Raw genomic sequence first — 55,581 nt, 5'->3', positions numbered from 1 at the left:
GCTCCCGACGCCGCCAAACCGGCTGCCGACCCGGCCAAGCCGGCGGCGGAGGGCGACAAGCCCGCGCTGGTGCTGTCTCAGGTCTTCGTCAAGCCCGGCCGCCGCAATCAGGGCATGGTCGAGATCGTCGAAGGGCTGAAGGCCGGCGACGAGGTCGTCACGGCAGGTCAGAACCGCCTCTTCAACGGCATGTCCGTCAATGTCGACAACACCATCGACCCGACCAAATCGGCGAACAAGCAGGCCGACCAGCAATGAGCTTTTCCGATCTCTTCATTCGCCGGCCTGTCCTGTCGACGGTCCTTGCCTGCATGATCCTGCTCCTGGGTTTCCAGGGCATCTTCAACCTGTCGATCCGCCAGTATCCGAAGGTGGACGAAACCGCGATCACGATTACGACGGCCTATCCGGGCGCCAGCGCCGACCTGATCCAGGGCTTCATTTCCGCCCCGATCGCGCGCGCCGTCGCCTCGACCGAGAACATCGACTACGTCACTTCGTCCAGCCGTCCGTCCTCCAGCACCGTGACGGTGCAGATGAAGCTCGGCTCCAACCCCGACGTGGCGCTGACCGAAGTGCTGTCCAAGGTCCAGGGCGTGCGCGGCACCTTGCCGGACGCTTCCAAGGACCCTGTCATCGTCAAGGGCACCGGCCAGCAGTTCGCGATGATGTACATCTCGATGCAGAATCCGAACATGACGAAGGAGCAGCTGACGGAGTATATCGAGCGCGTCATCCGGCCCCGCATGTCGACGGTCGAAGGTGTCGCCGACGTCCAGATCTTCGGCGCCCAGCAATATTCGATGCGCGTCTGGATCGACCCTGTCCGGCTTGCCGCACGCGGTGTAACGGCGGCGGAAGTGCTGACGGCGATCAACAATTCCAACTTCCTGTCGGCGCCCGGCAACACCCAGAACGAATATGTCGTTTCGTCGATCACCGTGCGCTCGACGCTGCAGACGCCGGAAGCCTTCGCCGAACTGCCCCTGCGCTCGACCGACGGCAATGTGGTGCGGCTGCGCGACGTGGCCCGCGTCGAACTCGGCGCTGAAAATACCGACACCAGGGTCTCGTTCAACGGCAAGCCCGGCACCTTCCTCGCCATCTTCCCAACCCCTGCAGCCAACCCGCTGACCACCGCGGCAGCGCTCACCAAGCTTGTGCCGCAGATCCAGGAAACGCTGCCGAAAGGCATGACGATCGAGGTCGTCTACGACGCGACCGGGCAGATCAGCGCCTCGATCGAGGAGGTGTTCAAGACCATCGGCGAGGCTGTTGCCATCGTCGTCGTGGTCATCCTTCTGTTCCTCGGCTCGTTCCGTTCGGTGATGATGCCGATCATCACCATTCCGTTGTCGCTGATCGGCGTCTGCTTCCTGTTGTTTGCGGTCGGCTATTCGATCAACCTTCTGTCGCTGCTGGCCATGGTGCTGGCGATCGGTCTTGTCGTCGACGATGCCATCGTGGTGGTGGAGAACATCCACCGCCACATGGAAGAAGACCACATGACGCCGATGCAGGCGGCGTTCAGCGGCATGCGCGAGATCGCCTCGGCCATCGTCGCCATGACCATGACGCTGGCCGCCGTGTTCGCGCCGCTGGCCTTCACCGGCGGCCTGACCGGCGCGCTGTTCCGCGAGTTCGCGGTGACGCTCGCCGGCTCGGTGGTGCTGTCGGGCGTCATCGCCGTCACCATCACCCCGATGATGTCGGCGCGTCTCCTGAAGGCCGGCACGCCGGGCCGTTTCCAGCGCATTGTCGACGGCATTTTCGCGCGGGTCGAGCACGTCTATGAGCGTGCCGTCACCGGTTCGCTGAACTATCGTCCTTTGACGCTGATCATCGTGCTCGCGCTGGTCGGCGTGACCGGCTTCATGTTCACCAAGACCTCGAGCGAGCTGGCGCCCGAAGAGGATCAGGGCTTCCTGCTCTCGCTCGTGACCGCGCCGACCTATGCGACATCGGATTACACCGAAACCTATGTGAACCAGATGCTCGGACTGGTGAGGGATATTCCCGAAACGCGGGCGCAGTTCTCGGCGGTCGCCTTCGGTGGCACGACAAACAGCGCCTTTGTCGGCTTTGCCTTCAAGGATTGGGCGGAGCGCAAGCGCAATTCGAAGGAACTGCAGGCCGACATCACGGCTCGTATTGCGAAGGTGGCGGGCGTGCAGGCCTTCGTCTTCGCACCGCCGACGCTGCCGGGCTCCGGTGGCGGCCTGCCGATCGCCCTGGTCGTGCGCTCGACCGGCGATTCCGCGGAAGTGTACAAGGCCGCTGAGCAGATCAAGAACAAGGCACAGGCCTCCGGCCGTTTCATCGTCGTGCAGAACTCGATGTCTTACGATTCGCCGCAGGTGACGGTCACCATCGACCGCGACCGAGCCGCCGCGCTGAACCTGCCGATCGCCGATATCGGCCGGACGCTGACGCTGCTGGTCGGCGGTGCCGAAGTGGCGCAGTTCGACCGCGACTCCAACAGCTATGACATCATCCCCCAGGTGCCGCAGCAATTCCGCGACAACCCCGAAAAGCTCGGCGAATATTTCGTGCGCAGCGCAACGGGCGAGATGGTGCCGCTGTCGGCGGTGGTGAATATCTCGAACAATGCCTCGCCGGCGGCGATCGAACAGTTCAACCAGCTGAATTCGTCGACTATCTCGGCGCTGCCCCTGCCCGGCGTCACCACGGGCGACGGTTTGAAGGTCCTCGAGGACATTGCCAGGGAGAGCCTGCCCGACACCTTCTTCATCGACTATTCCGGCCAGTCCCGGCAGGAGAAGGAACAGGGCAACACCATCCTGATCGCTTTCGCAGCAGCCGTCATCGTCATCTACCTGGTGCTGGCGGCGCAGTTTGAAAGCTTCCGCGATCCGCTCATCATCATGATGGCGGTGCCGCTGTCGATCTTCGGCGCGATCGTGCCGCTCAATCTCGGTCTCGGCACGCTCAACATCTACACGCAGGTGGGTCTGATTACGCTGATCGGCCTGATCACCAAGCACGGCATCCTGCTGGTCGAATTCGCCAACCAGCAGCGCGAGGCGCATGGCCTGCGGCGGCGCGACGCCATCATCGCCTCGGCCAAGGTGCGCCTGCGGCCGATCCTGATGACGACGGCGGCTATGGCGCTAGGCGTCGTACCGCTGATCACGTCGAGCGGCGCCGGTGCTGCTGCCCGCTATTCGATGGGCCTGGTCATCTTCACCGGCATCCTGGTCGGCACCATGTTCACGCTCTTCGTCGTGCCGATGTTCTACACCTTCATCGCCAGCAAGGACCTGCCGCATCTTGCTGAAAAGCCGGATCCGAGGCTGATGCCGGCATTGCCGGACTGATAGAAGCCGAAGAACAAAAAAGAGGCCGGAAAAATCCGGCCTCTTTTTTTGGCTGCGCTCAATACCGCCGGAATGGTCCGACAGGAGTCCTGAACAGGCGCGGCAGTCCGCCGGCCTGCCCACAGCCTGCTACTTGACGATGACGATGCTGGTGTTGGCCGGCCCGAAAATCTCGACCAGCTGATAGAAATCGGCCGCATTGTCCGGGTGCAGCCGCACGCAGCCATGCGAGGCCGGCTGGCCGAGGCGCTTGATGGCATAGGTGGCATGCACCGCGTAGCCGCCGCTGAAGAACACCGAATGCGGCATCGGCGCGTTGTCGTACTTCTTCGAGTACCACATCTCATGCATGCGCGTCGGCTTGAACGAGCCGGTCGGCGTCACATGCGCCCGGTCACCGGTGGAAACCTTCCAGGCGAAAGTCGGCCGGCCATCGACCGAGACCTCCATGATCTGCTGCGAAAGCGAGACCCGCGCTACGATCTTGTTGGCGGCATGGGCTGCGTTGGCGCCGAACAGAAGTGCTGCACCCGTGAGCGCGGCGGCGGTGATGTTGATGAGCTTGGCGGAAATGGTGGTGTGCATGATGTCCCCTCTCTCTGCCGGTCAGGCCGGCTCCAATTCGATGAGCGGGTTATCGTTGCGGCATGTTTCGGCGGGATTTCGCGAAATGCTCGTTTGTGTTTCGAATCTGTTTCCTCTGGTTAACAGGCCAAGCGGCCATAGCGACGACGATCGCATCCCGACGACGGCGGCGATGTGGAGCACATAGGTATTCCCCGCAAAACGAAAGTTCGAATTGCCTCTATATGAAAGATCGATGGGCAATCTCGAAACCAATCGGCAACAAAGCGCGGCTTCGGGCGGCATGATCCGGATACGGGCTGACCGCAAGGTTGACGTAACGAAAGCAGACGGCAACGACCATGGGAACGAAAACGAACACGCGATCCTGGCTCTTCAGGATCAGCATCGCAGCAGCAGTCATAGGCGGTGTCGGCACGGTTGCCGGCGGCTCCGAGGCAAGGCTGGCGGCGATGAGTTCGAGCGAGATTTCTACCCTGCACGTCGCCCTGTTTTCCGCCTCGGTCTGGATTGTTTCCAGCCTGCGCATCACCCGACTCAAGGCCCTCTGGCGGGTTGGCCTTCGGTTGCTGGCATTGCGCGGCCCCTCCGGCAACTTGCTGCCGCGAGGACCGAAGGCCCGCGCCGCAGCGGGGGGCTCCGTGAGCGGCGCGGGCACTTCGGGAGTTTCCTGAAGCGACCCGCGACATACTCATTTTTGAAGAATTGGCATTTCTGGGGAGTTGGAACGATGAAGACGAAATTCGCCGCCTCTGTGCTTTCCGCACTGCTCTATGCGCAGGGCCTGCTTGGCTTTGCCGCCCTGGCCACCGTGCTCCTCAAGGAGCGGGCCCACGCAAACGGACTCGTCGTGAGCAGCGACATGCCATCGGGTCCGTCGCTGCTGGTGGTGCGCTGAACCGCGGGAGCATCGGCAGGAGGAAAATCCGATGCTCAGCCAGAAAGATAGCCCGCGTACGCTGCCCTCAGTCGGTGAATTGCTGCGGCGGATCGAACCGGTAGCCCGCGCCACGTATGGTGGTGATGGTCTCTGTGTCGAGCTTGCGGCGCAGCCGCACGATGCGCGAATCGATCGAACGATCGAAGGCGTCGGCATTCTCGGCCGGTGCCGCGGCGATGATGTCGTCACGCGTCAGCACCTTGCGGGGGCTCGCCAGGAACAGCCTGAGCAGCGCCACCTGGCCGGGCGAAAGCTGTTCCTCCGTACCGGACCGGTGCATGACGATGGCCGATCTCAGATCGACGGTCGCGTTCTCCAGCACGATCAGTTCCTGCGTGCCCCTGCCACGACGCGACAGCAGGCCGCCGACCCTGGCGGCAAGCTCCCTGACATTGAGCGGGCTTTCGACGACGTCGGCCGCACCCAGTTCGAGCGCCAGCACCTTGTCGACGAGATCGGACGGCCGGCAGATCAGGATGAAATCGGGTCCGTCCCGGCCACCCTCGCCTTGGCCGCCATAACGCCTGAGCAGATCCCGCCCTTCCGCCTGGCTGAGACTGTCACCGACGACAACGACATCGATGCCTCCGCCCGCCAGCAGCGATTCCGCCTCCCAGGGCTGTCGCGCCTGCCGCACATCATGGCCACGCCGGTCGAGATGGTCGGCAAGTTCGGTCGCGACCACGTCGGCGACGGAAACAAGCGCAATAACCGCTCGTGCAGCCATGTTTTTCAACCGTTCCCTTGCAACCGGATATGAGTGCTGGACATGATGTTTATACCCAATCTACTTTCCACTGAAAGTGGGAGCGAGAGCATCGTGCGGGCAAGAATAGTGATCGTCGAGGACGAGCCCGACCTGAGGGACGCGGTTGCCGAGTATCTCGGCGCCGCCGGCTATGATGTGGCGACCGCTGAAACCGCAGCCGCCGCGCGCAGCCTGATCGAGACCCAAGCCTTTCATCTGGCCATTCTCGACATCGCCATGCCCGGCGAGGACGGGCTGTCGCTCGGCCGCTGGCTGCGCTCGAGAATGCCGATCGGCATCATCTACGCCACCGCCGCCGGCACGGCGCTCGACCGCATCGTCGGGCTGGAGCTCGGCGCCGACGACTATATCGTCAAGCCATACGAACTGCGCGAAGTGCTGGCGAGGGTGCGCAGCGTGCTGCGCCGCGTTCCGCAGCCGACGGAACTGCTCGACAGGAAGACCAGGACGGACCGCCGTTCCGTCGCCTTCGGCCCGTTCCAGGCCGATCTTGACGGCAGGCTGGTCACCGGCGCCAATGGCACAGTGATCGACATGGCCAAGAGCGAATTCGATGTGCTGGAGGTTTTCCTGACCCGCGCCAACCGGCTGCTGACCCGCGCCGCGATCTCGGAGGCAATCGGCTTCACCGAGGATCCGGAATCATCGCGCGCCGTCGACATTCGCATCATGCGCCTGCGCAAGAAGATCGAGGCGGATCCGGCCAACCCGAAATTTCTGCGCACGGTGCGCGGCGAAGGCTATATCTTCTCGCTGCCGACCGGCGACAGCAACTGAGCGCCAGGCCCACAGGGTCTCAGGTTCACAGCCGTTGCTCGCCGATCGAATTGGGCCGATCGGATTGGCATACTTTAGAACAACGGCTGAAAATGACGGGCGAAGCAACAAGCAGGGATATGCAGGGTTTCAGGCAGGGCGCTGCGATGGCGGCCGTGCGCGTCGTTCGCCGGCTGCGCGAGGCCGGCGACTGGCAGCGCGAGATGGACGGCATACTGGAAACCCTTTGCCGGGCCATCGAATGCCAGCGCGGCATCCTGTTCCGCTTGCGCGAACTGCCGGGCCAGGGTTTTGCCCAGTCGGTTGCCGCCTACTGGATCGACCCCGACTTTGGCGGAGAACTGGCCTCGCCGACCGTGATCATGCAGTCGATCGTCAATTCGGACCCCCTGCTGGAGCGCGTCGCCGAGGACGAACGGCAGGGCAAGATCTTTGCCGGGCACACGCGCAATCTCGAAGGGTTCCTGAGAACCGATTTCGAAAAGCAGAACATCAAGTCGTTCCTGTCGGTGTCGGTCTTCGCCCATGGCCATCTGTGGGGCACGCTCGCCGTCAATGACTGCGTCGACGAGCGCGAGTGGACCGACGAGGAGGAGGCGACGCTGCACATCATCGCGCTCGCCATCGGCGACGCCATCGAGCACTCGCCCTCCGACGCCCATGCCAGCGAAGTGATCCGCCGCACCATGCTGCAGGCTTCGCTCGACGCCATCATCGTCATCGACGAGGCGGGCTCGATCATCGAATTCAATCCTGCCGCCGAAAAGATGTTCGGCTTCCAGCGCAGCGACATCCTCGGCAAGGACCTGCTCGACACCGTCGTGCCGGAATACTACCGCAAGGGCTATTCCTCGGGTGCCGACTACATGTCGGGCCGCGGCGCGCCGATGGTCGGCCAGCGGCTCGAGACCGTGACGCAGAATGCCGCCGGCGAGGTGTTTCCTATCGAGCTGACGGCGACCGAGATGCGCGTCGCCGACCGCCGCCTGATCTTCGGCTCGATCCGCGACCTGCGCGACAGGCTGCGTGCCGAGGAAGAGATCAACCGGCAGCGCGAGAAGCTGCACCAGAACGAGAAGATGGCGGCGATGGGCTCGCTGCTTGCCGGTGTTTCGCACGAGCTCAACAATCCACTGGCGGTGGTGGTCGCGCAATCGACGCTGTTGCACGAATTCGCCTCCGACCCGCAGACCAAGGTTCGTGCCGAGAAGGTGCGTGCCGCCGCCGAGCGCTGCGGCCGCATCGTCAAGAGCTTCCTGTCGATGGTCCGGCTGCATCCCGCGGCCCAGGCCGAGACCGATCTCAACCAGGTGATCCGCGCCGCTCTCGAGGTGACCGCCTATGGCGCACGCTCGAGCGGCATCATCATCGACACCGATTTCGCGCCGGGTCCGCTGCTGGCCATGGCGGACGCCGACCACGTGACGCAAGTGGCGGCCAATTTCCTCATCAACAGCCAGCACGCACTGGCCGGCATTGCCGGCGACCGGCTGATCAAGGTCCGCACCTTCCGCAGCGATCGCGACAATCCCTGCTTCTCGGTCGAGGACAACGGGCCCGGCATTCCCGAAGCGATCCGCAACCGCATCTTCGAATCCTACTTCACCACCAAGCCGGTCGGTGTTGGCACCGGCATCGGCCTGTCGATCTCGAAATCGATCATCGAGCGGCACAATGGCAGTGTCTGGTTCGAGGAAGTGCAGCCTCGAGGCGCGCGTTTCGTTGTCCAGTTGCCGGCCATTTCGGCGGGCATCGCCGCGGCCGGCGAGAGCCAGCCACGCTCAAGCGGCCTGCGTCATGCCTTGATCATCGACGACGAGCCTGATGTCGCGGGCTCCTTGTCCGACATTCTCGAATTGATGGGCATCAAGTCGCGCATCGCGCCGGTCTGGGAATCGGGTGCCGCCACCTTGAGCGGCCACATGCCGCCCGACATCGTCTTTTCGGACCTGCGCATGCCCGGCACATCTGGCATGGCCATCTACCGCGAACTGCTTGCCGAGCGGCCCGAACTGGCACGGCGTTTCGTGCTGGTCACCGGCGATCTGATCGGCGCCAAGGCGGAAATCGAAGCCTTGCCGGCGCAGCAGCGGCCGCAGATCCTGGAAAAGCCGTTCAGCACGCTGGACGTGCGCAGCGTGCTTTCATCCATCGCCGAGCAGGCCGCGTTGAAAGGCTAAAAAAGAAGCTCCCGGCCGACTGTGCGGCGGGAGCTGAATGGAGCGCTGGAGGAGCGCTCGGGGAGGTCAGAGCAGGATCCCGAAAGGGAACGGTTCCGGGATCACGCTTCGACGGAAATCAGAAAATGTTTGGCGTGTTGGTCAGCGGCGCGGCATTGGCGATCATGCGGATCGCGCGGGCCTTGTGCGTCCCGGACTGTTCGGCGATGGCGCGCAAGCAATCGACGCTCTCGGCACCCCATGCCTGCCCCTTGCAGGCGAAGTCGAGCGTCGGCATCGGCAGCCGAGCGGTCTTGATTGTCGTCGGCGCCCCGTCGACCACATTGGCCGGCGGATTCAGCGAGGCGAAGGCCGGCCCGACAGTCGGCGTGAGCGCCATGCCGATGACGGCGCAAGCAGCCAGCCCCATGAACATGGCCATGGGGTGGTCGCTGGCGCATTGGCGTAGCGCCAGTTTCGGGCGGCGATCAACGCGCTCTGGAGCCTGGAGGCGGTGTTCGCTGGTGACGATCTCGATTTTCGCATGCATTGCCTTCCCCTTCGCTGCGTTTCTTTTTGATGATGAAACGAACTTAATCGCACTTTGTAACAGCACAAAATTGGCGTAGCTCTGGCAATGTAACGGAATTGAAACAGCAGTTTCGGGCAAAACCGGGCAAAATCGGTCATTCCGCCTCACACTTAGCGAGCAAGGTAATCCCAGGTCGGCTCCCGCCAGGCAGTCCCAACCCAGGCGCCTGCCGCACAGCGATGGGCCAGAGCGCGGCGAACGTTTTTGCCACCGGCAAGGCGACCTGTTCTGCAGCCCGTGCGCTTTGCGAAGTCACGCTGAAATGGCATTTCGGAAACCGGGGCTAACACCCGGATTCTCCGCGATTTTCTCGCGCAGCAGCCGCATCGAATTCAGCGGAGGACGACGCCTGGACTTTGGCAAGAAATATTTCGGGTTTTCGCAAACCATTGCATTTCAATGCAAAATATGATTTTATTGAATGATTATTCAACAAAAAGAAGAGACGTTTTATGAACCCGCACCTCCGTGACGTGGCGATCCCCAACGATTGGGACCGGCGGGGACTACCGGGCTGGAGTTACCATTCCGATGCCCTTCTCGAGCTCGAGAAGGAGCATGTTTTCCGCAATCATTGGCAGATCGTCGGCCATGTCTGCGACATCCCGAACGCCGGCGACTATCTGACCATGGATGTGGTCGGCGAACGCGCCTTGATCGTGCGCGGCAAGGACGGCGTCGTGCGCGGCTTCAACAATATGTGCCGCCACCGCGGCAGCCGTGTTGTCGCCGACAGCCAGGGCAATTGCAAGAACGCGCTGGTGTGCCCGTTCCATGGCTGGGTCTACAATCTCGACGGCACGCTACGCGGCGCCGCGCGCCCGCGCTCCTTCCCCGATCTCGACAAGACCGAGTTCGGCCTGATGCAGCTCGACCTCGAAGTCTGGATGGGTTTTATCTTCATCCGCTTCCGCAATGGCGGACCGCAGCCTTCGGTCGCTGAGCTGATGAAGCCGATCGAGCCCGAATTCGCGCATTACAAGGCCGCCGGCATGGTGCCGTCCTGGGGCATCTGGACCCAGAAGACGCCGGTCAACTGGAAGTCGGTGCGCGATGTCGACAATGAGGGCTATCACGTCGCCATGGCCCACCCTGCCCTGCAGGATCTTTATGGCGCGACCTATTTCGACGAGCCCTTCATCAATGGCGTGTCGCGCTCCTTCGCCACCTACAATCCGCATGCCGGCCGCCGCTGGAGCGTCAAGAACTACGTCAAGATCGCGCCGGAGCCGGCGCATCTGCCGGACTATCTGAAGAAGGCCTGGGTCTATTACGGCATCTTCCCCAACGCGGTCATTTCGGTGATGCCGGAATCCGTGCAGTTCTATCAGGAGTTTCCGCTGTCGACGGGCGAGACCCTGCTGCGCGGCGCCATCTACCGCTACCGCGACGAAAGCCGCGAGCAGGCCGCCGCCCGCTACCTCTCCTTCCGCATCGACCGCGACACCATGTCGGAAGATGTCCAGCTGTCGGTGTGGTCGAACGAATCCATGCTGTCCGAAGCCTTCGAGGGCTTTTATCTCTCCGACCTCGAATATGGCGTGCGCACGCACCACGATCATCTGCGCAAGATGCTGCCGGTGCTGGGCTTGGAGACGGCGCCGGAGGAGAAGGACATGTGGAATTTGAACGACGCGCTGAGGTCGCGGTCGTAGCTTCCTTCTCCCCGTGAACGGGGAGAAGGGATAATTTTACCCCCGCCACACGCCTTCTTTCCTCAGATCATCCATGGTCCGCGAAATGCCCTCGCGCAAGATGCCGACCATGTCGTCGATCTGTTCGCGCGTGATGATCAGCGGCGGCGACATCACGCACATGTTGATCAGCGGCCGCACCAGCAGGCCGAGCTCATGGCAGTGGGCGTCGATGCGTCTGCCGACATCCTTGTCGAGCTGCAGAGGGTCCTTGCTTTCGCGGTCGGCGACGCATTCGACGCAGCCCATCAGTCCGGCGCCGCGCACCTCGCCGACCAGCGGCAGCTCTTCCAGCGTCTTCAGCTGCGCCTGGAAATAGGGCGCGACGGCGCGCGTGTGCGAAAGCACGCTCTCTTCCAGCAGGTCGAGGTTTTTCAACGCCACGGCGCAGCCGACGGGGTGGCTGGTATAGGTCAGGCCATGGCCGAACATCGCGTCGGGATGGTTCGAACGGCGCAACTCCTGCAGCAGCCGTTCCGAGATGATGACGCCGCCGAGCGGGAAATAGCCCGAGGTGACGCCCTTGGCGAAGGTGATCATGTCGGGATCGATGCCGAACACGTCGCCCGAGGCGAAGACATGGCCAAGCCGGCCGAAGCCCGTCACCACCTCGTCGGAGACATAGAGGATATCGTTGTCGCGGCAGATCTCGCGGATGCGCTTGAGATAGCCGTCCGGCGGGATCACGACACCCCCCGATGCCTGCACGGGCTCGCCGACGAACGCGCCGATCTTGTCGGCGCCGACACGGGCGACAGTGTCGCGGAACTGATCGACGAGGAAGTCGGTGAAGGCGGCAAGGCTCATGCCTTGCGGGCGGCGGAACGGATCGGGCGAGGACAGTTTGATCACCAGCTCGTCGGCGCCGTCCATCCAGTCGCGGTCGCGCGGGCGGCCATTGAGCGAGGCCGACAGATAGGTCGAGCCATGATAGGCGCCGCCGCGCGACAGGATCAGCTTCTTTTCCGGCCGGCCCCGCACATTGTTGTAGAACTGCATGAAGCGCAGCGCCGTCTCCACGGCCGACGAGCCGCCGGTCGTGTAGAAGACATGGCTTAGATCATCAGGCGCATGGCCAGCGATGCGCATGGCAAGTTCGGCCGACGGCGCGTTCATCGTGTACCAGGGCGTGTTGTAGGACAGCGCCATCGCCTGCTCGTACATCACCCTGGCCAGTTCCTCGCGGCGGTGGCCGACATTGACGCACCACATGCCGGCAGGCCCGTCGATCAGCCGCTTGCCGGTGCTGTCGGTGATGTAGATGCCGTCGCCCTCGCCGATCAGCGCGCGGGCTTCCGCACCGACGGAACCGGCATAAGGCCAGGGCTGGATGAGATGGCGCTTGCCCAGTTCAATGGCATCGTCGCCACCGGCCGCCGCCATTTCGGTCGCCTTCAGGTCCCTCACCGCAGCCATTGTCGTCTCCACATCTCTGTCGATTTTTTCTTGAGCTTCAAACTCGGCGGCAAAGGCCGGAAATGGCGGCTTTCTTCACCTAATTTTGAATGTCCGTTCAATCAATATCTCAGAAATAGCGCTTGATTTCAATCCACGGATGCGCGCATGATGAAAGAAAGCCGGCAAGCTAGGAACGCGACCAGCAAAAGTGGTCACCGGTTTTGTTTTCGATCGCGTTCCAAGGATAAGTGGGAACAAACAGCCGGCGTCAGCACAATGGGATGCCGCATGGCGGAACAGTCCAGGCCAGCAACCGAGATCACGCCCGGAGCCCTGCTCCCCGGAGTCTGGCCGCCCGGAGTCTGGCAATGACGGCGGCTGTGGAAGGGTCGCCTCCGTTGCGCATGACGCGGGCCAGACGAAATGCCCTTCTGCAATCCGAACCCGTCCAGGGCTTTGCCCTGATCAGCCCGACCTTTCTCTACGCCCTCATCCTGCTTGTCCTGCCGATCCTGGTGGTCATCGCCCACTCCTTCTGGACGCAGCACTACCTGACCATCGACCGCACCTTCACGCTGGAAAACTACCGCGTGGCGCTGACCGAGCCGATCTACCGCGATCTGTTGTGGCGCTCGCTCTACATCTCGCTGACGGTCAGCCTGTTCACCGTCATCCTCGCCTACCCGATCGCCTATTTCATTTCCTTCCATGGCGGCCGCCACAAGAGCCTGTGGCTGTTCCTCATCACCATTCCGTTCTGGACCAGCTACCTCTTGCGCGTGATGTCGTGGAAGGTCATCCTCGGCTACAATGGCGTCTTGAATTCCGGCCTGATGGGCCTCGGCATCATCGACGAGCCGTCGACGGCGCTACTCTACAATTCGAGCGCCGTCATTATCACCCTCACCCATGCATGGGCGGCCTTCGCCATCCTGCCGATCTTCGTCTCGCTGGAAAAAGTCGACCGCACGCTGGTCGAGGCAGCTACCGATCTCGGCGATGGTCCCTTGCGTTCATTCCTGCGCGTGACCTTGCCGCTGTCGGCGCCGGGCGTCATCTCGGCGGCGCTGATCGTCATGATCCCGACCGTCGGCGACTATGTCACGCCGAAGCTGGTCGGCGGCAAGGACGGCGTCATGATCGCCAACGCCATCCAGGCGCAGTTCGGCAAGGCCGCAAACTGGCCGCTTGGGGCCGCCCTTTCCGTCACCACCATGCTGATCGTCACCCTGATGGCCGGCGCCACGGTGCTGATCATTCGCGCACTGCAGAGGCTGGCACGATGAGGGCGCGGGGCTTCCTGTCGGGCGGCTGGCTGTCCGTCTATGCCTTCCTCTACATCGTCTTCCTTTACCTGCCCGTCATCTTCCTGCCGATCTTCTCGATCAACACGGCGCCGACGCCAAAATTCCCGCTCACCGGCTTCACGCTGCAATGGTATGCGGACCTGCCGCACACACCGGCCCTGCTCGATGCCGCCTGGAACAGCCTGAAAGTCGGCGTCTGCGCCTCGGTTCTGGCCACCGTGCTCGGCATCCTCGCCGCCCGTTCGATCACCCGCTACCGCTATCCCGCGCGCCGCGCCATCCACGGCCTGATCATGGCGCCGCTGGTGCTGCCCGAGGTGATCGTCGCCATCTCGATGCTGCTGGTCATGCTGCAACTAGGCCTCAGCCTCTCCCTGTTCACCGTCGTGCTCGGCCATGTGCTGGTCTGCATTCCCTATTCGATGACGGTGCTGACCTCCGGATTCGAGGGTTTCGACCGCAGCCTGGAGGAAGCCTCCGCCGATCTCGGCGAAAGCGCCTTCGGCACCTTCCGCCGCGTGACGCTGCCGATGGTGGCGCCGGCCATCATCTCCAGCCTGCTCGTCTGCTTCACCATCTCGCTCGACGAGTTCATCATCGCCTTCTTCCTGACCGGCACCGAAGCGACGCTGCCGATCTACATCTGGGGCCAGTTGCGCTTCGCCTCGAAACTGCCCGGCGTGCTGGCGCTGGGCACGCTGCTTCTGGTTGCCTCCTTCCTGTTGATGACAATCGCCGAAATCCTGCGCCGCCGCGCGGCCAGACGCACCCGGAACGAGGGAGGCCTCTATGCCTGAACAGCCGCAGATCGAGCGCCCTCAATCCGATCGGGCCAAGTCTGACCGAGCCCAATCTGACCGAGCCATGATCGAGATCCGCAACGTCACCCGCAGCTATGGATCGTTCAAGGCGCTCGACGACGCGTCCCTGACCATAAGGGAGGGCGAATTCTTTTCGCTGCTCGGCCCGTCCGGCTGCGGCAAGACCACGCTTTTGCGCATGATCGCCGGCTTCGACAACCCAACCAGCGGATCGATCGCGGTCGGCGGCCAGCCGATGGAAGGCATCCCTGCCAACCGCCGGCCGACCAACATGGTGTTCCAGAGCTACGCGATCTTCCCGCACCTCAATGTCGAGCAGAACGTCGCCTATGGGCTGAAGCGGCTGAAGCTGCAGGGCGGCGAGGAGAAACGCCGCGTCGAGGAGGCGCTGGCGCAGGTCTCTCTGACCGGGCTCGGCAAGCGGCTGGCGACAGAACTGTCCGGCGGCCAGCGCCAGCGTGTGGCGCTCGCCCGCGCGCTGGTCATGCGGCCCAAGGTGCTGCTGCTCGACGAACCGCTGTCGGCGCTCGACAAGAAATTGCGCGAGCAGATGCAGGTCGAGTTGCGCCGCCTGCAGCAGGCCGTCGGCATCACCTTCGTGCTGGTCACCCATGACCAGTATGAGGCGCTCGCAATGTCCGACCGCATCGCGGTGATGTTCGGCGGTAGGATCGCGCAGGTCGCCTCGCCCAAAGAAATCTACCAGCGCCCGGTCAACCGCCAGGTCGCCGACTTCCTCGGCGGCATGAACTTCGTCAAGGCCGAGATCGTCGAGGAGAACGGCGCTTCGCTGATCGTCGACACTCTGGGATTCGGCCGAGTGAAAACCGACAAGCCGAAGGCCTTCGTGCGCAATGGCGGCGCGGCCACGCTGGGAATCCGCCCCGAGCGTCTGCGCGTGCTGTGGGACAATGCGACGGCTAAATTCGAGGTTGCCGGCAAGGTGGTCGAACGCCACTATTTCGGCGAAATCACCCATCTGATCGTCGAGATACCGGGGCTGGAAAAGCCGCTGTCGGTGACCGAGACCAACGATTTCGGCGCCGACGACATTCCCGTCGGCACCCCGATCCGCCTTGCCTACGATCCCGAGGCGCTGGTGGCGATGGGGGATTGAAGCTGCGCCAAGATCTTGCGCGCCGCGATACGCCCGGCGACGATCGCGCCCTCGACATAGCCGGGGAATGACGGCGACAGTTCCGAAGCGGCGAAATGCACCGGCGGCGCACCCGAAAGAATCGTTCGCTCGGCATCCCTCGCCGTCACGTCGACGATGAGGTCGCTATAGGCGCCGCCGCTCCAGCGATCCCCTATCCAGTCGCGTGAGCTGAAATCGACGGCATCGCCGGCATCCGGCCCGAGGGCCTTCTGCAATCGGGTGACCACTTCCACCCGCAGCGCCGCCTCGTCCAGCGCACGCCAGGCGAGCGCCAGCGGCCCGCCGACGAAGACGACGAGCGCGGCATGCTCCGCGTCCCTGCTGGCGTCGCAGGCAAACAGCCCCGGCAGATCGCGCCACATCACCATGCCGCTCAAACCCTGCTCGCGCCAGAATGGCTTGGGATAGCGCACCAGGATCTTGATCACCGCGCCGCTCTCCCAGACGCCAAGCGCCTTCGCGAGTGTCGCCGGCAGGGCCGGCGCGAAAACGAGCTTCGCGGCCGTCGCCGGCGGCAGGGCGACCAGCACCTGACGCGCTTGGATCACGCCATTGCCCGTGACGACACGAACGCCTTGCGACCCGTGCTCGACACGCGTGACCGGTTCGCCAAGCCGCACCCGGTCGCCGAGGTCGCCAGCCAGATCCTCGGCCAGCGATTGCATGGTCTCGCGCAGGGAATACTGCAGCTCGGGCACCTCGTTGGTGATGCGCCGGTCATTGTCGATCAGGTGCCAGAGCGGCACCTTGTCCATTGGCAGGCACCACAGGCCTTCGATCATCGAGCGGAAAGCCGTCTTGGCATCGATGGGATCATGCTGTTGTTCCAGCCAGCCCGCGACACTCATGCCGGCAATCGACGGGTCGTCCGGCTCGATGCCGTTCATGCGCTCGCGGATCGCCATCGCGCCGTAATAGGTCTGCTTGGCGTCCTTGGGCTGCATCGACGGATGTGTGGTGAAGTCGCCCTCGACATAGGTTTCGACGAATGTCTTGTCGCGCGCCTTCGCCAGCGCCATCACTTTCGGCATGTCCTCGCACAGGAATTGGCCGCCGCTGTCGATGCGCTCGCCAAGTCCATTCCGAACGGCCTCCACCCGTCCGCCGACACGATCGCGCGCCTCGATCAGCACGAAATCGATGCCAGCCTGCTTCAGCTCAAGCGCCGCCGACAGGCCGGTGAAGCCGGCACCGACGATGACGACGTCGGTTCTTTCCAGTTCGTCCGTCAATAGCCGGCCTTGATCTTCTCGAATTCGTCGACCATGCGCTTCTTCAGTTCGGGCGCGATCGGCTGCTGGAACAGGGTCTTGTCGAGGAACTTGTCGATATCGTCGAAACCGCGCTCGGCCAGCACCTTGTGGTCGATCGCAGCCATGCCGGCGCTGTTGCCATGGCCGTAGCCGAATGTCGTGACCATGTATTTCGAAATGTCGGGCGCATTGACCGCGTTCAGGAAATCATAGGCCTGGTCAAGCTTGCCCGGCGCGTCCTTCATCAGCACGTAGCCGCACACCCAGGTGGACATGCCTTCCTTGGTGTCACGGTTCATGGCGATGGGAACACCTTGCCCGCTCATCGCGATCAGTGTCTGGCCCCAACCCCAGGCAAGGTCGACCTCATTGCCGGAAAAAGCCTGGTCGATATCGCTCGAGTCGGTCCAGTAGAGACGCACATTCTTGTGCACCTGGCGCAGGAAATCGGACGCCTCCTTGAACTGCGCGTCGGTCATCTTGGTCCAGTCTTTCAGGCCGATGACCAGGCTCGCCAGCGCGTAGGCATCGTCGACATTGTCGCCGATGGTGACGCGACCCTTGAATTTCGGATCGGCCAGGATCCGCAGCGACTGCGCCTCATCGGCCGTTACATTGTCGGTGCGGTAGAGCAGTGCCGTGTTGCCCCAGTCGAACGGCATGAACCAGGCCTTGCCGTCGGGCGTGGTGGCGAGGTTCTTCATCGCCATGATGCCGGGATTGAGGTCTTTCCAGCCCGTGATCTTTGACGTGTCGAGCGGCTGCAGCAGGCCCGCGTCGCGCCACTTCGCCACGCTTTGCGAACAAGGATGCGCGATATCGGTCTCGAAGCCCGCCCGCATCTTCTCGAAGGCTTCGTCCTCGTCGCCGAAGAAGGCGAAGGTCGGCTCGGCGCCGTGTTTGGCGGTATAGGCGGGATGCAGCAGCGGGTCCTCGTAACCGGACCAGTCGAACACCACGAGATCGCCGCCGCCTTCCGCCCAGGCATAGGCCGCGCCGGCGCCGATCGCGCAGGCGGCGGCAAGCGCCAGGCGGCGTAGCATTGGCGTCATGGCGAAATTCCCCCGTTGAAGATTTCGCGCGAGGTTAAGAGAATTCGTGAGATTTGGCGAGCCTGCCAACGTCAGCGCCGCCCCTCATTGTCCTGCCGGACATCTCTCCCCGTACAGTGACGGGGAGAAAGGGGCTGACGGCAGCCTCGGTGCTATTCCTGCAACGCTGGAGATTGGCGAAACCATCGATGAGAGCGCCCCTCTCCCAGTCACTATACGGGGAGCGGATGCCGGCAGGCAGGTGAGGGGCGGCGCAAACGTCTCAAATGATGGGAAAATCGAGGTCTGCGCAGCACCTTTAACCACCGCTCAATACCCGGCTTTGATCTTCTCGAATTCGGCGATCATCTTCAGCTTGAGATCGGATGGCAACGGCGACTGGAACAGTGTCTTGTCGACGAATTTCTGCACGTCGTCATAGCCTTTTTCCTTGAGGATCACCTGATCGACGCCGGCCATGCCCTTGGCGTTGGCCTGGCCATAGCCCCAGTCCTTGACCAGCACCTTGGCGGTCTCCGGATCGTTGATGGCGTTCAGATAGTCATAGGCCTTGTCAATGTTGCCGGGCGCGTCCTTGAACAGCACATAGCCGCAGACCCAGGTCGAGATGCCTTCATTCGTATCCTTTACCGACTTGATCGGCACGCCCGCCTTGACGGACTGCACCGTGGCATCGTTCCAGGCCCAGGCGAGGTCGACCTCGCCGCCGCTCAACAGCTGCACGATATCGGTGGTATCGGTCCAGTAGGAGCGGACGTTCTTGTGCACCTGGCGAAGGAAGTCGGAAGCCTGCTTGAACTGGTCGTCCGTCATCTTGGTCCAGTCCCTCAGGCCGATGGCGAGGCTCGCCAGCGCATAGGCGTCGTCGACATTGTCGCCGATCGACACCCGGCCCTTGAACTTCGGATCGGCAAACGCCTTCAGCGACTGGACCTCTTTGGCGTCGATCTTGGAGGCGTTGTAGGTGAGCTGCGTGTTGCCCCAGTCCCAAGGCATGAACCACGCCTTGCCGTCATCGGTGGTGGCGAGATTTTTCATCGCCATGATGCCGGGATTGAGGTCCTTCCAGCCCGTGATCTTCGACGTGTCGAGCGGCTGCAGGAGACCCGCCTCGCGCCACTTCGTCACGCTCTGCGAGCAGGGGTGGCCGAGATCGGCCTTGAAACCCGAGCGCACCTTCTCGAACGCCTCGTCTTCGTCGCCGAAGAAGGCGAAGGTCGGCGAATCGCCGTGCTTCTCGACATATTTCGGATGGAAGCTCGCATCCTCGTAGCCCGACCAGTCGAACACGATCAGGTCCTTGTCGGCGGCAACGGCAAACGCTGCCGCCGAAGCCGCAAGCGCGCCGCCCAGCGCCAATGTCAATGTCAGGCGTCGGCTAAGGTTCTTCATGCTGTTCCATCCTCTTTTGGTCTTGCCGGTCTTGGTGGCCGGCTGTTGCTAACCGTAATGCTTCGGGAAGGCAGCGGCCAAGAAAGCGTTGGCGGCCTGCAAGGCAGTTTCGCGCGTTGTGTCCTCTGTGCCCATCATCAGCCGCAGCCACAGCCCTTCCAGCATGGCCGACAGCGCCAGCGCCATCACCTGCGGCTCATAGGCATATGAGCCACTCTGCTTGAGCGTCGTGCACAGATCGATGAAGACCTGCTGGTAATAGGCATCGCGCGAACTGCTCAGCGCCTGATAGGTCGGACGCGACTTGGCCTCGCCCCAGAAGGCCAGCCAGGCAGCGAGCTTGCGCTTGTTGCAGATCGAGCGGTCGAAGTCGGCCCATACCAGCTGCTGCAGCTGCCGCGCCGGATCGTCGCCTGCCTTCTCAAGAGAGGCGCGCCAATGCGCCGAATACTCGTCATACATGTGCTGCAGCGTCGCGATCAGCAGCTTTTCCTTGCTCTCGAAATGGAAGTTGACGATGCCACGCGACAGGCCCGCGCCATCGGCGACATCAGCCATCGTCGTCTCGGCATAGCCGCGCTTGGCCAGCGAATCGATCGTCGCCTCGATCAGCTGCAGCTGACGGACCTCCTTCGAAGCCTTGCGTCCGCGCTTCTCGGTCTCGGCTTTCCCCGCCGGTTCAAGGAGGGCATCCTTGGCATCTGCCGTTTTCATGGGTGTGATCGTCTCCAGCATCGCCGGCTATCCAATCGCATCCGGCTTCCAACCGCGCAGATGAGTGGGACGGTGCTCGCCACTGTCAAGCACCTTCTGCATGGCCTCCCAGGTTCGGATGTTCTTGTCGACATAGGCAGCGCCGACCACGGCGGCAACCGGCGCATAGAGCGGTCCTTTCAGCCTTTCCAGCTCGCCGCGCGCCACCTCGCGGTACCAGGGGTTACGGTCCGTGACGGTGACATCGGCAAAGCCGGCGCGCCGCATCGCTTGCGCATAGCGCGCCGGCGAGGCCATGGCGAAGGACAGCCCTTCCGCCGCGATATAGGCCTTCATCTGGGGTGAAGGTTCGCCGTCATGCCCGATCATCCAGTTGGAGGCGGCAAAGACGCCGCCCGGTTTCAGCACGCGGAAGATCTCGGCGAACAGGCCGTCCTTGTCAGGCACATGCAGCAGTGCGTCCTTGGAAAAGACGACATCGAAGGAGCGATCGGCGAAAGGCAGCGCTCCGGGTGGCGCCTGGACGAAGCTGGCGCGGTCCGAGAGCCCGTGCGCGGCGGCTCGCCGCCTGGCCGCCTCGATCACCGGCTGTTCAACATCGAAGCCGGTGGCGTGGGCGGCGCCATGGCGCTCGACCAGATGCAGCGTGATGCCACCGGAGCCGCAGCCAATGTCGAGCACCGTCTTGCCCTCGAACGAAAGCCCTTCGACGACCCGGTCGACCTCTTCAGGGCCGCCCGGCGACAGGTAGCCATCGCCCCACAGCGCCTCGAGGAAGCGGATGGTGGTATCGTCATACTCGGCATCTGCCGTTGCGATCATCAGCCCTCGATCCCCAATCGATGAATGCCCGTTTCGAACACCGCCAAAGCCTAGCGCATGCCGGGGAAAACGCAATATCATTTGTTGAACATTCATTCAGAATGACTGGACAGAATGCCCGATACCGTGCCAAATTCCGCGCATTCGGGAACAGATCACGCAAAAATGAACAGCGGGTCGCACAGAGCAATTCCAGGAACAATGTGGGCGGTTTTCGCTTGGGAATTGCTTGGAAACAAAGAGACTGGGCCACAATGAAAGCTTGGGACGCGATCGTCATCGGCGGCGGACACAATGGCCTGGTCAATGCCTGCTACCTGCAGCGCGCCGGGCTCGACGTGCTGGTGGTGGAGAAGAACGACTGGGTCGGGGGTGCGGCCACCAGCCGCGAGCTGACGCCGGGCTTCCTCTATTCCAACTGCTCCTATGTCTGCTCGCTGTTTCGCCCCGAGATCATGCGCGACCTCGAACTGCCGCGCTTCGGCCTGCAGGTCATTTCCTATGAAGGCGGCGCGGTGTTCACCCGCGACGGAGACTATCTCGCCAACTACCGCGACCATGATGTGCATCGGCGCGAATTCGCCCGCTTCTCCAGGCGCGATGCCGAAGCCTATGACCGCTACGCCCGCGACGTGACGCGGCAGTGCCGCTTCATCCAGCCGCTTTTGATGCGCACCGCGCCCGACCCGACCAGCCTCAAGCCGCGCGACCTTGGCGAGCTTCTTTATCTCGGCAAGAAATTCGCCGGCCTGTCGGCCGAAGAGATGGCGCTGACGCTGCGCTTCTGGACGATGTCGATCTCGGACTTCCTCGACGAGTATTTCGAGACCGATGTCATCAAGGCGAACTTCGCTCTGTCCGGCATCATCGGCACCGCGCTCGGCCCGATGTCGCCCGGCACGGCCTATGTGCTCTTGCACCACTATATGGGCGAGGTCGACGGCTCGGTCGGTGCCTGGGGCTATGCGCGCGGCGGCATGGGTGCCGTCACCAAGGCGCTCGCCGCGTCGTTCAAGGCCTCGGGCGGCACCATCCGCACCGGCGCCGAGGTCGACCATGTGCTGGTAAGCCGCGGCAAGGCCAAGGGCGTGGTGCTGGCCGGCGGCGAGGAAATCTACGGCAAGCTCGTCGTCTCCAATGCCGACGTGAAGCGCACCTTCCTGAAGCTCGTCGAGGAGAAGGAACTGCCCGATATTTTCCTGCGCCGGGTGAAGAACTTCAAGATCCGCGGCTCCTCCGGCAAGGTCAACATCGCGCTGGATTCCCTGCCGGAATTCCCCGCTTTGCCGAAGGATTCACCGGTCTATCGCGGCGACATGCATTTCACAGATTCGATGGAGCGCATGGAGCGCGCCTATGACGACTGGAAGGCCGGGCGCTGGTCGGCGGACCCCTTCCTCGACATGGTCATCCCGACGACGCTCGACCCGACCATGGCTCCATCAGGCAAGCACTTCATGAGCTGCTTCGTGCAATACGCGCCGCCCAAGGTGAACGGCCGCGACTGGACCGATGCCGATCGCGACGGTTTCGCCGAGAGCGTGATTGCACAGATCGCCGAGTACTCGCCCGGCTTCCGTGACCGCATCGTCCATATGGAGGTGCGCACGCCGCGCGAAATCGAAGCGGAGGTCGGCTTGACCGAAGGCAATATTTTCCAGGGCGAACTGACCTTCGACCAGCTTCTGTTCAACCGCCCGGTGCCAGGCTACGCGCAGTACCGCTCGCCGGTCGGCGGCCTCTATATGTGCGGCTCCTCGACCCACCCGGGCGGCGGTGTCATGGGCGCGCCCGGCCGCAATTCAGCCGCCGAAATCCTGCGCGATCTCGCCAAATCCACCTCGCATATGAGCCCAGCCCATGACGTCATTTGATGCAATCGTCATTGGCGGCGGCCACAACGGCCTCGTCGCCGCAGCCACGCTGGCCAAAGCCGGCCGCAAGGTGCTGGTGCTGGAGGCTGGAAGCGAAGTCGGCGGCGCCGCGCGCACCGAGGAATTTGCCCCGGGCTTTCGCGTCTCGTCGGTCGCTCATCTGCTGAACCGGTTGCATCCCGATGTGGTGAAGACGCTGGACCTGGAGAGGCATGGGCTGCAATTCGCCCGCGCCGACTTCCTGCCGTCGGTGGCACTGTCGAAGGACGGCCCGGCGCTGATGCTGCATGGCGCCTATGGTGAGGTGCTGACGGGCACCAGTTCCTCCGAACAGTCGGCCTGGAAAGACTTGCGCGCGCAATTGCTGCGCTATGCCGGCATACTGAAGCCCTTCCTGTCGCGCCGTCCGCCCGATCTCGCCGCCATGTCGTTGCTGGAGACCGCAGGGCTCGGCCAGACCGCCCTGGCGCTGAAAAAACTCGGCAAGGAAGACATGCGCGACTTCCTGCGCGTGCTCTTGATGAACGTCGCCGACCTGCTCGACGAGCAGCTCGAAGATGACAGGCTGAAAGGCCTGCTCGCCTTCGACGCGACGCTCGGCAGCCATCTCGGCCCGCGCTCGCCGGCCTCGTTGCTCGGCCTCTACTATCGCCTGGCCGGCGAGACCGGTGGAGCGGCCGGTGCGCAGGTCCTGCCGCAAGGCGGTACGGGCGCCGTCGTCGCCGCCATTCGGTCCGCGGCGGAGAAGGCTGGCGTCACCATCCGCACATCGGTTGCGGTGGCAAAAATCACCGTCGAGAAGGGCCATGCCGTCGGCGTCGCGCTCGACACTGGCGAGGAACTGCGCGCCAGGACCATTGTCTCGGCGATCAGTCCGGCAACCACTTTCCTCGACCTTGTCGGACCTCACGAGATCGACACCGGTTTCGTGCGCAAGATGAAAAACATCCGCATGAAGGGCGATGCCGCCAAACTTCACCTGGCGCTCGACCGGCCGCCGCAATTCACCGGCGCCGATGCCGCCGCTCACAACGGGCGGCTTGTGATTGCGCCCTCGCCCGACCATGTCGAGCGCGCTTTCAACCCAAGCAAGTATGGCGAATTCTCGCCCGAACCGGTGATGGAAATCACGCTGCCCAGCCTCGCCGATCCATCGCTCGCGCCTGATGGCGCCTGTGTGCTCTCAGCGGTGGTGCAATACGCGCCCTATGCGTTGAAGGAGGGCTGGGCTGCGGGCAAGCCGAAATTCCTCGAGGCCATCATGGCGCAGCTCGAGGCTTACGCGCCTGGCATCGGCGAGAGCGTTGTTCACGCCGAGCTTTTGACACCGGCCGATATCGAGGCGCGCTACCGCATGCCCGGCGGCCATTGGCACCACGGCGAGCTGCAGGCCGACCAGATGCTGATCTCGCGGCCCGTCTCCGGCTGGTCGGGCTACGACACGCCGCTCGAAGGGCTGTTCCTGGCCGGCGCCGGCTCGCATCCCGGTGGCGGCGTCTCCGGCGCCCCAGGCCTCAACGCCGCGCGACGCATCATTGCGATGAAGGGATAGGTCATGGCCCAGGCAACCAGGAAGAGGCCCGTTGCAAAGACAGAAGATGCGGCTGTCTCGGCCCGCATCGATGCGCAATCTCATTTCCGCACGCTGCGCCTCGGCACACCGTTCCAGCCGCGCCTCGACGCACTGGCCAAAACCCAGGACTGGTACAATTGGGCCGGCTATCGCGCGCCGCATTCGCTGTGGGACGAGGAACTCGAATACTTTGCCATCCGCAGCCAGGCGGCTTTGTTCGACATCTCGCCGATGACCAAATACCGGATCGAAGGGCCGGATGCCGAAGCCTTCCTCGACCGTGTCACCTTGCGCGACGTCACCAGGCTCAGGCCCGGCCGTGTCCATTACACGGCATGGTGTGACGACGAGGGCTTTGTCCTCGACGACGGCACGCTGTTTCGCCTGTCGCCGGCGCGTTTCCGGCTGTGCTCGCAGGAGCGGCATCTGCCCTGGCTGCTCGACAGCGCCATTGGTTTCGACGTCACCGTCGACGAAGAAACCGAAGCTGTTGCCGGACTCGCTCTGCAAGGGCCGACCTCCTTCGCCGTGCTCCGCGACGCCGGTTTCGCCGGAGTCGAAAAACTCAAGGTTTTCGACCTCATGGATTTCCCGCACGACGATACAACCGTCACCATCTCGCGCACCGGCTTCACAGGCGATCTCGGCTACGAACTGTTCGTTTCGGCCGACAAAGCGCTGAGCCTTTGGGACCGGCTGATGACCGCGGGCGAGCTGCGCGGTATCAGGGCCATCGGCTACACCGCGCTCAACCGCGCGCGGCTCGAGGCCGGGCTGATCGTTGCCAATGCCGACTTCACCACCGCAGAGCACGCCATCCGCGCCGATCGCTTGCGCAGGCCCGACGAGATCGGTCTCGGTTTCATGATCGATCCGCAGAAAGACCATTTCAACGGCCGCCGCGCCATCTTCGAGGCGCGCGCCAAACGCAAGCTGCGCCATGTGCTGGTCGGGCTGGAGATCGAGGGCAACATCCCGGCCGAACACGCCATCGTCTATCACAAGAAGAGCCAGGAGGTTGGCCTGGTCAGCGCCGCCATGTGGTCGCCGATGGCCAAGCGCAACATCGCCATCGCCTCGCTGGCGCGGCCCTATGGTGATACTGTCGTCGAAGACCTCTGGGTCGAGATCTACGCCATGCGAGAGCTGCAATATCAGAAGCTGATGAAACGGGCCAAGGTGGTGGCGCGGCCCTTCATCAAGCTCGACCGCCGCACCGCCAATCCGCCGGCGGATTTCTGATTATGGCCGACGAAGCAGAGCTGGAGGCGGCCGAGCAGTGGGAGCTGGTCAACACGCCGCTCGGCGAAAAATGGTCCGGCCGCACACGCTATGCCGCCGCCATGTTCTTCTACAAGCGCGGCGAGATGAGCGCCGAGACGCTCGAGGTCTACCGCATCTGCGCGCGGCTCGATTCGGAGAACCCGCTGCCGATCATCAGCGACCGAGGCGTCGGCAAGGATTGGCTCAAAAGGATCGGCTTCGAGTAGCGCCTGCGCGCTACCCAATGGTTCTTTCGAGCATGCTCAGCCAGTTGCGGTAAGCAATCTTCTCGATCAGGGCACGGCCAAAACCACGCGCCGCCAAGGCATCGATCAGCTTCGGCAGGCCGGCGACGTCGCCGATGACGGCCGGGATCATCGCCCCGTCGAAATCGGAGCCGAGGCCGACGCCGTCCTCGCCCAGCGCCTGCAGCAGGGAATCGACATGACGCACCATGATGTCGAGGCTGGTGTCGGCATTCATGCGGCCGTCCTCGCGCAGGAAGCCGGTGGCGAAGTTCAGCCCGACCATGCCGCCGGACTCGCGTATGGCGCCGAGCTGCCAGTCGGTGAGATTGCGCGAATGGGTGCAGAGCGCATGCACGTTGGAGTGGGTGGCGACCAGCGGCGCGTCGCTGAGACCGGCGACATCGCGAAAACCCTGCTCGTTGAGATGCGAAAGATCGATCATGATCTTCAGTTCGTTGCAGGCCTTGACCAGCGCCTTGCCGGCGTCGGTCAGCCCCGGGCCGGTATCTGGCGAGGACGGAAAGCGGAACGGCACGCCGTGGCCAAAGGCATTCGGCCGGCTCCAGACGATGCCGAGCGAGCGCAGGCCGGCGGCGTGCAACACGTCGAGCATGGTCAGTTCCGGATCGATCGCCTCGACGCCCTCGATGTGGAACACCGCGGCGATCGTGCCTTTGGCCATGGCGTTGCGCACATCGCCAGCAGTGCGGCAGACGGCCAGCGCCCCGGCCCGTTCCAGCCGAAACAGGATCGAGGCCATCGCGATCGTCGAGTTGAGCGCATCGGCGCGCGGCACCTCCGGCGGCAGCGGCTCGCTGTCGCTCGGCGCCAGGGGTACGGCGCTGCGCCTGGCTTTTTCGACCGGCGGCGGAAAGATCGCGAACATGCCGCCGGCGAAGCCGCCAGCCTTAGCGCGCGGCAGGTCGATATGGCCGCCCGACTTGCCTTCAACGAACAGTTTTTCGACGTCCCTGTCCTTCGATTGATACAGCCTGAGCAGCGTATCGTTGTGGCCGTCGAAGACGGGGACGAGGTCGGTTTCGGTCATCGGGGGATCATTCAGTTCGTTTGTCGGCACGGCGAGACATCATATCTAGGCAAGATATCTGGTCGCGGCAAATGACAAAGCCAACCGGCAGCGGGGACTGCCATTTTATCCCCTCGCGGCCTATCGATGACGTGCCTGCGCTTCCTAGAGCAATTCCAGGAAAAGTGTGAGCGGTTTTCCCGGGAAAAGCGCGTAGCGCTTTCCCTAGGGAATTGCGTCAAAACAAAGAGTTAGAGTGGTTCGCCGTTTCCATGAAACGGTGAAACGCTCTAGTGCTTCAGCACGTCGGCCCATTCCGCGTGGCGGCGGAACTGGGCGTTGGCGAACGGGCAAAGCGGGATGATCTTCTTGCCCGCCGCGCGCGCATCCTCAACGGCGCGGGTGACGAGCCTAAGCCCGGCACCCTGGCCGCGAAACGCGTCCGGCACCTCGGTGTGGTCGATGATGATCTGGTGTTCACCGATCTTGGTGAAGGTCATCTCGGCCTCGGCGCCTCCAGGACCACGCAGCACATAGCGCCCCTTGGAGCCGTGGTCTTCCAGTTCGATTTCAGGCAGTTGGTCGGGCATGTCTAAACTCCTTGAGCGACACCGGCAAAGAGCCGCCGGGCCGCTTCGATTTCATTTGGCCGCACCTCGTGCCCGCCTTCGTGCCATTCCACTGTGACATCGGCACCGTCGGCACGCAAATAGGCCTCGAGCCGCGTCGTCAGGTTCGGCGGGCAGATCGGATCGCGCTTGCCGGCGGTCAGCAGCATGTGACGGCCGGCGAGGCTGCCCTGGACCTGCGGTTCGAACGGGATCAGCGGATGCATCAGCACCGTGGCGTCGAACAGCTCGGGCTCGGCGAACACCACGGACGCCAATATGTTGGCGCCGTTGGAATAGCCGAGGCCAAGCACTATCGAGGGCCTCGCAGCCTCGACATGCGCCTTGACGAAGGCGGCCATCTTGTCGGTTGCCCGCGCCAGGTCGTCCATGTCGTAGACGCCTTCGCCGGTGCGGCGAAAGAAGCGCGCCGCGCCATATTCGGACACATCGCCGCGCGGCGAGATGATGGTGGCCTGGGGCACGAGATCGCGCCCCGGCGACAGAAGCTGGCTCTCGTCACCGCCGGTGCCGTGAAAGACGAAAAGCATGGGGCCGCCCGGCGAACCGGGCAGCACCTTATGGATGTAAGCGTCCTTGCTCATGGCTCAGCCTTCCAGCTTCTGCAGATGCTGTTCGAGATAGGGCCGCAAATGCTGGTGCTGCGTCGGCAGCTTCAGCGCTTCGCCCAGATGTGCGGTGTCCTCATCCCTGTCGAAGCCCGGCTCGTTGGTGGCGACTTCGAACAGAACGCCGCCCGGCGTGCGGAAATAGATCGCCCAGAAATAATCTCGGTCGATCACCGGCGTCACCCCGTAGCCCGTATCCATCAACGCCTTGCGCACTTCGAGCTGCTTGGCGCGGTTCTCGACGGCGAAGGCGACGTGATGCACCGAGCCGGCGCCAAGGTCGGCGAAGGCCGCGGTCGGCAGCGATTCGATGTCGACGACATCGGCGCCGTTGCCGTTCTTCACGGCAAGCCGTCTGACATTGCCTGATTTGTCGACTTCCTCGTAGCCCATGAATTTCAACAGCTCCTCGGTGGCGCCGCCATCCTTCAGCCTGAGCGAAACCGAGTGGAAGCCGCGGATCGCCTCATCGGTCGCAATGCCGCCTTTGTTCCACGGCGCCCTGCTGTCGGCCTTGTCCTCGACAAGCGCGAAACCGTCGCCATCGGGGCCGGCAAATCTGAGCCGCTTCTCACCAAAACTCTCCTCGCGGGAAACACCGTTCACGCCTTGGTCGGCGAAGCGTTTTTCCCAATAGGCGAGCGTGCCTTCCGGGACGGAGTAGACCGTGGTGCCGACTTCGCCGACGCCGGGACGGCCCTTGCCGATGTTGGGAAACGGAAAATAGGTCATAACCGAACCGGGCGTGCCAACCTCGTCGCCATAATAAAGATGGTAGACGTCGGGCGCGTCGAAATTGACCGTCTTCTTGACGCGGCGCAGGCCGAGCTTGTGGGTGAAGAAATCATTGTTCTGCCGGGCATCCCTCGCCATCGAGGTGACGTGATGCAGGCCCTTGATCTGGTCGAGCATTGTCTTGCTCCTTCCCTTGTTGTTTGTGCGGCCCTCGCCGCTGTCCACGCCAATATGAGGACACCACCGCTTGCGGCAAAGGCGGCAAACACAGAATGGACTGTGCTGTAAAAGTGAACAGTCGAAAGAGCCTTGTTCACCAAACGGCTAACACGGGCGGTCTTGCGCCCTTCCCGGAAATCGGTTCCATGAATGGCATTCGACCATGCAGCGAAAGGTATCGCGAGTGACAGGAAAAGCCAGGCGCCCGAACGTTCTCCTGATCACTTGCGACCAATGGCGCGGTGATTGCCTGTCGGCCGCCGGCCATCCCGTGGTGAGGACGCCGAATGCCGACGCGCTGGCCGCCGAGGGCGTGCTGTTCAAGCAGCACTATGGCGGCGCGGCCCCTTGCTCGCCGGCGCGTGCCTGCCTTTACACCGGCCTCTACCAGATGAACAACCGCGTCTGCCGCAACGGCTCACCGCTGGACGCCCGTCATGGCAACATCGCGCAGCACGCGCGCAGCATCGGCTACGATCCGACGCTGTTCGGCTACACCGACGTGTCGCTCGACCCGCGCCTGCTGAGCTCAGGTGATCCAAGGCTGAGAAGCTATGAAGGCGTGCTGCCGGGATTCACGGTACGCCAGCTGCTGCCCGAGCATCAGAAGCAGTGGCTCTCTTGGCTGAAGCAGCAGGGTATTGATGCCAGTGCCGGATCTCCTGACATCCATCGTCCTGCAGGCGAGGAAGACGATGACACCGTGACCGAGGCGCCGCCAATCTATTCGAAGGACCATACGCCGACGGCCTTCCTTGCCGGTGAGTTCATCCGCTGGCTCGGCGAGCAGGAACAGGCCACGCCCTGGTTCGCGCATCTGTCCTTCATCAGTCCGCACCCGCCCTTCATCGTGCCGGAGCCCTACAACACGCTATACGATCCGGCCGACGGCCCGGCCTTTCACCGGGCGGAAAGCTGGCGGGCCGAAGCGCAGGGCCATCCCTATCTCGCTTATGATCTCAGCCGGCGGTATCGCGCGAATTTCCGCCCCGGCGCCGCTGGCAAGGTGCACGACTGGAGCGAGGATGATTTCCGCCGTATCCGGGCGATCTATTACGGCATGATCTCGGAGGTCGATACTCAGCTTGGCCTGATATGGCAGGCGCTCAAGCTTTCAGGCGCGTGGGACGACACCATCATTGTGCTGACCTCGGACCACGCCGAGATGATGGGTGACCATTTCACGCTGGGCAAGGGCGGCTACTTCGACGGCAGCTACCACATCCCGCTTATCATTCGCGACCCGCGGCATCGCAAGGCGGCCGGCAGCACGGTCGATCGCTTCACCGAAGCGGTAGACATCTTGCCCACGCTTATAGACCTGCTTGGCGAGCCCCCCGAACAGCATCTCGACGGATGCTCGCTGAAACCATTCCTGAGCGGCGGAAGCCCTGCCACCTGGCGTGACTCCGCGCATTGGGAGTTCGATTTCCGCTCGATCGCGGACGGCGACGCCGAAGCGCATTTCGGCATTGCCTCGCGCCAATGCAACCTGGCGGTCATCCGCACCAAAAAATTCAAATACGTGCATTTTGGCGGCGGCTTGCCACCTCTGCTTTTCAACGTCGAGGCAGACCCTGGCGAACTGACCAACCTCGCCGGCAGCCCTGCGCATCTGTCCACCCGCCTGCAATTCGCCGAACGGCTTCTCGCCTGGCGGGCCGAACATCTCGACCAGTCGCTGGCGCTGGCGGAGCTGACGGAGAATGGCGTGGTAGGACATGTGAGCAAGGGAATAGGCAGTAGGGAATAGGGCTTGCCTACTGCCCTACTGCCCTACTGCCCTACTGCCCTACTGCCCTACTGCCCTACTGCCCTACTGCCCTACTTCACAATCAGGCGCTGCTGGTCACGCTTCTCGGCATAGCTGCCCTTATCATAGGCAGGCTGCGCCTCGAGCTGTTCCTTGGTGAAGGTGGTGTAGAGATACTTCTTGCCGTTCTTGTCGGTCATGAACTTCAGATTATCCAGGCCGACCGCAACCTCCTTCTCACCGATGCCGAGGAAGCCGCCGACATTGACGATCACCGCATCCGTCTTCTTATCGGGCGTCAGCACAACATCGCCGATCTCGCCGACCTTGGCGTCATTGGCGCCATAGACCGTCGCGCCCTTCAGATCTTCACCTCTGATTTCGCCAATCGGCATCTCGGTCAGCGTCGACTTGTCGATGGCTGCGGTCTGTGTCTGGTCAGGAGCGGTGGCATCAGGGGCTGTAGCCGCCGGTGCTTCGGCCGTCTTGTCCGCAGTCGCGGCGGCAGGAGCCGTGGTCGCGGCTGGAGCTGTTGCCGCCGGCTCATTGGATGCCGTGGTTGCCGGCACCGGATCATAGGCCTTGCGGTTGAAATCCGGCTGCGCCTGCAGCTCTTCCTTGGTGGTCTGCGCCACCAGCCAGCGGTCGCCGTTCTTCTCCGCCCACTGGGCCTTGTTGAAATCATAGGTGACGTTCTTGGCGCCGAGGCCGAGGAAGCCGCCGACGCCGATCACCAGCGATTCGGCCTTGCCATCCTTGGACAGCACGATGTCGTTTACGCTGCCGATGTTCTGCGCGTCGTCGCCGGTGCCGTTGTAGACAGTCTCACCAATGATGTTGGTGGCGAGGTTGCCGTCGGCGCGCTTCATCGGCTCGGCCGGAGCGGCTGCAGGAGCCTGTGCGGTATCCGTCGTCGCAGGCGCTTTCGGTGCTGCCGCGTCGGTGGAAGTGGCAGGAGCCGGCGCAGGCCCGTAGGGCTTGCTGTCGAACTCCGGATGCGCCGTCAGTTCGTCCTTGCTTGTCTGGGCCACCAGCCAACGGTCGCCGTTCTTTTCGGCCCATTGCAGCTTGTCGTAGTCGAAGGCGACATTCTTCGCCCCGACGCCCAGAAAGCCTCCGACGCCGATGACGACGGATTTGGCCATGCCGTCCTTGTCGAAGACGACATCAGTGACCTTGCCGATGTTCTCGGCATCATCGCCGGTACCGTTATAGACGGATTCGCCGATGATGTTGGTGACGATGCTGCCTTCAGCGCGCGGCACCGGAGCGGCCGCGGCCGGCTCCTGAACGGCAGGTGGGTTGGCTGGAGCAGGGGTCGTGCCGCTTTGCGCGAGCGCGCCCGTCGCGATCAACGTTGCGAGTGCGGTCGTGGCTAAAAGGGTGCGTATCATGGTAGTCTCTCCTGGTGCGTGATTTCATGCACGCCGCGCCCGATTGAACCGTCGCTGGGAAGATCGGGCGTGGCATCTCCACGGGTTCACAACGTCGTGACCATGCCGTTGTTCCGACAAAACTGGCGTGGATTTCGCACAGGAAAAACACGCAACAGTTGCGCGGGCGCTGATGAACACGCGCTGAATTGCGCCGTTTCGAACGGAACCTTTCCTGCATCGCCACGTTTCAGCCTGCGGCTGGGTTCGTCCCGGCCCGTTTAGGACTGACATAACGGAGCGGGGCATGAAATTTGCAGCGGTGCTGAACCGGGATGGCGGCACCTTGCGCACCACCGACCTCGCCGCCTTCTCCGACAGGATGCGCCAGACGCTGGAAACGGCAGGCCATTCGCTGAGTATCGAAGTGGTTGCCGGCAAGGACGTCGTGGAGAGCCTCGACAGCGCCGCCTCGCGCCGCGCCGTCGATGTCGTGCTGGCGGGTGGCGGTGACGGAACCATTTCAGCGGCGGCCGCGAGACTGATGGGCAAGAAAAAGGCGCTTGCCATCTTGCCGGCCGGCACCATGAACTTGTTCGCGCGTGGCCTCGGCATTCCGCAGTCGCTCGATGCCGCGCTGAAATCCTTCGCCGACGGTGAGATCATCGCCGTCGACATGGCCACCGCCAATGGCCGTCCCTTCGTTCATCAATTCTCGATCGGCATGCATGCGAAGATGGTGCAACTGCGTCAGGGAATGGAATTCGGCTCGCGCCTGGGCAAGATCGGCGCTTCGGCCAAGGCGGCATGGGCGACAATCAAGAACCCGCCGGCGATGAACGTCACGCTCGCTATCGGCAAGGCCGAGATGACGGCGCGCATCTCAGGCATCGGCGTCACCAACAATCTGTTCGGTGAAGGCCATCTGCCCTATGCGGACAATCCTTCGGGCGGCGTGCTCGGCATCTACGTCACGGTGGCGCAACAGCGCGCCGAACTGATGAAATTCCTATTCAACGTGGCGCGCGGCAAATGGCGCGACAACGAACATGTCGAGATTCACCAGGCTGACCGCACCGTCCTGAAAATCCATTCCGGCAGCAGAAAGTTCCGCGCCGTCATGGATGGCGAACTGGTCAGGCTCGAGCGTGAGACGACGATCGAAATCCAGCCCGGCGCGCTGAATGTCCTGGTGCCGGCCAGCATCGCCGAGGCAAAGGCCGCCTGATGCAATCTCCAACCATGACGGCCGAAAATCTAGCCGCCCGGCGCGCTTCCTTGCTGCGTCGCCGGTGTCTTGACCACCTCACCATAGATTTCGGCGATGCCCCAGGCCGCAAAGGCCAGAAGCAGCCCGGCGATCAAGATGCGCAGGCCATGCCAGCCCCACCGCCCCTGCCGCGCTTTGTCCTCGGGAATGATCTTGGTCATGGCCGGTCCCTGTTTCGTTTTGCGCCCGTCGGCGCACTCGGCAAATCACGGTCGGGTAACGGTTCCTCGCTAGGATGGTTCCGGGAGGCAAGCTTGTCACGGGCCGGTGCGTCGGCAGGACGGCGAAGACCGGCATGGGCATTTGGGGTTTGGGGTGGATAACAAGGTAGAAATACGAGCGAGCCTGCCGGCCGAGGTGGCGCTGGCGGTCAATGCCGAAGACCGGCTGGCCGTGCTGCACGGGCTGGAGATGCTCGATACGGCGGCTGACCCGGATTTCGACCGCATCACCAGCCTTGCCGCGGCCGTGATGCAGGCGCCCACCGCCCTTGTCACACTCGTCGACATCGAGCGGCAATGGTTCAAGTCGTGCTTTGGCCTCGACGAGACCGAAACCGCGACCGGCATCTCTTTCTGCGCCCATGCCATCGCCGCCGGCGACGAGCCCATGGTGGTGACGGACGCAACGACGGACCCGCGCTTCAGAACCAACCCGCTGGTCACCGGCAAACATCATGTGCGCTTTTATGCCGGCGCGCCGATGGTGGTGGCAGGCGCCAGGATCGGCACGCTGTGCGTGCTCGACCGCAAACCGCACGCCTATCCTTCCGGGGCCAAGCTCGACCAGTTGAAGACGCTGGCCGGCCTCGCCGCCAGCCTGTTCACCTTGAAGGACGCCACCCGCAGCGGCGCCATTGCCGAAGCGGCCCTGGCGCGCGAGGAAAAGCGGCGCGCCATCGCGCTCGACGCGGCTTCGCTCGCCAGCTGGGCATGGGACATCCGCACCGACATGATCGAATGCGATGTCCGGCTATCGGAACTGTTCAACCTGCCGCGCTCCACCCGGCTGCGAGCGCGCGACATCCTGACCGCCATCGACCCGCGCGATGTCTACCAGACCGAAACCCGCTTTCGCGATGCCCTGTCCGGCAGCGACGACTATTTCGGCGAATACCGGGTGAAGGGCTTTCATCCGCCGCGCTGGGTGGCCACGCGCGGCCGCGTCATCGAGCGCGACGGCGATGGCAAGCCGACGCTGATCTTCGGCGTCAACTACGACATCTCCGAACGCAAGCTCGGCGAGGAGCGGCAGCGGCTTCTGCTGCGCGAGCTTAACCATCGCGTCAAGAACACGCTGGCGACCGTCCAGGCGCTGGCGACGCAGACCGTGCGTCATGCCCGCCAGCCCAGCGAATTCCTCGATGCCTTCGGCGCCCGGCTTCAGGCGCTGGGCATCGCCCACAACCTTTTGTCCGACCGCGAGTGGCGCGGCATCGGCATCCGCGAACTCGTCCAGATCGAGATCAGGCCGTTCGACACCGCCGACCAGCCGCGTATCACGGTCTCCGGCGCCGATCTCTTGCTGTCGCCGGACCAGGCCGTCGGGCTCGGGCTTATCCTGCACGAACTGGCCAACAACGCGCTGCAACATGGATCGCTGTCGATTGCATCGGGCAAGGTCGATCTCGGCTGGAAGACACAAGGCAGGAAGGGCAACCGCCGCCTGGTGCTGACTTGGCGCGAAAGCGGCGGCCCTGCAGTCGCCCCGCCGGAGCGCCACGGCTTCGGCTCGATCCTCATCCGCCGCAGCCTGGCCAAGGTCATTTCAAGCGAAGTGACCCATGAATTCCGGCCGGAAGGCGTGTTCGCCGAAATATCGATGCCGCTGGAAGATCTGTCCAAGTGACGGATCTTTGATCCCAGGCCGGGGCGTTATTTCCCCTCCCCATCATCCGGATCGTCGGGCTTCACGTTCTCGCGGTAGATGGCATAGGCGGCGAGCGCCAGGGCCGGCCCTAGAATGACACCGAGGCCACCTTTTCCCTTGAGCAAGGTCGGCAGCACGGCGAGGGCGGCCGTGATGCCGATCGCCTTCATGTCAGCACTGCGCCGCCTTGCCTCGCGGCGGGCACGGGCGCCCGACATCAAACGATGGACCAGGAGAACGAGCCCGGCGATCACCAGAAAACCGACACCGAAGCCAAGCGCGGCGGCGAACGATCCATAGCGGACGGCGGCCCAGATATAGCCTGCCCCGACCAGGAAGCCGAGACCGCACAATGCCGCCAAAGCGGCAATCGCATAGACGATGGCCGCCGTACGTGCGCGACGTATGGCGGCCACGGTTTCACCCGAGGCGAAACCCGAGAGCAGGGATGCCAACAGTCCCATTTGGGGAACTAGCGACGTGCGAGCAGCGCGAAGAGGAAGCCGACGCCGGCGGCGATCGCCAGCGACGTCACCGGCTTCTCGCGGACATTTGCCAGCAACTGCGCCTCGATGTCCTTGGCACTGCCGCGCAGGCTGTCGAAGGCCGCTTCGCCCTGCGCGCGCAATTGCTCAACGCCCTCGGTGGCCGCGCGGCGGGCAGTGCCATAGCCGTGTTCGCCGGTTTTGGCCAACTGCTTGGTGAGCTTGTCGATATCCGCCTTCAACTGCCTGATGTCGGCTTCGAGGTCCGAATTCGCCCGCGCCTCGTTGGCGCTCTTTCCTGCGGCGGTTGCCATTGCTTAACTCCTTGTGATTGCTCGATTTCAAACGCGCCTTGCGCCTCAAGGTTCCGGCATTGGGACAAACTAGAGCAACTCTAGGAAAAGTGTGAAACGGTTTTCCGTCCGGAGTTGCGTCAAAACATAGAGATAGAGCAGTTCGCTATTTCCGTGAAACAGTGAACTGCTCTAGCCGAAAACGTGCGCATGCGCACCAATCGCCAATCCATGGCCAGAAACGCGTCTCAGATCAGCGGGCGACGCCCCTCGCCCAGCCCTTCCCAGCCGGCGAGTTGCTTGAGCCCTTCCGCATCGACCACCTCGCAACCACCATCGCGCCAGAGAATCAGCTTGCGATCCATCAGCTTGCGGATCGTCTTGTTGGTGTGAACCAGCGAAAGGCCGAGCGTGTCGGCGATATGTTGTTGCGTGATCGGAATCTGGATGGATTGCTTGCCGTTCAGCCCCACGACCTTGGCACGGCTGCCGATGAAGGCAATCAGATAGGCGGCGCGCTCGATCGCGCTGCGGCGGCCGACACTGAGCAGGTTCTCGTCCAGCATGCGTTCCTCGCGTGACGCGATCCAGGTGATGTCGTAGGCGAGACCAGGATGGTTGCGGTAGAGTTCATGCAGACTGTCGCGCTCGAAGACGCAAAGCAGCATTGGCGACAGGGCCTCGACGGAATGCTGCATTTCCCCCATGACGCTGCCTTGCAGGCCGATGAGATCGCCGGGCATGAGATAGTTGAGGATCTGCCGGCGACCGTCCGGCAACAGCTTGTAACGGAACGCCCAGCCGGTCAGTACCGTGTAGAGATGAGCGCTGTGGCTTCCTTCCACGATGACCGTGGCGCCCTTGTCGACCGCCAGTTCCCCTTTCTTGAAGGTACTGATGAAGGCCAACTCCTGCTTTTCGAACTCGCGGAAAACCGGCAATGGCCGCAAAGGGCACTTCTCGCAAGGATATTGTCGACTGGATAGGGAGCGCCCATTCTGGCCTGGCATTTCGACCCCTCTTCGAAAGCCTGCCGGTCAGCAGGTATGTCTAAAACGTTTTGCCAGGATCGGAGTTCCGCGCTAGGGCCATGTCTTTTTTAAATGACAGCGCGCCGAATTGCGATCATGACTCCCGGCGTTTCAAGGAGCCACTACCGTGCCCAATTTGCTTGACGGATTGCGAATTCTCGTCCTCGAGGACGAATTCCTCATCGCCATGGATGTCGAGCAGCTCTGCCGCGACCACGGCGCCGGCGAGGTGGTGGTTGCCCGCGACCTGGCCGAGATCGATGGCCGAAAGGTGGCAACGCAATTCGACGCGGCCATCGTCGATCTGATGCTGGGCGGCACCTCGACGCTCGAATTCGCCGCCGGCCTGCGTGAGACAGGCGTGCCTTTCGTGTTTGCCTCCGGCTATTCCGATGCGGACGAGATCAAGGCATCCTTTCCAGGGGTGAAGCTCGTCACCAAGCCTTATTCGGGCGAAGATCTCGTCGAAGCGGTGGCGCTGGCCTATGGACGCGGATCTCCGGGGTGAGATCGATCCGGGTCCGCTACCCGGATCTCACGTCAATGCGCCGCAGTCCCCGTGACCTGGGCCGAGATCGCATCGGGACCGTATTCGTCCTCGCCGGAAATCTTGAGAATCTCCTGCAGGCGCGTGCGCGCCCTGCTGACGCGGCTCTTGATCGTTCCGACCGCGCAACCGCAGATTTCAGCGGCCTCCTCATAAGAAAAGCCCGATGCGCCGATGAGGATGATGGCCTCGCGCTGATCTTCCGGCAACTGCTCGAGAGCGCCACGAAAGTCCTTGAGATCGAGTTGGCCGTGCTGGGCCGGATGCACCGCGAGCCTGGCCGTCATGATGCCGTCGCTGTCCTGCACTTCGCGGCCGCGTTTGCGCATTTGCGAATAGAATTCATTGCGCAGGATGGTGAAAAGCCATGCCTTGAGGTTGGTGCCGGGCTGGAAGCTCTCATGCTTGTCCCAGGCCTTGACCAGCGTTTCCTGAACGAGGTCGTCGGCCTTGTCGGCATTCTGCGTCAACGACACGGCAAAGGCCCGCAAGCTCGGGATTGCCCCAAGCAGATCGGTCTTGAAGCCTTGGGAGACCGCTGGCATGGCTCAGTCCTTCTTCTGTGCGGGTTCGGCCTGTTCCAGCTGGCTGAGCAGCTGGGCAAAGCGATCCGGCACATCGTCAGAGACCAGCTCGTCATAATATTGTTTGAGTTTGCGCCCGATTTCGGAGTTGGCCCCGAGCGGGTCACCGACGCCGTTCCGGCGCCTGCCCTCGGCGCCAGCCAAAATATCTTTCGTCATATCCTTCATTTCGCCCTTATATTCCCAGCACTAGGCCGCTCATACTCAACTCGACACAAGGCAAGCGGCTCCCTCGTCTGGTTGCCCATCCCGACCGCAAAACGCCGTTATCGGCTTTTCGTTCCATATCGGCCGGAACTTTTTGAGAAAACCCGCGTTGTATTAGTGGGGCTTGCAATCAGCTTGACCTGCAATCCGGGCAATCGCGTCATACTGAGGGAGACGTCTTATCATGAGTTTATCCGCTACCATCGCACCGCACCTGCCGTTCCTGCGCCGCTTCTCGCGCGCCGTCTCGGGATCGCAAGAGAGCGGCGACGCGCTGGTCGCTGCGATGCTTGAGGCCATCATCGCCGATGTCGACATCTTCCCCGATGCATCGAGCGACCGTATCGCTCTGTACAAGGTCTTCGCCAAACTTTTCACGTCCGTCGCCATCCGCGTGCCGCAGGAGCAGGCCCAATCGGCGTGGGAACAGCGCGCCGCCGCCAATCTCAACGCCATCGCGCCCCTTCCGCGCCAGGCCTTCCTGCTGGTTGCCGTCGAGGGTTTCAGCGAGGACGAGGCAGCCGAGATCCTCGACGTCGGCGACCAGCAATTCTCCGAGCTGCTTGCCCAGGCAAGCAACGAGATTTCCCGCCAGGTGGCGACCGATGTGCTCATCATCGAGGACGAACCGCTGATCGCCATGGACATAGAGGAGATGGTCGAGAGCCTCGGCCATCGTGTCGTTGGAACCGCGCGCACGCACGCCGAAGCGGTGACGATGTTCGGCAAGACGCGGCCGAAGATGGTGCTGGCCGACATCCAGCTCGCCGACGGCAGTTCGGGCATCGAGGCGGTCAACGAGATCCTTTCGTCAACCTCTGTGCCGGTGATCTTCATCACTGCCTTTCCCGAACGCCTCCTGACCGGCGAACGCCCCGAACCGGCCTTCCTGGTGACCAAGCCGTTCAATCCCGACATGGTCAAGGCACTGATCAGCCAGGCGCTGTTCTTCGATCGTCAGGCGAAGGCCGCCGCATAAGTCGCTGCTTTCCAGCCGGGAAAGCCAAACCCAAAGGCCGCCCGATGCGAATGCGTCGGGCGGTTTTTTTGCCAAACCGGACCCATCCGTCGCGAATTTCGAGGCGCTTTGCCTCGAGCAGTTCACCGTGTCAGGGAAACGTCGAGCTGATCTAAGTTGTTGTTTTGACGCAATTCCCAAAGGAACGCGCTACGCGCTTTCCCGGGAAAATCGTTCACACTTTTCCTGGAGTTGCTCTAACGGTTTGCAAGCATCGCCTTTTTCGGCAAAGGGTGGAACAAACCGCACCCACCCACGTTTTCCCTGCAGCATTCGGAAGGAGATGAACCATGCTTTACTGGGCGCTCGTATTTCTCGTTGTGGCGATTATCGCCGGCGCGCTTGGTTTCGGCGGCATCGCCGGTACATCCGCCGGCATAGCGCAGATATTGTTCTTCATCTTTCTCGCCTTCCTGGTCATTTCGCTCCTGGCCGGCCTGTTTAGACGGGCGTGAGGCGAACGCTTCTCCGAGCGAACACTGGAAGCCGCACCCCTCAAACGGTTTCCAGCCACCGCCGGGCGGTATCCTTCAAAGGAGACCGTCCGGCGGACCGTTTTTGGGGGGATGGCTCCTCGGAAACTTCATTTGGGAACCCATTTCATAGTGAGCCGTTCAGCGTGAGTTGGGTGGACAGATCGACCGATGCGTTCCAGGACTGCAGATAAGACGGAAGACGCACGGAGCGACGAAGTTATCGCCATGCATCCGGCCGAAAGTGGCATGCAGCTTGGCCGGGCTCTTCTTCACGCACTGCACAATGCCGGCATTTCCGTCCTCTATCAGGATCGCGACATGAAAACGGTCTGGGCCCGCAACATGCGCGCGCCCTGGATTTCAGACAACTCCGACGGCAATGGCATCCTGCCTATGGCGCAGGCCGACCGCATCAGCACCGCCAAGCGCGAAGTGGTCGCCACCGGCAACCCGGAGCGCCTTGAGATCAGTGTTCCTGTCGAAAACGGCGTACGCTGGTTCCAGGTCTGGGTCGATGCCGACCGCGGCGACGCCGGCGACGTGCAAGGAGTCGTCACCACCATGGTCGAGACGACCGAGCAGAAGCGGCGCGAACAGACGCTGACGACGCTGCTGCGCGAGGTCAGCCACCGCTCGAAGAATCTGCTGGCGATCATCCAGAGCATCGCGACGCAGACCGGTCGCTATTCCGACGGCATCGGCGACTTCCTCACGCGCTTTCGCGGCCGGCTGCAGTCGCTCTCCTCCTCCCAGGATCTGGTGACATCCTCCAACTGGCGAGGTGCGGCCCTTCATGAATTGGTGACGAGCCAGGTCGGCCGCTATGGCACGAACACATCGCATAGCCTTCGCCTCCGGGGCGCCAACCCCTATCTCAATCCCAATGCCGCGCTGCATATCGGCCTGGCGATGCATGAACTCGCCGTCAACTCGGTCAGCTACGGCGCCCTGTCCCGGCCGGATGGATTCGTCGAAGTGACCGCCAATCTCGACATCATCGCCCCTGGCGAGGTCACACTCTCGCTGACATGGGCCGAAGCGATAGGAACCAATGGCGGCCGAGGGAGCCAAAAGCGTTTCGGCAGCGTCGCGCTGGAGCGGGTGGTGCCGGCATCCCTGAGCGGAACCGCAAGCCTCGACATCGCGGACGGCCGCCTTGAATACCGTCTTGTCGTCCCACACAGCAATTTCGAGACGCAGTGAACGACTAGAGCGTGATGTCTGGACAAAGGGAGACCGTTTGCCCAGAGATCTTGCGCTATCTCTTTGATTTAGAGGCGGATTCAGATTTCAGGTCGATCCGACCAGAAATCATCCGGCTCTGGCCGCAATCAACGATCCTTAACCGGCTGTTCACCATAAGGGCGGATGCTGTTTTTCCCAGATGCCGCTGCAATCCGCTGGGTTGCGGCACGGTGTGGGAGGAATGCTTGGCGGTCGCCGACATGAACAGACTGGAACAGGCTGCCCGTGTTTCGATGGGCGAATTCCAGGATCACGAAGCATCCGCGGAACCGCTTAGCTCGCCGCATCACACATTGCTGTGGGGCATCGTCCTGGCGGCGGCCTCGACAATTCTCCTCATCGCTATGTTCCAGCTGACCTGACCGAATCCCCTGCTGGCAACAGTGCGCGCTGTTAACCGGTTCAGCGCCGGCATTATTCGCATGTCACCCCGACCGCTCAGGAACTTTTGGCCGATACGGGCCGTTGTTGAGGCGAGAGGACATGTCGCCATGGAACACATCGCTGCATTGTTGCTTGTCATCGGCTGCAGCAACTCGATGACCGATTGTCGTGAGCTGCAGGTGCCGGTGAGCATTTTCGAAACCGCCGACGAATGCACCGCCGAACGACCGTTTGCCATGGGCGACGTGCAGGGGCAGGCGCAGCACATCGTCGCCAGATGTCTCGCTGTCGATCCAGCACTTGAGGATGACTACGACCAGGTCGTCTGGAAGGTGCTTCCCGACGGCAGCCTCGACGCCTCTCTTGCCATTTCCAGCCTTGTCATGGCATCGAATGCGGCGCGCCCAGAAAAAGACTATCTTAGCCAAGAATAAATTCGCGCAGCAAAGGCCGTCATTTCATGCTAAATGGCTGCTGGAGCTTACCAAAGTGTGGACACAAAGTGAGGAGTGACTCTATGCGGAAGATGATTATTGCCATGGTTGCGGTTGCCGCTCTCAGCGGCTGCACCTCGACCGAGCAGGACGTGGTTGGCGGCGGCTTGATTGGCGCCGGTATCGGCGGTCTGGTCGGCGGCGGCAAGGGCGCGCTGATCGGTGCAGCTGTCGGTGCCGGGTCCGGCCTGCTGGTGCGCAACCTGCGCAATGGTTATTGCCAGTATCGCGATCATCGCGGCCGGATCTACACGGCCCGCTGCAACTGATTCGGCGATAGTTGAAACTTCGATCCGGAGGCCGGTTCGCCGGCCTCCGGATTTTGCACGTATGGGCGTGCCATTTGCTGTCGGCCTGAATATTCGTCTCAGCCTGTCAGCGGAATTTTGATTTCCACCTTCAGACCGTCGGCCTGAAAATCGCGCTTGATCGTGCCGCGCAGTTCGCGCGTGACGTTGAGGTCGATCAGCTTGGTGCCGAATCCGGTCTCGGCCGGCGCCTCGACTTTTTTCTTCCCGGCCTCCCGCCAGTTCAGCGCCAGTGTCCGCTCCCGCCCGCGCCCTTCCACAGACCACTCGACCTTGAGCGCCCAGTCGCTCCTGAGCGAATTGGCGGAATTGCCGGCTTCGCCATATTTCAGCGCATTGGTCGCCAGCTCATGGAAGGTCAAGCCAAGCGCCTGCGTCGTGGTCTCGTCGAGCAGCACCTCCGGTCCCGACAACAACCCCTCGGGCAGGTCTTTGCCGAACACCTGGCCAAGCTCGATGCGCAGGAGGTCGGCGAGATCGGCCTTCTGCCAGCGCGAGCGCGTCAGCATGTCCTGGGAGGCTGCCATCGCCTGCAGCCTGGCCGAAAAAGACGCCGAAAACTCGTTGACGTCGGTCGCCCGCGACGCCGTCTGCCGCGCGATCGCCAGCACCCGGGTGATCGAATTCTTGATGCGATGCTTCATCTCCTGCAGCATCAGGTCCTTTTCGAGCAGGCTCTTTTCGGTCGTCTCGTGCAGGCGCGAGGCCGCCTCATAGGCGCGCTCCTGATAGCGCGCCACCAGCGCGATGGCGCCCGCCGCGAGCAGGCCGAACAGCCCCAGCATCACAGGGATGGCGCGCGAAGACGGCTGCGAGAAGGCGCTGGTCGGCCGGAACAGCACCGTCCACGGGCGGCCGGCCACAGTGAGCTTGCGGGTGACCAGCAGCCGGTCGCCAAAGGCGGAGGCCGGCGGCGTCTCCGACCGGAACAAGAGATTGTCGCCGTTCACCGCACCGTCATAGATCTCGGTGTTGACCGGCAGCAGCGGCGCGCGGCTGAGCGCGATCTGGAACAGGTCCCGCGCCCGGAAGGCCGCATAAAGAAAGCCCGCGGTCGAGGATCGCGATGCGTTGATGACCTCCGGCGCGGTTTCGACGTTGAGCCGCACGAAAACCAGGAAGCCGGGGAAGGTCTGTGTCGCGCCTGTGCCCTGGCCCAGTTGCACCAGTCCGCTCGCGTGCTGCTTGTCGTCGGCCATCGCCTGCTCGATCGCCGCGCGCCGCACTCGTTCGCTGAACATGTCGTAGCCGATGCCCGTCTGGTTGGACGGATCCAGCGGCTCGAAGAGCATGATGGGCGTGCGCCAGGGCTGCGTCGTCTCCGGATAGATCGGATGGCTGGCGCCGAAATCGTGCAGGATGTCTCGTTCGGCCGCCGCCTCATCCCCCGTCTTGACGAGCCTGAGGAATCCGATGCCCCGCAGGCCGGCGAAATTGTTGTCGATGTCCAGCGCGTTGAAAAACGCCTTGAACTCGCTGTGGGAGATATCTCCATTGCGGGCGTCGAACAGGGCCTGTGTCGACCGCAGCAGCGACAAATGCAGATCGATACGGCTCTCGATCCGGTTGAGCGCGTCGTCGGCCGCCGCTTCGAACTTGATGCGGGAGGCTTCCTGCGTCGCGAAATAGGCGAACCCCGCCATGGTCATGCTGATCAGCGCTACGGCGATGAACGCAACGATTGGAAAAAGTTTCTTCAACGGATGATGCGGTCCATGAGCAATACCGGACCTTTATGGGCAAGTCGTCAGGCCAACACAATGGCAAGGCCAAGCCATCGCGATCACTGGCATATCACGTGAGCGGCAACCGGCCATGCCGATCAGCGCATTTCGGGCGGTCGGCAGGCCTCAGGCGGCGATCTTCAGCGCGCCCGGCCCCGGGATGGCGCCCGGAGGACATTTGCCCAGGATGATCATGCCGAGCACTTCGTCCTGGGTAACATCGGTGGTGCGCGCGGTGCCGACGACCTGGCCGTTCTTCATCACGCAGACCCGGTCGGCCAGCTCGAAGACGTCGTGGATGTCATGGCTGATCAGGAAGATGCCGATACCATCGGATTTTAGCTGTTTGACCAGTTCGCCGACCTGCGCCGTCTCCTGCGGACCAAGGGCTGCCGTCGGCTCGTCCATGATCAGGATGCGGGCGTTGAACAGGATCGCGCGCGCGATCGCCACCGACTGGCGCTGGCCGCCCGACAGCTTGATCACCGGCTCCTTGAAGCGCTGGAAGCGCGGATTGAGCCGGCCCATCACCTTGCGGGCCTCGGCCTCCATGGCAACGTCGTCGAGCGTGCCCCAGCCGGTCATCAGCTCGCGGCCGAGGAACAGATTGGCGGCGGCGTCGACGTTGTCGGCCAAGGCGAGCGTCTGGTAGATGGTCTCGATGCCGTATTTCTTGGCGTCGCGCGGGTTGGAGATCGAAGCCTCCTCGCCATTGACGAATATCTGGCCGGCATCGCGCTTGTAGGCGCCTGACAGGATCTTGATCAGCGTCGATTTGCCGGCGCCGTTATGGCCGAGCAGCGCCACGACCTCGCCGGGGAAAAGATCGATCGAGGCATCGTCGACGGCGCGGATGCCGCCAAAGGCGATCGAGATGTTGCGCATGTCGATCAGCGGCGTGCCAGGGGCCGCAGTTGTGGGGGCAGTTGCGGGAGCGATTTTGTCGGCCATGATCGTTTCTCCCCTAAACCCGCTTGCGATAGACGGTGTCGAGCCACACCGCGATGACCAGCACGGCGCCGACGACAATGCTCTGCAGCGGCGAGTCGATGCCGAGCAGCACCATGCCCGACTGCAATGACTGCATCAGAAGCGCGCCCAGCATGGCGCCCATCACGGTGCCGGAACCGCCGGCGAGCGACGTGCCGCCGATTACGGCGGCGGCGATGACCAGAAGCTCGTCCAGCGTGCCCAGCGCATTGGTCGACGCGTTGAGCCGGGCCGACGAGATCGCCGCGCTGACCGCCGCCAGCACGCCCATGATCATGAACACCTTCATGGTCACCCAGCGGGTGTTGATGCCGGCTAGTTCGGCCGCCTCCGGATTGCCGCCAATAGCGAAGACGTAGCGGCCGAAACGCGTGCGCTTGGTGATGAAGGTCATGATGATGCCGACGGCCACCGCCATCAGCACCGGTATGGCAATGCCATGCGCGATGTACAGCCCGCCTTCGGGAACGGTAATGCCGTTCTGCTGGGCATACTGGCGCACGATGCCGATCGGCCATGGATAGGAATTGGCGATCCAGACGGCGCCAAGGATAGCGGCGCAGGCAACCACGCCAAGCAAGGTCTCGGCCCAGACAGGGCGCAGCGGAAAGTGGAACCGCTTGCGCTGCGACCTGCCATTGAGCAGCATGAAGGCGACCGCCACGCAGGCGACGACACCGACGATCCAGCTGGCGGTGGCGCCGATCGAGCCGCGTGGTCCGCCGCCCATCAGCTGGAAAGTCGTGTCGAGCGGCGCGACCGTGCGCCCGCTGGTGATCAGCCATGCCATGCCGCGCCAGACCAGCAGGCCGCCCAGCGTCACGATGAAGGCCGGAACCTCCATATAGGCGATGATGAAGCCCTGGAACGCGCCGATCAGGAGACCAAGCGCCACGCCAGCCGCCAGCGCGATGATCCAGAGCCAGGGGTTTCCAAGCTGGAAACCGACGACGCGGATGAGGAAGTCAGCCTGCGCCACGCCCATGATCATGCCGATCACGCCTTCGACGGATCCAACCGAGAGGTCGATGTTGCGCATGACGATGACCAGCACCATGCCGGTCGCCATGATCGCGACCGACGAGGTCTGCACCGACAGGTTCCACAGATTGCGCGGTGTCAGGAAAAGCCCGCCCGACAGGATATGGATGCCGACCCAGATGACCAGCAGTGCACCGACCATGCCGAGCATGCGCGTATCGAGCTCGGTAGCCTTGAGGAACCGTCCGACGGCGCTGAGTTCGGATGCACGCGCCTTGTCCGCTGTAGTGCTGCCGACCGGTTGAGTAGAGGTCGTGTCGGTCATGCTATCCTCCCACCGGTTTACCGTCTGGCGCGGGTACCGAACATGGATGCTATTTGCTTTCCGCGGTCATTTGAAGCGGGAAGCCCCTTGAGAAACGCCGCGGCTTTTGGGCCGCGGCGTCGATATCGAACGGTATTGCGCCGTTTTAGTTGCAGGCGGCGACGCTGCCGGCGGCGACACCCGCGCAGACTTCGTCCTTCTTGATCCAGCCGGCGTCGATGACGACGTTGAGATTGTCCTTGGTGATGGCCACCGGGGTCAGGAACAGCGACTTGACGGTGTTGCTGCCGGGCGTCGTGAAGTCCTTCACACCGGCGATGTCGGTCATCTTCTTGCCGTCGGCCAGCTGCGAGGCGATCTCGGCGGCGTTCTTGCCGAGTTCGCGCGCGTCCTTCCACACCGACACGGTCTGGGTGCCAAGCGCGATGCGGTTCAGCGCGGCATGGTCGCCGTCCTGACCCGAAACCGGCACGGTGCCGGCAAGACCCTGCGCCGTCAGCGCCGCGACGACGCCGCCGGCGGTGCCGTCATTGGCCGCGACGACCGCGTCGACCTTGTTGTCGTTGGCGGTCAGGAACTGCTCCATGTTCTTCTGGGCGTTGGCGGGCAGCCAGCCATCTGTATAGGCCTCGCCGACATTCTTGATCTTGCCGCTGTCGATGGCAGCCTTGAGCACTTCCATCGAGCCCGCGAACAGGAAGTCGGCGTTCGGATCGGCGCCCGAGCCCTTGATGAAGACATAGTTGCCTTCCGGCTTGGCCTTGAACACCGCGCTGGCCTGCAAGCGGCCGACTTCCTTGTTGTCGAAGGTCAGGTAGAAGACGTCCTTGTTCTCGATCAGGCGGTCATAGCCGACGACCGGAATGCCTTCGTCCAGCGCCTTCTGCACGGCCGGGCCGATGGCCGAGGCATCCTGGGCCAGGATGATCAGCGAATTGGCGCCCTGCGAGATCAGGCTCTCGACATCGGTAAGCTGCTTGCCAGGATTGGACTGCGCATCGGCGGAAATGTACTTGTCGCCGGCGGCCTCGATCGCCTTCTTCATGGCGGCCTCGTCGGTCTTCCAGCGCTCTTCCTGGAAGTTGGACCACGAAACGCCGATGACCTTGTCCTTCGCCTGCGCGACCGACGCAAGCGTCAGCGACATGGCGACACCCGCCAGGATGGCGGCTGTGAATCTCTTCATGATATTCCTCCCTGCGCCGCGTATGGCGCGACCAAACTGGCCCTAAGGCCGGCACAAAGGCCCTATTTTTTCGAGCCTCGAAAAAACACTGATCCAACACCGGAACGCTGTCAACAACGATTCTGATGGATTTTGATGTCCCTCTGAATTTTTTTCGAGCTTCGCAATAAATAAATGACAGCACAGGCCGCTTCTGCCAGTATTTGACCGTGTCGCCGGCAGCGTTCGAGGGAGGACCGGAAGAACCGCGGCGACCGGGAGGATGTGAAAAAACATGTCGGTCGGAATCCGCCACGACGATCTGCGCCGGCGCAACCGCGCGATGGTGATCGCGGCCGTGCGCCGGGCCGGCCGGCCCTCGCGCACCGAGATCGCAGCGACCACCGGCCTCAGCCATTCGACCATATCGGCGATTTCCTCCGACCTGATCGGTGAAGGCATCCTGGCCGAGGGCAAGCCGAGCGAGGCCGGCGCGCTGAAACGCGGCAGGCCGCAGGTCGGCCTCGGCCTCAATCCGGAGGCCGCGGCTGTGATGACCGTGGTGCTGTCGCTGAATTTCCTATGGGTCGCAGTCATCGACTATGCCGGCCAGGTGATATCGGAGGAACAGCGCCGGCTGGACACGCTGACCATGTCGCGCGAGGCGCTGATCGGCGAGTGCGTGGCCATAGTGCGGCGGCGCCTCGACGATCCCGACATCGACGTACGCAGCGTCGCCCGCATCGCGCTGGCGATCCAGGGCATCACCGACACCGAGGCCCGGGCGATGCTGTGGTCGCCGATCACACCGCAGACCGACATCGCCTTCGCAGACATACTCGAAGCCGAGTTCGGTATCCCCGCCACCATGGAAAACGACTGCAACATGATGGCGGTGGCGCTGCGCTGGCGCGATCCCGAGCGCTACCGTGACGACTTCATCGCCATCCTGCTTTCGCACGGCATCGGCATGGGGCTGGTGCTGAAGGGCGAGTTGTTCACTGGCACCCATTCCTCAGGCGGCGAATTCGGCCACATGATCCACCGGCCGGGCGGCGCGCTCTGCCGCTGCGGGCGGCGCGGCTGTGTCGAGGCCTATGCCGGCAATTACGCCATCTGGCGCAACGCCAGGCAGCTCGGCGAGGACACCGAGCCGGTGGCCGATGTCAGCGACGCGCAGATGCGGGCGCTGGCCGCGACGGCACGGGAACGGGACGGGCCCGAGCGCGAAGCCTACCGCAGGGCCGGGGAGGCACTCGGCTACGGCCTCGGCAGCCTGTTTGCGCTGATCGATCCCGCGCCCGTCGCCATGGTCGGCGTCAGCGCCGCTGCCTTCGACCTGATCGAGCCGGCATTGCGCGAGGCCATCGCCCAGACCGCCGGCGGCCAGCACTCGAAATCGATCTCCTTCGACACCGAGCCGAACGAACTGCCGCTGATCCGCGAAGGCTGTGCCATGCGCGCGCTGACCTTCGTCGACCAGGAGATTTTCGCGCCCGGCGTGCAAACGAAAGCAGGCCCTGCCGCGAAGAAAAACGTCGCCTGAGTCAGGTTGTGCTCAATCCTCGCGGATCGCGTAGCCCGCCCCACGGATGGTGCGGATGACATCCGGCATGCGGCCATTGTTGACCGCCTTGCGCAACCGGCCGACATGCACGTCCACGGTGCGCTCGTCGATGTAGATCGTCTCGCCCCAGACATTGTCGAGCAGTTGGCTGCGCGAGAACACGCGCCCGGGGTGCCGCATCATGAATTCGAGCAGGCGGAATTCGGTCGGCCCGAGCCGGATCTCGCTCTTCTTGCGGTAGACCCGGTGCGATTCACGGTCGAGCACGATATCGCCGACCTTGAGCACGCTGGACAGCACTTCCGGCTTGGCGCGGCGCAGCAGCGCCTTGACGCGGGCCATGAATTCCGGCGTCGAGAACGGCTTGACCAGATAGTCGTCGGCGCCGGTGGAGAGCCCACGTACACGGTCGCTTTCCTCGCCCCGGGCGGTCAGCATGATGATCGGCAGCCGCTCGGTCTCGGGCCGCATTCGCAGGCGCCGGCAGAGTTCGATGCCGGACACCGCCGGCACCATCCAGTCGAGCACAAGGAGGTCGGGCACGTTCTCCTGCAGGCGGATTTCGGCTTCGTCGCCGCGGGTCACCACCTCGACCTGGTAACCCTCCGATTCCAGATTGTAGCGGAGGAGCACGCCGAGCGGCTCCTCGTCCTCCACCACCATGATGCGTGGTGCGATCATCGATTGATTACCCCTGCGCTCAGGCCGCCGGCGCCGACATCGCCGTCTCGTCCTGTTTTGGACGGTTGGCGGGCAGTTGCGTGCCGGTCAGGACATAGTACGCATTCTCGGCGATGTTGGTCACATGGTCGCCGATGCGTTCGAGATTCTTGGCGCAAAACAACAGATGCGTGCAAGCCGTGATGTTGCGCGGGTCTTCCATCATATAGGTCAGCAATTCGCGGAAGACGGAGGTGTATTTGACGTCGATGCGCTCGTCGTCGGCGCGCAGCATCGCCAGTGCCGCGGCATCGCGCGCCGCATACTCCTCGATCACACCCTGCACCTGGATCAACACCAGCTGCGCCATGGCGTCGATGGAATGCGACAGGTCGCGCGGCGTGGCGCTGAGGCCGACAGTGCCGACGCGCTTGGCGATGTTCTTGGCAAGGTCGCCAATGCGTTCGAGGTCGCCGGCCATGCGGATCGAGCCGACGACATGGCGCAGGTCGTCGGCCATCGGCTGGCGCTTGGCGATCAGCGTGATGGCGCGGTCGTCGAGTTCGCGCTGGCGCGCATCCATGATGGCGTCGTCGGAGACGACGCGCTGAGCGAGAGCATTGTCGGAGTTCAGCAGTGCCTTGGTGGCGCCGCCGACCATCGAGCCGGCGAGATCGCCCATGTCGCTGATCAGCCTGCTGATCTGTCCGAGATCCTCGTCGAAGGCTGCGACTGTGTGTTCGGCCATGATCCTGGTCCTCGTATGCGTGCGATCAGCCGAAGCGGCCGGTGATGTAGTCTTGCGTGCGCTTCTCGCGAGGCGACGTGAAGATCTTCTCGGTGCGGTCGAACTCGACCAGTTCGCCCAGATACATGAAGGCGGTCTGCTTCGAGACGCGCGCCGCCTGCTGCATGTTGTGGGTGACGATGACGATCGTGTAGTCGGCCTGCAGCTCGTCGATCAGCTCCTCAATCTTGGCGGTCGACAGCGGGTCAAGCGCCGAGGCCGGCTCGTCGAGCAGGATCACCTCCGGCTTCACCGCCACGGTGCGGGCGATGCACAGCCGCTGCTGCTGGCCGCCCGACAGGCTGAGGCCGCTGGCATTGAGCTTATCCTTGACCTCGGTCCACAGCGCCGCGCGCTTGAGCGCCTGCTCGACACGGCCGTCCATCTCGGCCTTGCTGATCTTCTCGTAGAGCCTGACGCCGAAAGCGATGTTCTCGTAGATCGACATCGGGAACGGCGTCGGCTTCTGGAACACCATGCCGATCTTGGTGCGCAGCAGGTTGAGATCCTGCGAACGGTCGAGGATGTTCTGGCCGTCGAGCAGCACCTGGCCCTCCGCGGTCTGCTTGGGATAAAGCTCGTAGATGCGGTTGAAGACGCGCAGCAGCGTCGACTTTCCGCAACCCGACGGGCCGATGAAGGCGGTGACGCTGCGCTCGGGCAGCGACAGCGTGATATCCTTCAGCGCCTTCGACTGGCCGTAGTAGAAGTTGAGGTTCTTGACCTCGATCTTGGCCTTGGTCACCGCCTCGGCGGCGATCGTCATGTCTGGAGACAACATCTGGCTCATTTGTCCTCTCTGCGTCCGGTCAGGCTGCGCGCAAAGATGCTGAGCGCGAGAACCGTCAATGTGATTATGAGTGCACCGGTCCAGGCCAGCTGCTGCCATTCCTCATAGGGGCTGAGAGCGAACTGGAAGATGGTGACAGGCAGGCTGGCCATCGGCGCGTTGAGATTGCTCGACCAGAACTGGTTGTTCAGCGCCGTGAAAAGAAGCGGTGCGGTCTCGCCGGAGATGCGGGCGATGGCCAGCAATATGCCGGTGACGATGCCCGAAAGCGCGGCGCGATAGGCAACCGAGCGGATGACCACCCAGCGCGGCGCGCCGATCGCGGTGCCGGCTTCGCGCAAGGCGTTGGGCACCAGGTTGAGCATGTCCTCGGTGGTGCGCACGACGACGGGGATGACCAGGATGGCGAGTGCTACGGCACCGGCGATCGCCGAGAAATGGCCCATCGGCCGCACCATAAGCTCATAGACGAACAGGCCGATGATGATCGACGGCGCCGACAGCAGGATGTCGTTGATGAAGCGCACCACCGTGGTGAGCTTCGAGAAGCGGCCATATTCGGCCATATAGGTACCGGCCAGCACGCCGATCGGCGTGCCGACGATGATGCCGATGATGGTCATCACGATGCTGCCGTAGATGGCGTTGAGCAGGCCGCCGGCGTCGCCGGGCGGTGGCGTCATTTCCGTGAAGACCGAGAGGGAGACGCCGGCCAGGCCCTTGTAGAGCAAGGCGCCAAGGATCAGCGCCAGCCAGGCAAGGCCTATGCCGGCAGAGATGACGCACAGCGTCATCATCACGCCATTCTTGCGCTTGCGGCTTTGGTGAAGCGATGCGGCTGTCGACATCGGTCAGGCTCCCGTGCGGGCGTCGATGCGCATCAGCATGTAGCGGGCGATGGCAAGGATCAGGAAGGTGATAACGAACAGGATAAGGCCGAGCGCGACCAGCGAGGAGGTGTAGAGATCGCCGACCGCTTCGGTGAATTCGTTGGCGATGGTCGCCGAGATGGTCGTTGCCGGCGCAAACAGCGACGTCGAGATGCGGTGCGCGTTGCCGATGACGAAGGTCACCGCCATCGTTTCACCGAGCGCGCGGCCGAGAGCGAGCATGATGCCGCCCATGATGCCGATGCGAGTGTAGGGAATGACGACCCGGCGCGTGACCTCCCAGGTCGTGCAGCCGATGCCATAGGCCGATTCCTTGAGCACCGACGGCACCGTATCGAAGACGTCCTTGGTGATCGAGGTGATGAACGGCAGGATCATGATGGCCAGGATCATCGCCGAGGTCAGCAGGCCGATGCCATAAGGAGGGCCCGCGAACAGGCCGTTGAGGCCGGGAATGCCGTGGAACACGCTGATGATGAAGGGCTGCACCGTCGTCTGCAGGAACGGCGCCAGCACGAACAGGCCCCAGATGCCGTAGATGATCGAAGGGATGCCGGCCAGCAGTTCAACCGCCATGCCGATCGGACGCCGCAGCGGGCGTGGGCAAAGCTCGGTGAGGAAGATTGCAATGCCGATACCGAGCGGCACGGCGATCAGGATGGCGATGGCCGAGGTAATGATGGTGCCGTAGATCGGTGCCAGGGCGCCGAACTTCTCCGTCACCGGGTTCCAGCTTTCGCTGGTCAGAAAGGAAAAGCCGAAGGTCGACAGGGCTTGCCAGGAACCGGCAAACAGCGAGATCGCAACGCCGCCGAGCAGAACCAGCACCAATATCGCGGCGGCGCGGGTTGTCGCATGGAAGATTGCGTCGGTCAGCGCGAACCGTCGAACGGTGGCATCGCGCGAACTTCTAACGGCTGGCAAGGCTTCCTGGACAGCGCTCATGTCAAGCTCGGCTCTTTCAGTTGAAGGAAAAGGAGCGCCGCGGGCGCGGCGCTCCTTTGGAGGATGTTACTCGCCAACGTAGACGGGCTTGCCGCCGGCCTGGATGTCGGCCTTCCACGAAGCCTTGATCAGGTCGACGACGCTGTCGGGGATCGAGACATAGTCGAGCGCCTTGGCGGTTTCCTTGCCGTCCTTGTAGGCCCAGGCAAAGAACTTCAGGGCTTCGCCAGTGGCAGCGGCATCATCCGGAGCCTTGTGGATCAGGACCCAGGTCGAGGCCGCGATCGGCCAGGTGGTGTCGCCGGGCTCGTTGGTGATGATGACGTTGAAGTTCTTGGCGCCCTTGAAGTCCGCATTCGAAGCGGCCGCGCCGAAGGATTCGAGCGACGGCTCGACGACCTTGCCGGCTGCATTCAGCATCTTGGAATAGGACAGGTTGTTCTGCTTGGCATAGGCATATTCGACGTAGCCGATGCCGCCGTCCGTCTGCTTGACGGTGTTGGCAACGCCTTCGCTGCCCTTGGCGCCGACGCCCGTCGGCCATTCGACGGCGGTGTCCGAACCGACCTTGTCCTTCCAGTCGGGCGAGAGCTTCACCAGATAGTTGGTGAAGTTGAAGGTGGTGCCCGAACCGTCCGAACGATGCACGACGGCGATCGCGGTCGACGGCAGGGTGAGGCCGGGGTTCAGCGCCTTGATCGCGGCATCGTCCCAGGTGGTGATGGCGCCGAGATAGATCTGGGCGAGCGTCTTGCCGTCGAGGACGAGTTCGCCCGGCTTGACGCCGGTCAGGTTGACGATCGGCACGATGCCGCCCATCACCATCGGGAACTGCACGAGGCCGTTCTTTTCCAGATCGGCGTCGGACATCGGCTTGTCGGTGGCGCCGAAGGTCACGGTCTTGGCGATGACCTGCTTGATGCCGCCGCCCGAACCGATCGACTGATAGTTGAGGCCGATGCCGGTGTCCTTCTTGTAGGTGTCGGCCCACTTGGCGAACACCGGATAGATGAAGGTCGAACCAGCGCCGGAAAGGTCAGCTGCGATGGCTGCGGAAAGGGTGAAGGTAGACGCTGTAGCCATTGCGATCGCAACGGCCGCCGAGCGGATGAAATGTCTCATGTGGCCTGCTCCTGTTCGGAAGATGGTCTCTCGGCGCCATTGCTAACCAGCGCCCGCTGAGGCCAATAGCCTTGGATTATTACAGTCGCATGACAGTTTCGTGTCAGCCCGGTAACGCGTCGCCGGCACTGCAAAAAGCAGTCGCGTCGGATGGCCGTGGCCTGATCCGAGTTTGCGCCCGGAATCAGGGACTTGAGCCATCCACCGGCCGGAGCCGCCGCCGGATTCGACGGGGCTTTGTCGGATGAAGAAAATCCGGACGGGAGCGCGTTGCTCAAGGCCAGAGCGTGTCATGGCCGGGCCATCGCCAAAAACAGGTCCGTTGGGGTAGGTTGACGCTGTTTGTTGCCGGCGGTCGCTGCTCCCGCCCGTAACTGCAAGGGCGGAATTCGATTTTGCCATTGTCCCGGGTCGGCACCGCCTTTGGTATGGTGCGATCGCACCATAGGCATTGCACGCAGGGGTAGCAGCAGAATCCGCGATTGATTCCCTCGGCTTGGCTCTTGGAACCGGGCGACGCCCTGCTATCCCGCGTTGCGCTGGACCTGGCGCCCGGCGCCGAGCCAGCGCTCGACTTTCTCCAGCAGGGCCCTGGGGCTGATCGGCTTGGGCAGATAGTCGTCCATGCCCGCCTCCAGGCAGCGTTCGCGATCGCCCTTGAGCGCATGCGCGGTCACGCCAACGATCGGCACATGCATGCCTGTTTCCTGCTCCATCTGGCGGATGGCGGCGGTCGCCTCGAGCCCGCTCATCTCCGGCATCGAGACATCCATCAGGATCATGCACGGATTGAGCTTGCCGAATGCGTCGAGCGCCTTACGGCCATTGCCGACGATCTCGAAACTATGGCCGGTCTCGCCAAGGATCTGGGTGAAGACCATCTGGTTCACCTCATTGTCCTCGGCCACCAGTATGTCCAGCCTGTGTCCATCACCGCCAGTGGCGGGCAGCCGGGGCCGAACCGGCGGCGGCTGCAATTGCGCGCGTTGTTCGGACAGCGCCAGCGGCTGCGGCTGGGGAGCATCAGGCCTTTCGGCTGCAAGCGGCTGGATGGCCTGGCTGTCCGTGGCGTGGCGATGGCGCTGGATGGTCGCCACCAGCGTCTCCAGGAGCACCGAGGAGCGTGCCGGCTTGATCAGCTGGGCATCGATGCCGAGATCGCGGTAGCTTGTGTTGGCGAGCGACTGGTCGACCGAGGTCAGCATGATGATGGGCGTGTCCGCGAGGCCTTCGGTGCTGCGCACGATGCGCGCCATTTCGGCGCCGCTCATCTCGGGCATCTGGTAGTCGAGCACGACGCAATCCACACGCACGCCATAGGCGGCGGCCGCGATCAGCACCTTGAGGCCC

At 63.1% G+C, this 55,581-nt stretch carries 56 protein-coding genes (2 of these 56 only partly in view); 24 read left to right on the top strand and 32 right to left on the bottom strand.

Annotated elements, in window-relative coordinates; all coding sequences use genetic code 11:
* Both AB4Z43_RS26035 and AB4Z43_RS26030 read left to right on the top strand, forming a co-directional pair.
* On the top strand, positions 1-258 hold the 3' portion of the coding sequence (locus AB4Z43_RS26035; protein ID WP_441939473.1) for an efflux RND transporter periplasmic adaptor subunit. Its footprint begins 1,110 nt before the window's first position; only the last 258 of its 1,368 coding nucleotides appear in the window; its start codon lies beyond the left edge, outside the window; it ends in the stop codon at positions 256-258.
* Positions 255-3,338, top strand: coding sequence for an efflux RND transporter permease subunit (locus AB4Z43_RS26030; RefSeq protein ID WP_019861552.1), 3,084 nt, complete (start codon positions 255-257; stop codon positions 3,336-3,338). The genes AB4Z43_RS26035 and AB4Z43_RS26030 overlap by 4 nt, the downstream gene beginning before the upstream one ends.
* A 129-nt stretch (positions 3,339-3,467) precedes the next feature.
* Here AB4Z43_RS26030 and AB4Z43_RS26025 read toward each other — a convergent pair whose 3' ends face one another.
* Together AB4Z43_RS26025 and AB4Z43_RS26020 are read right to left on the bottom strand one after the other, a co-directional pair.
* Positions 3,468-3,923: a L,D-transpeptidase gene (locus tag AB4Z43_RS26025; protein WP_202361464.1), complete on the bottom strand. Its 456-nt coding sequence runs from the start codon at positions 3,921-3,923 to the stop codon at positions 3,468-3,470.
* A 220-nt stretch (positions 3,924-4,143) separates the two neighbouring features.
* On the bottom strand, positions 4,144-4,452 hold the full coding sequence (locus AB4Z43_RS26020; RefSeq protein WP_027047464.1) for a hypothetical protein: 309 nt from the start codon (positions 4,450-4,452) through the stop codon (positions 4,144-4,146).
* A gap of 201 nt (positions 4,453-4,653) precedes the next feature.
* Between AB4Z43_RS26020 and AB4Z43_RS26015 the strand changes: the two genes are divergently transcribed.
* On the top strand, positions 4,654-4,821 hold the full coding sequence (locus tag AB4Z43_RS26015; RefSeq protein WP_019861555.1) for a hypothetical protein: 168 nt from the start codon (positions 4,654-4,656) through the stop codon (positions 4,819-4,821).
* Positions 4,822-4,888: 67 nt separating this feature from the next.
* Here the strand turns inward: AB4Z43_RS26015 and AB4Z43_RS26010 are convergent, their stop codons facing one another.
* Positions 4,889-5,590, bottom strand: a complete 702-nt coding sequence (locus AB4Z43_RS26010; protein WP_019861556.1) for a response regulator transcription factor — start codon at positions 5,588-5,590, stop codon at positions 4,889-4,891.
* A gap of 45 nt (positions 5,591-5,635) precedes the next feature.
* On the opposite strand from AB4Z43_RS26010, the gene AB4Z43_RS26005 reads away from it, so the two are divergent.
* Together AB4Z43_RS26005 and AB4Z43_RS26000 are read left to right on the top strand one after the other, a co-directional pair.
* A complete protein-coding gene (locus tag AB4Z43_RS26005; RefSeq protein WP_171880411.1) occupies positions 5,636-6,409 on the top strand; it encodes a response regulator in 774 nt (257 codons plus the stop codon).
* A 92-nt stretch (positions 6,410-6,501) separates the two neighbouring features.
* Positions 6,502-8,589 carry an ATP-binding protein gene (locus AB4Z43_RS26000; RefSeq protein WP_020629058.1) on the top strand — a complete coding sequence of 696 codons (2,088 nt, stop codon included), beginning with the start codon at positions 6,502-6,504 and terminating at the stop codon, positions 8,587-8,589.
* A gap of 118 nt (positions 8,590-8,707) precedes the next feature.
* Here the strand turns inward: AB4Z43_RS26000 and AB4Z43_RS25995 are convergent, their stop codons facing one another.
* The gene (locus AB4Z43_RS25995; RefSeq protein WP_019861559.1) at positions 8,708-9,118 is read right to left on the bottom strand and encodes a hypothetical protein; all 411 of its coding nucleotides are present in this window, start codon (positions 9,116-9,118) and stop codon (positions 8,708-8,710) included.
* A 494-nt stretch (positions 9,119-9,612) separates the two neighbouring features.
* Here AB4Z43_RS25995 and AB4Z43_RS25990 point away from each other — a divergent pair, with 494 nt between their 5' ends.
* Entirely contained in the window at positions 9,613-10,815 is a 1,203-nt protein-coding gene (locus AB4Z43_RS25990) for an aromatic ring-hydroxylating oxygenase subunit alpha (RefSeq protein WP_038650064.1), read from the top strand.
* A 36-nt stretch (positions 10,816-10,851) separates the two neighbouring features.
* On the opposite strand, the gene AB4Z43_RS25985 is transcribed toward AB4Z43_RS25990, so the two are convergent.
* On the bottom strand, positions 10,852-12,270 hold the full coding sequence (locus AB4Z43_RS25985; RefSeq protein ID WP_441939468.1) for an aminotransferase: 1,419 nt from the start codon (positions 12,268-12,270) through the stop codon (positions 10,852-10,854).
* Between the two features lie 350 nt (positions 12,271-12,620).
* On the opposite strand from AB4Z43_RS25985, the gene AB4Z43_RS25980 reads away from it, so the two are divergent.
* From AB4Z43_RS25980 to AB4Z43_RS25970, 3 genes are all read left to right on the top strand, one after another.
* On the top strand, positions 12,621-13,538 hold the full coding sequence (locus AB4Z43_RS25980) for an ABC transporter permease (protein ID WP_032931941.1): 918 nt from the start codon (positions 12,621-12,623) through the stop codon (positions 13,536-13,538).
* On the top strand, positions 13,535-14,356 hold the full coding sequence (locus tag AB4Z43_RS25975; protein WP_202379634.1) for an ABC transporter permease: 822 nt from the start codon (positions 13,535-13,537) through the stop codon (positions 14,354-14,356). Before AB4Z43_RS25980 ends, AB4Z43_RS25975 begins: the two co-directional genes overlap by 4 nt.
* A gap of 67 nt (positions 14,357-14,423) precedes the next feature.
* Positions 14,424-15,497 (top strand): ABC transporter ATP-binding protein, encoded by a 1,074-nt coding sequence (locus tag AB4Z43_RS25970; RefSeq protein ID WP_019861565.1) that lies wholly within the window; start codon positions 14,424-14,426, stop codon positions 15,495-15,497.
* Here the strand turns inward: AB4Z43_RS25970 and AB4Z43_RS25965 are convergent.
* The 5 genes from AB4Z43_RS25965 to AB4Z43_RS25945 form a co-directional block, all read right to left on the bottom strand.
* Complete coding sequence (locus AB4Z43_RS25965; RefSeq protein ID WP_441939466.1) at positions 15,461-16,771, bottom strand: flavin monoamine oxidase family protein; 1,311 nt, start codon at positions 16,769-16,771, stop codon at positions 15,461-15,463. The two genes, AB4Z43_RS25970 and AB4Z43_RS25965, sit on opposite strands and share 37 nt — an antisense overlap.
* Entirely contained in the window at positions 16,768-17,844 is a 1,077-nt protein-coding gene (locus AB4Z43_RS25960) for an extracellular solute-binding protein (protein WP_441939464.1), read from the bottom strand. The genes AB4Z43_RS25965 and AB4Z43_RS25960 overlap by 4 nt, the downstream gene beginning before the upstream one ends.
* Positions 17,845-18,153: 309 nt before the next feature.
* Entirely contained in the window at positions 18,154-19,236 is a 1,083-nt protein-coding gene (locus tag AB4Z43_RS25955) for an ABC transporter substrate-binding protein (RefSeq protein ID WP_202361460.1), read from the bottom strand.
* 48 nt (positions 19,237-19,284) lie between these two features.
* Positions 19,285-19,971, bottom strand: a complete 687-nt coding sequence (gene betI / locus AB4Z43_RS25950; RefSeq protein ID WP_019861571.1) for a transcriptional regulator BetI — start codon at positions 19,969-19,971, stop codon at positions 19,285-19,287.
* Between the two features lie 6 nt (positions 19,972-19,977).
* Positions 19,978-20,772, bottom strand: a complete 795-nt coding sequence (locus AB4Z43_RS25945; protein ID WP_202361459.1) for a class I SAM-dependent methyltransferase — start codon at positions 20,770-20,772, stop codon at positions 19,978-19,980.
* 254 nt (positions 20,773-21,026) lie between these two features.
* Here AB4Z43_RS25945 and AB4Z43_RS25940 point away from each other — a divergent pair, with 254 nt between their 5' ends.
* From AB4Z43_RS25940 to AB4Z43_RS25925, 4 genes are read left to right on the top strand one after another with little or no spacing between them, the layout of a single operon-like run.
* Positions 21,027-22,646, top strand: coding sequence for a phytoene desaturase family protein (locus AB4Z43_RS25940; RefSeq protein WP_064981074.1), 1,620 nt, complete (start codon positions 21,027-21,029; stop codon positions 22,644-22,646).
* Positions 22,633-24,198 (top strand): phytoene desaturase family protein, encoded by a 1,566-nt coding sequence (locus tag AB4Z43_RS25935; RefSeq protein WP_441939461.1) that lies wholly within the window; start codon positions 22,633-22,635, stop codon positions 24,196-24,198. The genes AB4Z43_RS25940 and AB4Z43_RS25935 overlap by 14 nt, the downstream gene beginning before the upstream one ends.
* Positions 24,199-24,201: 3 nt before the next feature.
* Positions 24,202-25,461 carry an aminomethyltransferase family protein gene (locus AB4Z43_RS25930; protein WP_069090301.1) on the top strand — a complete coding sequence of 420 codons (1,260 nt, stop codon included), beginning with the start codon at positions 24,202-24,204 and terminating at the stop codon, positions 25,459-25,461.
* 2 nt (positions 25,462-25,463) lie between these two features.
* Positions 25,464-25,709, top strand: coding sequence for a hypothetical protein (locus AB4Z43_RS25925; RefSeq protein WP_019861576.1), 246 nt, complete (start codon positions 25,464-25,466; stop codon positions 25,707-25,709).
* Positions 25,710-25,719: 10 nt separating this feature from the next.
* Here AB4Z43_RS25925 and AB4Z43_RS25920 read toward each other — a convergent pair whose 3' ends face one another.
* The 4 genes from AB4Z43_RS25920 to AB4Z43_RS25905 form a co-directional block, all read right to left on the bottom strand.
* Positions 25,720-26,778 carry a dipeptidase gene (locus AB4Z43_RS25920; RefSeq protein WP_019861577.1) on the bottom strand — a complete coding sequence of 353 codons (1,059 nt, stop codon included), beginning with the start codon at positions 26,776-26,778 and terminating at the stop codon, positions 25,720-25,722.
* 269 nt (positions 26,779-27,047) lie between these two features.
* Positions 27,048-27,347 carry a GNAT family N-acetyltransferase gene (locus AB4Z43_RS25915; RefSeq protein WP_019861578.1) on the bottom strand — a complete coding sequence of 100 codons (300 nt, stop codon included), beginning with the start codon at positions 27,345-27,347 and terminating at the stop codon, positions 27,048-27,050.
* Between the two features lie 2 nt (positions 27,348-27,349).
* On the bottom strand, positions 27,350-27,970 hold the full coding sequence (locus AB4Z43_RS25910) for an alpha/beta hydrolase (protein ID WP_038650081.1): 621 nt from the start codon (positions 27,968-27,970) through the stop codon (positions 27,350-27,352).
* A gap of 3 nt (positions 27,971-27,973) precedes the next feature.
* Entirely contained in the window at positions 27,974-28,906 is a 933-nt protein-coding gene (locus AB4Z43_RS25905; RefSeq protein WP_038653450.1) for a VOC family protein, read from the bottom strand.
* 226 nt (positions 28,907-29,132) lie between these two features.
* Here AB4Z43_RS25905 and AB4Z43_RS25900 point away from each other — a divergent pair, with 226 nt between their 5' ends.
* Entirely contained in the window at positions 29,133-30,701 is a 1,569-nt protein-coding gene (locus AB4Z43_RS25900; protein WP_441939458.1) for an alkaline phosphatase family protein, read from the top strand.
* Positions 30,702-30,772: 71 nt separating this feature from the next.
* Here the strand turns inward: AB4Z43_RS25900 and AB4Z43_RS25895 are convergent, their stop codons facing one another.
* The gene (locus AB4Z43_RS25895; protein ID WP_064981086.1) at positions 30,773-32,095 is read right to left on the bottom strand and encodes a PRC-barrel domain-containing protein; all 1,323 of its coding nucleotides are present in this window, start codon (positions 32,093-32,095) and stop codon (positions 30,773-30,775) included.
* Between the two features lie 286 nt (positions 32,096-32,381).
* Between AB4Z43_RS25895 and AB4Z43_RS25890 the strand changes: the two genes are divergently transcribed.
* Positions 32,382-33,302, top strand: a complete 921-nt coding sequence (locus AB4Z43_RS25890) for a diacylglycerol/lipid kinase family protein (RefSeq protein WP_027047468.1) — start codon at positions 32,382-32,384, stop codon at positions 33,300-33,302.
* Between the two features lie 29 nt (positions 33,303-33,331).
* Here AB4Z43_RS25890 and AB4Z43_RS25885 read toward each other — a convergent pair whose 3' ends face one another.
* Positions 33,332-33,505, bottom strand: a complete 174-nt coding sequence (locus AB4Z43_RS25885; RefSeq protein ID WP_081295889.1) for a hypothetical protein — start codon at positions 33,503-33,505, stop codon at positions 33,332-33,334.
* 154 nt (positions 33,506-33,659) lie between these two features.
* Between AB4Z43_RS25885 and AB4Z43_RS25880 the strand changes: the two genes are divergently transcribed.
* Positions 33,660-35,192 carry a sensor histidine kinase gene (locus tag AB4Z43_RS25880; protein ID WP_038650088.1) on the top strand — a complete coding sequence of 511 codons (1,533 nt, stop codon included), beginning with the start codon at positions 33,660-33,662 and terminating at the stop codon, positions 35,190-35,192.
* A 26-nt stretch (positions 35,193-35,218) separates the two neighbouring features.
* On the opposite strand, the gene AB4Z43_RS25875 is transcribed toward AB4Z43_RS25880, so the two are convergent.
* The 3 genes from AB4Z43_RS25875 to AB4Z43_RS25865 form a co-directional block, all read right to left on the bottom strand.
* Positions 35,219-35,677: a hypothetical protein gene (locus AB4Z43_RS25875; protein ID WP_019861588.1), complete on the bottom strand. Its 459-nt coding sequence runs from the start codon at positions 35,675-35,677 to the stop codon at positions 35,219-35,221.
* Between the two features lie 8 nt (positions 35,678-35,685).
* A complete protein-coding gene (locus AB4Z43_RS25870; protein ID WP_019861589.1) occupies positions 35,686-36,012 on the bottom strand; it encodes a DUF883 family protein in 327 nt (108 codons plus the stop codon).
* 227 nt (positions 36,013-36,239) lie between these two features.
* Positions 36,240-37,001, bottom strand: coding sequence for a Crp/Fnr family transcriptional regulator (locus tag AB4Z43_RS25865; protein WP_038650091.1), 762 nt, complete (start codon positions 36,999-37,001; stop codon positions 36,240-36,242).
* Between the two features lie 208 nt (positions 37,002-37,209).
* Between AB4Z43_RS25865 and AB4Z43_RS25860 the strand changes: the two genes are divergently transcribed.
* Positions 37,210-37,530 carry a response regulator gene (locus AB4Z43_RS25860; protein ID WP_051112925.1) on the top strand — a complete coding sequence of 107 codons (321 nt, stop codon included), beginning with the start codon at positions 37,210-37,212 and terminating at the stop codon, positions 37,528-37,530.
* A 32-nt stretch (positions 37,531-37,562) separates the two neighbouring features.
* Here AB4Z43_RS25860 and AB4Z43_RS25855 read toward each other — a convergent pair whose 3' ends face one another.
* Together AB4Z43_RS25855 and AB4Z43_RS25850 are read right to left on the bottom strand one after the other, a co-directional pair.
* On the bottom strand, positions 37,563-38,114 hold the full coding sequence (locus tag AB4Z43_RS25855; RefSeq protein ID WP_019861593.1) for a sigma-70 family RNA polymerase sigma factor: 552 nt from the start codon (positions 38,112-38,114) through the stop codon (positions 37,563-37,565).
* 3 nt (positions 38,115-38,117) lie between these two features.
* Complete coding sequence (locus AB4Z43_RS25850) at positions 38,118-38,321, bottom strand: NepR family anti-sigma factor (RefSeq protein WP_019861594.1); 204 nt, start codon at positions 38,319-38,321, stop codon at positions 38,118-38,120.
* A gap of 223 nt (positions 38,322-38,544) precedes the next feature.
* Here AB4Z43_RS25850 and AB4Z43_RS25845 point away from each other — a divergent pair, with 223 nt between their 5' ends.
* From AB4Z43_RS25845 to AB4Z43_RS25820, 6 genes are all read left to right on the top strand, one after another.
* A complete protein-coding gene (locus AB4Z43_RS25845; RefSeq protein ID WP_010911885.1) occupies positions 38,545-39,339 on the top strand; it encodes a response regulator in 795 nt (264 codons plus the stop codon).
* Positions 39,340-39,668: 329 nt separating this feature from the next.
* The gene (locus tag AB4Z43_RS25840) at positions 39,669-39,833 is read left to right on the top strand and encodes a DUF1328 domain-containing protein (protein WP_010911886.1); all 165 of its coding nucleotides are present in this window, start codon (positions 39,669-39,671) and stop codon (positions 39,831-39,833) included.
* A gap of 189 nt (positions 39,834-40,022) precedes the next feature.
* Entirely contained in the window at positions 40,023-41,057 is a 1,035-nt protein-coding gene (locus AB4Z43_RS25835; protein WP_441939453.1) for a sensor histidine kinase, read from the top strand.
* A 50-nt stretch (positions 41,058-41,107) separates the two neighbouring features.
* Complete coding sequence (locus AB4Z43_RS25830; RefSeq protein ID WP_167470419.1) at positions 41,108-41,461, top strand: hypothetical protein; 354 nt, start codon at positions 41,108-41,110, stop codon at positions 41,459-41,461.
* 129 nt (positions 41,462-41,590) lie between these two features.
* Entirely contained in the window at positions 41,591-41,917 is a 327-nt protein-coding gene (locus AB4Z43_RS25825) for a hypothetical protein (protein ID WP_027047471.1), read from the top strand.
* Between the two features lie 83 nt (positions 41,918-42,000).
* The gene (locus tag AB4Z43_RS25820; RefSeq protein ID WP_019861598.1) at positions 42,001-42,246 is read left to right on the top strand and encodes a YMGG-like glycine zipper-containing protein; all 246 of its coding nucleotides are present in this window, start codon (positions 42,001-42,003) and stop codon (positions 42,244-42,246) included.
* Positions 42,247-42,344: 98 nt separating this feature from the next.
* Here the strand turns inward: AB4Z43_RS25820 and AB4Z43_RS25815 are convergent, their stop codons facing one another.
* The 4 genes from AB4Z43_RS25815 to xylF all read right to left on the bottom strand — a co-directional run bounded on the left by AB4Z43_RS25815 (position 42,345) and on the right by xylF (position 47,491).
* Entirely contained in the window at positions 42,345-43,985 is a 1,641-nt protein-coding gene (locus AB4Z43_RS25815; RefSeq protein WP_441939450.1) for a CHASE domain-containing protein, read from the bottom strand.
* A 150-nt stretch (positions 43,986-44,135) separates the two neighbouring features.
* Positions 44,136-44,960, bottom strand: coding sequence for an ATP-binding cassette domain-containing protein (locus AB4Z43_RS25810; protein WP_019861600.1), 825 nt, complete (start codon positions 44,958-44,960; stop codon positions 44,136-44,138).
* A 13-nt stretch (positions 44,961-44,973) separates the two neighbouring features.
* Positions 44,974-46,305, bottom strand: coding sequence for a sugar ABC transporter permease (locus AB4Z43_RS25805; RefSeq protein WP_441939448.1), 1,332 nt, complete (start codon positions 46,303-46,305; stop codon positions 44,974-44,976).
* A 145-nt stretch (positions 46,306-46,450) separates the two neighbouring features.
* On the bottom strand, positions 46,451-47,491 hold the full coding sequence (gene xylF / locus AB4Z43_RS25800) for a D-xylose ABC transporter substrate-binding protein (protein WP_441939446.1): 1,041 nt from the start codon (positions 47,489-47,491) through the stop codon (positions 46,451-46,453).
* 274 nt (positions 47,492-47,765) lie between these two features.
* On the opposite strand from xylF, the gene AB4Z43_RS25795 reads away from it, so the two are divergent.
* Positions 47,766-49,016, top strand: a complete 1,251-nt coding sequence (locus tag AB4Z43_RS25795; protein WP_441939444.1) for an ROK family protein — start codon at positions 47,766-47,768, stop codon at positions 49,014-49,016.
* A gap of 12 nt (positions 49,017-49,028) precedes the next feature.
* Here the strand turns inward: AB4Z43_RS25795 and phoB are convergent, their stop codons facing one another.
* The 7 genes from phoB to AB4Z43_RS25760 all read right to left on the bottom strand — a co-directional run.
* The gene (phoB, locus tag AB4Z43_RS25790; protein WP_010911896.1) at positions 49,029-49,718 is read right to left on the bottom strand and encodes a phosphate regulon transcriptional regulator PhoB; all 690 of its coding nucleotides are present in this window, start codon (positions 49,716-49,718) and stop codon (positions 49,029-49,031) included.
* 19 nt (positions 49,719-49,737) lie between these two features.
* Positions 49,738-50,445, bottom strand: a complete 708-nt coding sequence (gene phoU, locus AB4Z43_RS25785; RefSeq protein ID WP_441939441.1) for a phosphate signaling complex protein PhoU — start codon at positions 50,443-50,445, stop codon at positions 49,738-49,740.
* 25 nt (positions 50,446-50,470) lie between these two features.
* Positions 50,471-51,274 (bottom strand): phosphate ABC transporter ATP-binding protein PstB, encoded by an 804-nt coding sequence (gene pstB / locus AB4Z43_RS25780; protein ID WP_020629059.1) that lies wholly within the window; start codon positions 51,272-51,274, stop codon positions 50,471-50,473.
* A complete protein-coding gene (gene pstA, locus AB4Z43_RS25775; RefSeq protein ID WP_019861605.1) occupies positions 51,271-52,122 on the bottom strand; it encodes a phosphate ABC transporter permease PstA in 852 nt (283 codons plus the stop codon). The genes pstB and pstA overlap by 4 nt, the downstream gene beginning before the upstream one ends.
* A gap of 3 nt (positions 52,123-52,125) precedes the next feature.
* Complete coding sequence (gene pstC / locus AB4Z43_RS25770) at positions 52,126-53,109, bottom strand: phosphate ABC transporter permease subunit PstC (protein WP_019861606.1); 984 nt, start codon at positions 53,107-53,109, stop codon at positions 52,126-52,128.
* Positions 53,110-53,175: 66 nt separating this feature from the next.
* Positions 53,176-54,231 carry a phosphate ABC transporter substrate-binding protein PstS gene (gene pstS, locus AB4Z43_RS25765; RefSeq protein WP_083246445.1) on the bottom strand — a complete coding sequence of 352 codons (1,056 nt, stop codon included), beginning with the start codon at positions 54,229-54,231 and terminating at the stop codon, positions 53,176-53,178.
* A gap of 524 nt (positions 54,232-54,755) precedes the next feature.
* On the bottom strand, positions 54,756-55,581 hold the end of the coding sequence (locus AB4Z43_RS25760; protein ID WP_441939438.1) for a PAS domain-containing protein. Its footprint extends 3,347 nt past the window's final position; 826 of the gene's 4,173 nt are visible here — the last part of the coding sequence; its start codon lies off the right edge, out of view — the gene reads right to left on this strand; its stop codon occupies positions 54,756-54,758.

Origin of the sequence: Mesorhizobium sp. 2RAF45 (assembly GCF_052115225.1) — a bacterium.
GTDB classification, from domain to species: Bacteria; Pseudomonadota; Alphaproteobacteria; order Rhizobiales; family Rhizobiaceae; genus Mesorhizobium; species Mesorhizobium jarvisii.
This window is presented reverse-complemented; position numbering and strand designations above follow the sequence as displayed.

Coding starts and splice junctions, on each gene's coding strand:
- AB4Z43_RS26030 (WP_019861552.1), top strand. CDS start 255: ATGAGCTTTTCCGATCTCTTCATTCGCCGGCCTGTCCTGTCGACGGTC.
- AB4Z43_RS26025 (WP_202361464.1), bottom strand. CDS start 3,923: ATGCACACCACCATTTCCGCCAAGCTCATCAACATCACCGCCGCCGCG.
- AB4Z43_RS26020 (WP_027047464.1), bottom strand. CDS start 4,452: ATGCGCAGGCTGGAAACAATCCAGACCGAGGCGGAAAACAGGGCGACG.
- AB4Z43_RS26015 (WP_019861555.1), top strand. CDS start 4,654: ATGAAGACGAAATTCGCCGCCTCTGTGCTTTCCGCACTGCTCTATGCG.
- AB4Z43_RS26010 (WP_019861556.1), bottom strand. CDS start 5,590: ATGGCTGCACGAGCGGTTATTGCGCTTGTTTCCGTCGCCGACGTGGTC.
- AB4Z43_RS26005 (WP_171880411.1), top strand. CDS start 5,636: ATGTTTATACCCAATCTACTTTCCACTGAAAGTGGGAGCGAGAGCATC.
- AB4Z43_RS26000 (WP_020629058.1), top strand. CDS start 6,502: ATGACGGGCGAAGCAACAAGCAGGGATATGCAGGGTTTCAGGCAGGGC.
- AB4Z43_RS25995 (WP_019861559.1), bottom strand. CDS start 9,118: ATGCATGCGAAAATCGAGATCGTCACCAGCGAACACCGCCTCCAGGCT.
- AB4Z43_RS25990 (WP_038650064.1), top strand. CDS start 9,613: ATGAACCCGCACCTCCGTGACGTGGCGATCCCCAACGATTGGGACCGG.
- AB4Z43_RS25985 (WP_441939468.1), bottom strand. CDS start 12,270: ATGGCTGCGGTGAGGGACCTGAAGGCGACCGAAATGGCGGCGGCCGGT.
- AB4Z43_RS25980 (WP_032931941.1), top strand. CDS start 12,621: ATGACGGCGGCTGTGGAAGGGTCGCCTCCGTTGCGCATGACGCGGGCC.
- AB4Z43_RS25975 (WP_202379634.1), top strand. CDS start 13,535: ATGAGGGCGCGGGGCTTCCTGTCGGGCGGCTGGCTGTCCGTCTATGCC.
- AB4Z43_RS25970 (WP_019861565.1), top strand. CDS start 14,424: ATGATCGAGATCCGCAACGTCACCCGCAGCTATGGATCGTTCAAGGCG.
- AB4Z43_RS25960 (WP_441939464.1), bottom strand. CDS start 17,844: ATGACGCCAATGCTACGCCGCCTGGCGCTTGCCGCCGCCTGCGCGATC.
- AB4Z43_RS25955 (WP_202361460.1), bottom strand. CDS start 19,236: ATGAAGAACCTTAGCCGACGCCTGACATTGACATTGGCGCTGGGCGGC.
- betI (WP_019861571.1), bottom strand. CDS start 19,971: ATGCTGGAGACGATCACACCCATGAAAACGGCAGATGCCAAGGATGCC.
- AB4Z43_RS25945 (WP_202361459.1), bottom strand. CDS start 20,772: ATGATCGCAACGGCAGATGCCGAGTATGACGATACCACCATCCGCTTC.
- AB4Z43_RS25940 (WP_064981074.1), top strand. CDS start 21,027: ATGAAAGCTTGGGACGCGATCGTCATCGGCGGCGGACACAATGGCCTG.
- AB4Z43_RS25935 (WP_441939461.1), top strand. CDS start 22,633: ATGACGTCATTTGATGCAATCGTCATTGGCGGCGGCCACAACGGCCTC.
- AB4Z43_RS25930 (WP_069090301.1), top strand. CDS start 24,202: ATGGCCCAGGCAACCAGGAAGAGGCCCGTTGCAAAGACAGAAGATGCG.
- AB4Z43_RS25925 (WP_019861576.1), top strand. CDS start 25,464: ATGGCCGACGAAGCAGAGCTGGAGGCGGCCGAGCAGTGGGAGCTGGTC.
- AB4Z43_RS25920 (WP_019861577.1), bottom strand. CDS start 26,778: ATGACCGAAACCGACCTCGTCCCCGTCTTCGACGGCCACAACGATACG.
- AB4Z43_RS25915 (WP_019861578.1), bottom strand. CDS start 27,347: ATGCCCGACCAACTGCCTGAAATCGAACTGGAAGACCACGGCTCCAAG.
- AB4Z43_RS25910 (WP_038650081.1), bottom strand. CDS start 27,970: ATGAGCAAGGACGCTTACATCCATAAGGTGCTGCCCGGTTCGCCGGGC.
- AB4Z43_RS25905 (WP_038653450.1), bottom strand. CDS start 28,906: ATGCTCGACCAGATCAAGGGCCTGCATCACGTCACCTCGATGGCGAGG.
- AB4Z43_RS25895 (WP_064981086.1), bottom strand. CDS start 32,095: ATGATACGCACCCTTTTAGCCACGACCGCACTCGCAACGTTGATCGCG.
- AB4Z43_RS25890 (WP_027047468.1), top strand. CDS start 32,382: ATGAAATTTGCAGCGGTGCTGAACCGGGATGGCGGCACCTTGCGCACC.
- AB4Z43_RS25885 (WP_081295889.1), bottom strand. CDS start 33,505: ATGACCAAGATCATTCCCGAGGACAAAGCGCGGCAGGGGCGGTGGGGC.
- AB4Z43_RS25875 (WP_019861588.1), bottom strand. CDS start 35,677: ATGGGACTGTTGGCATCCCTGCTCTCGGGTTTCGCCTCGGGTGAAACC.
- AB4Z43_RS25870 (WP_019861589.1), bottom strand. CDS start 36,012: ATGGCAACCGCCGCAGGAAAGAGCGCCAACGAGGCGCGGGCGAATTCG.
- AB4Z43_RS25865 (WP_038650091.1), bottom strand. CDS start 37,001: ATGCCAGGCCAGAATGGGCGCTCCCTATCCAGTCGACAATATCCTTGC.
- AB4Z43_RS25860 (WP_051112925.1), top strand. CDS start 37,210: ATGGATGTCGAGCAGCTCTGCCGCGACCACGGCGCCGGCGAGGTGGTG.
- AB4Z43_RS25855 (WP_019861593.1), bottom strand. CDS start 38,114: ATGCCAGCGGTCTCCCAAGGCTTCAAGACCGATCTGCTTGGGGCAATC.
- AB4Z43_RS25850 (WP_019861594.1), bottom strand. CDS start 38,321: ATGAAGGATATGACGAAAGATATTTTGGCTGGCGCCGAGGGCAGGCGC.
- AB4Z43_RS25845 (WP_010911885.1), top strand. CDS start 38,545: ATGAGTTTATCCGCTACCATCGCACCGCACCTGCCGTTCCTGCGCCGC.
- AB4Z43_RS25840 (WP_010911886.1), top strand. CDS start 39,669: ATGCTTTACTGGGCGCTCGTATTTCTCGTTGTGGCGATTATCGCCGGC.
- AB4Z43_RS25835 (WP_441939453.1), top strand. CDS start 40,023: ATGCGTTCCAGGACTGCAGATAAGACGGAAGACGCACGGAGCGACGAA.
- AB4Z43_RS25825 (WP_027047471.1), top strand. CDS start 41,591: ATGGAACACATCGCTGCATTGTTGCTTGTCATCGGCTGCAGCAACTCG.
- AB4Z43_RS25820 (WP_019861598.1), top strand. CDS start 42,001: ATGCGGAAGATGATTATTGCCATGGTTGCGGTTGCCGCTCTCAGCGGC.
- AB4Z43_RS25810 (WP_019861600.1), bottom strand. CDS start 44,960: ATGGCCGACAAAATCGCTCCCGCAACTGCCCCCACAACTGCGGCCCCT.
- AB4Z43_RS25805 (WP_441939448.1), bottom strand. CDS start 46,305: ATGACCGACACGACCTCTACTCAACCGGTCGGCAGCACTACAGCGGAC.
- xylF (WP_441939446.1), bottom strand. CDS start 47,491: ATGAAGAGATTCACAGCCGCCATCCTGGCGGGTGTCGCCATGTCGCTG.
- AB4Z43_RS25795 (WP_441939444.1), top strand. CDS start 47,766: ATGTCGGTCGGAATCCGCCACGACGATCTGCGCCGGCGCAACCGCGCG.
- phoB (WP_010911896.1), bottom strand. CDS start 49,718: ATGATCGCACCACGCATCATGGTGGTGGAGGACGAGGAGCCGCTCGGC.
- phoU (WP_441939441.1), bottom strand. CDS start 50,445: ATGGCCGAACACACAGTCGCAGCCTTCGACGAGGATCTCGGACAGATC.
- pstB (WP_020629059.1), bottom strand. CDS start 51,274: ATGAGCCAGATGTTGTCTCCAGACATGACGATCGCCGCCGAGGCGGTG.
- pstA (WP_019861605.1), bottom strand. CDS start 52,122: ATGTCGACAGCCGCATCGCTTCACCAAAGCCGCAAGCGCAAGAATGGC.
- pstC (WP_019861606.1), bottom strand. CDS start 53,109: ATGAGCGCTGTCCAGGAAGCCTTGCCAGCCGTTAGAAGTTCGCGCGAT.
- pstS (WP_083246445.1), bottom strand. CDS start 54,231: ATGAGACATTTCATCCGCTCGGCGGCCGTTGCGATCGCAATGGCTACA.